The sequence below is a fragment of the Kutzneria sp. CA-103260 genome (genome assembly GCF_018263855.1).
Taxonomy (GTDB): domain Bacteria; phylum Actinomycetota; class Actinomycetes; order Mycobacteriales; family Pseudonocardiaceae; genus Kutzneria.
This window is the reverse complement of the sequence record NZ_CP073318.1, coordinates 1838655-1895774: the sequence shown is the minus strand read 5'-3', so window position 1 is coordinate 1895774 and position 57120 is coordinate 1838655. Positions and strand designations below refer to the sequence as shown.

General features: G+C 70.1%; 51 protein-coding genes and 2 pseudogenes (2 of these 53 running past the window's edge). 26 read left to right on the top strand and 27 right to left on the bottom strand.

What is annotated here, in order from left to right; all coding sequences use genetic code 11:
* Together JJ691_RS08350 and JJ691_RS08345 are read left to right on the top strand one after the other, a co-directional pair.
* Window positions 1-463 carry the final stretch of a hypothetical protein gene (locus JJ691_RS08350; RefSeq protein ID WP_211768208.1) on the top strand. Its footprint begins 1112 nt before the window's first position, so the window shows 463 of its 1575 coding nt (coding positions 1113-1575); the start codon falls outside the window, past its left edge; its stop codon occupies window positions 461-463.
* Between the two features lie 64 nt (window positions 464-527).
* The gene (locus JJ691_RS08345) at window positions 528-2327 is read left to right on the top strand and encodes an alpha/beta hydrolase-fold protein (protein WP_211768207.1); all 1800 of its coding nucleotides are present in this window, start codon (window positions 528-530) and stop codon (window positions 2325-2327) included.
* A gap of 48 nt (window positions 2328-2375) precedes the next feature.
* On the opposite strand, the gene JJ691_RS08340 is transcribed toward JJ691_RS08345, so the two are convergent.
* Window positions 2376-3005: a hypothetical protein gene (locus JJ691_RS08340; protein WP_211768206.1), complete on the bottom strand. Its 630-nt coding sequence runs from the start codon at window positions 3003-3005 to the stop codon at window positions 2376-2378.
* A gap of 251 nt (window positions 3006-3256) precedes the next feature.
* On the opposite strand from JJ691_RS08340, the gene JJ691_RS08335 reads away from it, so the two are divergent.
* From JJ691_RS08335 to JJ691_RS08300, 8 genes are all read left to right on the top strand, one after another.
* Window positions 3257-3631, top strand: coding sequence for an STAS domain-containing protein (locus tag JJ691_RS08335; protein WP_211768205.1), 375 nt, complete (start codon window positions 3257-3259; stop codon window positions 3629-3631).
* Between the two features lie 262 nt (window positions 3632-3893).
* A complete protein-coding gene (locus JJ691_RS08330; RefSeq protein WP_211768204.1) occupies window positions 3894-5168 on the top strand; it encodes a nitroreductase family protein in 1275 nt (424 codons plus the stop codon).
* A complete protein-coding gene (locus tag JJ691_RS08325) occupies window positions 5165-6505 on the top strand; it encodes a class I adenylate-forming enzyme family protein (RefSeq protein WP_211768203.1) in 1341 nt (446 codons plus the stop codon). Before JJ691_RS08330 ends, JJ691_RS08325 begins: the two co-directional genes overlap by 4 nt.
* On the top strand, window positions 6502-6732 hold the full coding sequence (locus tag JJ691_RS08320) for a hypothetical protein (RefSeq protein WP_211768202.1): 231 nt from the start codon (window positions 6502-6504) through the stop codon (window positions 6730-6732). The genes JJ691_RS08325 and JJ691_RS08320 overlap by 4 nt, the downstream gene beginning before the upstream one ends.
* Complete coding sequence (locus JJ691_RS08315) at window positions 6729-7406, top strand: dihydrodipicolinate reductase C-terminal domain-containing protein (protein ID WP_211768201.1); 678 nt, start codon at window positions 6729-6731, stop codon at window positions 7404-7406. Before JJ691_RS08320 ends, JJ691_RS08315 begins: the two co-directional genes overlap by 4 nt.
* The gene (locus tag JJ691_RS08310) at window positions 7403-8116 is read left to right on the top strand and encodes a class II aldolase/adducin family protein (RefSeq protein WP_211768200.1); all 714 of its coding nucleotides are present in this window, start codon (window positions 7403-7405) and stop codon (window positions 8114-8116) included. The genes JJ691_RS08315 and JJ691_RS08310 overlap by 4 nt, the downstream gene beginning before the upstream one ends.
* Window positions 8117-8118: 2 nt before the next feature.
* Entirely contained in the window at window positions 8119-9324 is a 1206-nt protein-coding gene (locus JJ691_RS08305) for an MFS transporter (RefSeq protein WP_211768199.1), read from the top strand.
* Window positions 9321-10592 carry a condensation domain-containing protein gene (locus tag JJ691_RS08300; RefSeq protein WP_211768198.1) on the top strand — a complete coding sequence of 424 codons (1272 nt, stop codon included), beginning with the start codon at window positions 9321-9323 and terminating at the stop codon, window positions 10590-10592. Before JJ691_RS08305 ends, JJ691_RS08300 begins: the two co-directional genes overlap by 4 nt.
* Here JJ691_RS08300 and JJ691_RS08295 read toward each other — a convergent pair.
* Complete coding sequence (locus JJ691_RS08295; RefSeq protein WP_249227774.1) at window positions 10589-11455, bottom strand: TauD/TfdA dioxygenase family protein; 867 nt, start codon at window positions 11453-11455, stop codon at window positions 10589-10591. The two genes, JJ691_RS08300 and JJ691_RS08295, sit on opposite strands and share 4 nt — an antisense overlap.
* A gap of 107 nt (window positions 11456-11562) precedes the next feature.
* Here JJ691_RS08295 and JJ691_RS08290 point away from each other — a divergent pair, with 107 nt between their 5' ends.
* Window positions 11563-12117, top strand: coding sequence for a TetR/AcrR family transcriptional regulator (locus JJ691_RS08290; protein WP_211768197.1), 555 nt, complete (start codon window positions 11563-11565; stop codon window positions 12115-12117).
* Here JJ691_RS08290 and JJ691_RS08285 read toward each other — a convergent pair.
* The gene (locus JJ691_RS08285) at window positions 12114-12665 is read right to left on the bottom strand and encodes a TetR/AcrR family transcriptional regulator (RefSeq protein ID WP_211768196.1); all 552 of its coding nucleotides are present in this window, start codon (window positions 12663-12665) and stop codon (window positions 12114-12116) included. The two genes, JJ691_RS08290 and JJ691_RS08285, sit on opposite strands and share 4 nt — an antisense overlap.
* A 95-nt stretch (window positions 12666-12760) precedes the next feature.
* Here JJ691_RS08285 and JJ691_RS08280 point away from each other — a divergent pair, with 95 nt between their 5' ends.
* Window positions 12761-13672, top strand: coding sequence for an NmrA/HSCARG family protein (locus JJ691_RS08280; protein ID WP_211768195.1), 912 nt, complete (start codon window positions 12761-12763; stop codon window positions 13670-13672).
* A 223-nt stretch (window positions 13673-13895) separates the two neighbouring features.
* Here the strand turns inward: JJ691_RS08280 and JJ691_RS08275 are convergent, their stop codons facing one another.
* The gene (locus tag JJ691_RS08275; RefSeq protein ID WP_211768194.1) at window positions 13896-15041 is read right to left on the bottom strand and encodes a DUF222 domain-containing protein; all 1146 of its coding nucleotides are present in this window, start codon (window positions 15039-15041) and stop codon (window positions 13896-13898) included.
* A gap of 287 nt (window positions 15042-15328) precedes the next feature.
* Window positions 15329-16630 carry an NtaA/DmoA family FMN-dependent monooxygenase gene (locus JJ691_RS08270; RefSeq protein ID WP_211768193.1) on the bottom strand — a complete coding sequence of 434 codons (1302 nt, stop codon included), beginning with the start codon at window positions 16628-16630 and terminating at the stop codon, window positions 15329-15331.
* A 44-nt stretch (window positions 16631-16674) separates the two neighbouring features.
* On the opposite strand from JJ691_RS08270, the pseudogene JJ691_RS08265 reads away from it, so the two are divergent.
* Window positions 16675-16884, top strand: a pseudogene (locus tag JJ691_RS08265) (transposase); the annotation flags it as partial.
* A 220-nt stretch (window positions 16885-17104) separates the two neighbouring features.
* On the opposite strand, the gene JJ691_RS08260 reads toward JJ691_RS08265, so the two are convergent.
* From JJ691_RS08260 to JJ691_RS52115, 3 genes are all read right to left on the bottom strand, one after another.
* Entirely contained in the window at window positions 17105-17506 is a 402-nt protein-coding gene (locus JJ691_RS08260; protein ID WP_211768192.1) for a DUF3592 domain-containing protein, read from the bottom strand.
* Between the two features lie 258 nt (window positions 17507-17764).
* On the bottom strand, window positions 17765-18751 hold the full coding sequence (locus JJ691_RS08255) for an alpha/beta fold hydrolase (protein WP_211768191.1): 987 nt from the start codon (window positions 18749-18751) through the stop codon (window positions 17765-17767).
* Window positions 18752-18804: 53 nt separating this feature from the next.
* Entirely contained in the window at window positions 18805-19116 is a 312-nt protein-coding gene (locus JJ691_RS52115; protein WP_249228379.1) for a hypothetical protein, read from the bottom strand.
* Window positions 19117-19313: 197 nt separating this feature from the next.
* Here JJ691_RS52115 and JJ691_RS08245 point away from each other — a divergent pair, with 197 nt between their 5' ends.
* Window positions 19314-20213 carry a LysR family transcriptional regulator gene (locus JJ691_RS08245; protein ID WP_249227773.1) on the top strand — a complete coding sequence of 300 codons (900 nt, stop codon included), beginning with the start codon at window positions 19314-19316 and terminating at the stop codon, window positions 20211-20213.
* Here JJ691_RS08245 and JJ691_RS08240 read toward each other — a convergent pair.
* Window positions 20210-21127, bottom strand: coding sequence for an alpha/beta hydrolase (locus JJ691_RS08240; RefSeq protein ID WP_211768189.1), 918 nt, complete (start codon window positions 21125-21127; stop codon window positions 20210-20212). The genes JJ691_RS08245 and JJ691_RS08240 overlap by 4 nt on opposite strands.
* Before the next feature lie 499 nt (window positions 21128-21626).
* Here JJ691_RS08240 and JJ691_RS08235 point away from each other — a divergent pair, with 499 nt between their 5' ends.
* Window positions 21627-22661 carry an MASE1 domain-containing protein gene (locus JJ691_RS08235; RefSeq protein WP_249228202.1) on the top strand — a complete coding sequence of 345 codons (1035 nt, stop codon included), beginning with the start codon at window positions 21627-21629 and terminating at the stop codon, window positions 22659-22661.
* A gap of 120 nt (window positions 22662-22781) precedes the next feature.
* On the opposite strand, the gene JJ691_RS08230 is transcribed toward JJ691_RS08235, so the two are convergent.
* Window positions 22782-23210 (bottom strand): hypothetical protein, encoded by a 429-nt coding sequence (locus JJ691_RS08230; RefSeq protein ID WP_211768187.1) that lies wholly within the window; start codon window positions 23208-23210, stop codon window positions 22782-22784.
* 1 nt (window position 23211) lies between these two features.
* Window positions 23212-23574, bottom strand: a complete 363-nt coding sequence (locus JJ691_RS08225) for an FAD-dependent oxidoreductase (protein WP_211768186.1) — start codon at window positions 23572-23574, stop codon at window positions 23212-23214.
* Window positions 23575-23890: 316 nt separating this feature from the next.
* Between JJ691_RS08225 and JJ691_RS08220 the strand changes: the two genes are divergently transcribed.
* Window positions 23891-24289, top strand: coding sequence for a PPOX class F420-dependent oxidoreductase (locus tag JJ691_RS08220; RefSeq protein ID WP_211768185.1), 399 nt, complete (start codon window positions 23891-23893; stop codon window positions 24287-24289).
* Between the two features lie 19 nt (window positions 24290-24308).
* Window positions 24309-25118 carry an IclR family transcriptional regulator gene (locus JJ691_RS08215; protein WP_211768184.1) on the top strand — a complete coding sequence of 270 codons (810 nt, stop codon included), beginning with the start codon at window positions 24309-24311 and terminating at the stop codon, window positions 25116-25118.
* A gap of 10 nt (window positions 25119-25128) precedes the next feature.
* Here the strand turns inward: JJ691_RS08215 and JJ691_RS08210 are convergent, their stop codons facing one another.
* The 5 genes from JJ691_RS08210 to JJ691_RS08190 form a co-directional block, all read right to left on the bottom strand.
* On the bottom strand, window positions 25129-25917 hold the full coding sequence (locus JJ691_RS08210) for an FAS1-like dehydratase domain-containing protein (protein ID WP_211768183.1): 789 nt from the start codon (window positions 25915-25917) through the stop codon (window positions 25129-25131).
* Window positions 25918-25931: 14 nt separating this feature from the next.
* Entirely contained in the window at window positions 25932-27089 is a 1158-nt protein-coding gene (locus tag JJ691_RS08205; protein WP_211768182.1) for an acyl-CoA dehydrogenase family protein, read from the bottom strand.
* The gene (locus JJ691_RS08200) at window positions 27089-27874 is read right to left on the bottom strand and encodes an alpha/beta hydrolase family esterase (protein ID WP_211768181.1); all 786 of its coding nucleotides are present in this window, start codon (window positions 27872-27874) and stop codon (window positions 27089-27091) included. The genes JJ691_RS08205 and JJ691_RS08200 overlap by 1 nt, the downstream gene beginning before the upstream one ends.
* A gap of 179 nt (window positions 27875-28053) precedes the next feature.
* Window positions 28054-30813, bottom strand: coding sequence for a BTAD domain-containing putative transcriptional regulator (locus tag JJ691_RS08195; protein WP_211768180.1), 2760 nt, complete (start codon window positions 30811-30813; stop codon window positions 28054-28056).
* A gap of 106 nt (window positions 30814-30919) precedes the next feature.
* Window positions 30920-31471 (bottom strand): hypothetical protein, encoded by a 552-nt coding sequence (locus JJ691_RS08190; RefSeq protein ID WP_211768179.1) that lies wholly within the window; start codon window positions 31469-31471, stop codon window positions 30920-30922.
* 131 nt (window positions 31472-31602) lie between these two features.
* On the opposite strand from JJ691_RS08190, the gene JJ691_RS08185 reads away from it, so the two are divergent.
* The gene (locus tag JJ691_RS08185; protein ID WP_211768178.1) at window positions 31603-32451 is read left to right on the top strand and encodes a helix-turn-helix domain-containing protein; all 849 of its coding nucleotides are present in this window, start codon (window positions 31603-31605) and stop codon (window positions 32449-32451) included.
* On the opposite strand, the gene JJ691_RS08180 is transcribed toward JJ691_RS08185, so the two are convergent.
* The 5 genes from JJ691_RS08180 to JJ691_RS08160 all read right to left on the bottom strand — a co-directional run bounded on the left by JJ691_RS08180 (window position 32427) and on the right by JJ691_RS08160 (window position 40325).
* Window positions 32427-33221 carry a BPL-N domain-containing protein gene (locus JJ691_RS08180; protein ID WP_249227772.1) on the bottom strand — a complete coding sequence of 265 codons (795 nt, stop codon included), beginning with the start codon at window positions 33219-33221 and terminating at the stop codon, window positions 32427-32429. The genes JJ691_RS08185 and JJ691_RS08180 overlap by 25 nt on opposite strands.
* Window positions 33218-34492: a heparan-alpha-glucosaminide N-acetyltransferase domain-containing protein gene (locus tag JJ691_RS08175; RefSeq protein ID WP_211768177.1), complete on the bottom strand. Its 1275-nt coding sequence runs from the start codon at window positions 34490-34492 to the stop codon at window positions 33218-33220. Before JJ691_RS08175 ends, JJ691_RS08180 begins: the two co-directional genes overlap by 4 nt.
* Window positions 34489-35151, bottom strand: a complete 663-nt coding sequence (locus JJ691_RS08170) for a BPL-N domain-containing protein (RefSeq protein WP_211768176.1) — start codon at window positions 35149-35151, stop codon at window positions 34489-34491. The genes JJ691_RS08175 and JJ691_RS08170 overlap by 4 nt, the downstream gene beginning before the upstream one ends.
* Window positions 35148-39119 (bottom strand): Pls/PosA family non-ribosomal peptide synthetase, encoded by a 3972-nt coding sequence (locus JJ691_RS08165; protein WP_211768175.1) that lies wholly within the window; start codon window positions 39117-39119, stop codon window positions 35148-35150. Before JJ691_RS08165 ends, JJ691_RS08170 begins: the two co-directional genes overlap by 4 nt.
* Before the next feature lie 369 nt (window positions 39120-39488).
* Entirely contained in the window at window positions 39489-40325 is an 837-nt protein-coding gene (locus JJ691_RS08160; RefSeq protein ID WP_249227771.1) for a TetR/AcrR family transcriptional regulator, read from the bottom strand.
* On the opposite strand from JJ691_RS08160, the gene JJ691_RS08155 reads away from it, so the two are divergent.
* The 7 genes and pseudogenes from JJ691_RS08155 to JJ691_RS08125 all read left to right on the top strand — a co-directional run bounded on the left by JJ691_RS08155 (window position 40308) and on the right by JJ691_RS08125 (window position 46616).
* On the top strand, window positions 40308-40814 hold the full coding sequence (locus JJ691_RS08155; protein ID WP_249227770.1) for an ester cyclase: 507 nt from the start codon (window positions 40308-40310) through the stop codon (window positions 40812-40814). The genes JJ691_RS08160 and JJ691_RS08155 overlap by 18 nt on opposite strands.
* A gap of 2 nt (window positions 40815-40816) precedes the next feature.
* Window positions 40817-41614 carry an MBL fold metallo-hydrolase gene (locus JJ691_RS08150; RefSeq protein WP_249227769.1) on the top strand — a complete coding sequence of 266 codons (798 nt, stop codon included), beginning with the start codon at window positions 40817-40819 and terminating at the stop codon, window positions 41612-41614.
* Window positions 41615-42230: 616 nt separating this feature from the next.
* Entirely contained in the window at window positions 42231-43367 is a 1137-nt protein-coding gene (locus JJ691_RS08145; protein WP_211768174.1) for an HNH endonuclease signature motif containing protein, read from the top strand.
* Between the two features lie 117 nt (window positions 43368-43484).
* Window positions 43485-44630 (top strand): annotated as a pseudogene (locus tag JJ691_RS53270) (IS701 family transposase); the annotation flags it as partial.
* A 53-nt stretch (window positions 44631-44683) separates the two neighbouring features.
* Complete coding sequence (locus JJ691_RS08135) at window positions 44684-45436, top strand: class I SAM-dependent methyltransferase (RefSeq protein ID WP_211768172.1); 753 nt, start codon at window positions 44684-44686, stop codon at window positions 45434-45436.
* A gap of 145 nt (window positions 45437-45581) precedes the next feature.
* On the top strand, window positions 45582-46145 hold the full coding sequence (locus tag JJ691_RS08130) for a TetR/AcrR family transcriptional regulator (RefSeq protein ID WP_211768171.1): 564 nt from the start codon (window positions 45582-45584) through the stop codon (window positions 46143-46145).
* 24 nt (window positions 46146-46169) lie between these two features.
* Complete coding sequence (locus tag JJ691_RS08125) at window positions 46170-46616, top strand: SRPBCC family protein (protein WP_211768170.1); 447 nt, start codon at window positions 46170-46172, stop codon at window positions 46614-46616.
* A gap of 9 nt (window positions 46617-46625) precedes the next feature.
* Here the strand turns inward: JJ691_RS08125 and JJ691_RS08120 are convergent, their stop codons facing one another.
* Window positions 46626-46988, bottom strand: a complete 363-nt coding sequence (locus JJ691_RS08120) for a winged helix-turn-helix transcriptional regulator (RefSeq protein ID WP_211768169.1) — start codon at window positions 46986-46988, stop codon at window positions 46626-46628.
* 99 nt (window positions 46989-47087) lie between these two features.
* Between JJ691_RS08120 and JJ691_RS08115 the strand changes: the two genes are divergently transcribed.
* Window positions 47088-47474, top strand: coding sequence for a RidA family protein (locus JJ691_RS08115; protein WP_211768168.1), 387 nt, complete (start codon window positions 47088-47090; stop codon window positions 47472-47474).
* Window positions 47475-47485: 11 nt separating this feature from the next.
* On the opposite strand, the gene JJ691_RS08110 is transcribed toward JJ691_RS08115, so the two are convergent.
* The 5 genes in view from JJ691_RS08110 to JJ691_RS08090 are tightly spaced (each overlapping or abutting the next) and all read right to left on the bottom strand, a layout consistent with a single transcriptional unit that may run on beyond the window.
* A complete protein-coding gene (locus JJ691_RS08110) occupies window positions 47486-48958 on the bottom strand; it encodes a glycosyltransferase family 39 protein (protein WP_211768167.1) in 1473 nt (490 codons plus the stop codon).
* The gene (locus tag JJ691_RS08105) at window positions 48907-51210 is read right to left on the bottom strand and encodes an SDR family NAD(P)-dependent oxidoreductase (protein ID WP_211768166.1); all 2304 of its coding nucleotides are present in this window, start codon (window positions 51208-51210) and stop codon (window positions 48907-48909) included. Before JJ691_RS08105 ends, JJ691_RS08110 begins: the two co-directional genes overlap by 52 nt.
* The gene (locus JJ691_RS08100; protein WP_211768165.1) at window positions 51207-52598 is read right to left on the bottom strand and encodes a cytochrome P450; all 1392 of its coding nucleotides are present in this window, start codon (window positions 52596-52598) and stop codon (window positions 51207-51209) included. The genes JJ691_RS08105 and JJ691_RS08100 overlap by 4 nt, the downstream gene beginning before the upstream one ends.
* Window positions 52595-55261, bottom strand: a complete 2667-nt coding sequence (locus JJ691_RS08095; protein WP_211768164.1) for an SDR family NAD(P)-dependent oxidoreductase — start codon at window positions 55259-55261, stop codon at window positions 52595-52597. The genes JJ691_RS08100 and JJ691_RS08095 overlap by 4 nt, the downstream gene beginning before the upstream one ends.
* Window positions 55258-57120: the 3' portion of an SDR family oxidoreductase gene (locus JJ691_RS08090; protein WP_211768163.1), read on the bottom strand. Its footprint extends 1068 nt past the window's final position; 1863 of the gene's 2931 nt are visible here — the last part of the coding sequence; its start codon lies beyond the right edge, outside the window — the gene reads right to left on this strand; its stop codon occupies window positions 55258-55260. Before JJ691_RS08090 ends, JJ691_RS08095 begins: the two co-directional genes overlap by 4 nt.

Sequence of the window (57120 nt, the reverse complement as noted above, 5' to 3'; positions counted from 1 at the left end):
GCACGAGTGGTGCCATCTCATCGGCGACAACGACGACGGCCCCACCGTCTTCCACAACCTGGTGGTCGGCACCAACGCGGTCAACACCGAACAGCTGGCCATGGAGTCCGCCCTGCGTGACTTCCGGCCGCGCATGGACGGGCTCGGGTACGCGATACGGCTGCGAGTGGAGGCGATCGTCGAGCAGGCCGAGGCCGCGAACCCGGCCATCCCCGGCGGGCCGTACCACAAGGCCGACTGGATCAGCTTCACCATCGACATCGTCGACAAGGCCGCGAGCGCCGGCCCCGTGGCCACCAGGCCCTCGGTGGCGTTCGTGCACCGGCAGATCATGGACGCCGATCGCGGCACCATCACCGAGTCGGAGTTCACCAGCCTGCACAACCAGGTGCGCAATCTGCTGCGCGCGGAGCATAGCCGGCTGAAGGCGGAGCGACAGGGATCTCCCATGGCTCTCGACTAGGTGCGCCGGCCTTCTCCATGATGGTGCGGCACGACGGCGTCGCTCAGGGATCGGGGAGGGCCGAATGGCGGACAGGGCACGGGAAACAGCGGCTGGTGGCGTGACCAGGCGGGCGATGGTGACCGGCTCGATCGCCGCCGTCGCCGGGCTGGCCGGGGCAACGACCGCGCAGGCAGAGCCGGATTCGCGCTCGGTGGCTTTCGCCCTCACCGTGGCCGGCGGGACCGGGTTGAAGCCCACTGCCGGCCGCGCGTTCGTCATCATCGCGCGCCAGTCCGACCTGAGCCCGAACGCTCCGGAGCCACGGGACAATCTCCAGGGCAGCGAGCCGATCAGCGTTCCGTTCTTCGGCATGGACGTCGCCATGATGCGGCCGGACACGCCGATGGTGTTGCGGTCCGGGGATTCCGTGGTCGGCGCCCCGTTGGCGGCCCTCACCGACATCCCGCCCGGTGACTACGTCGTCCAGGGCTTCTTCAACACCTACGAGACCAATCGCCGTTCCGATGGTTCCGTGGTGCAGGTGCACTGGCCCAGCGGCGACGGCGGCGACATCTGGCACTCGCCCGGCAACGTCTACTCCACTCCGCGGACCGTCCGCATCGACAGCCGGACCGGCACCGTGGGCCTGACGCTGGACAAGGTGATCGGCCCGGTCGACCCGATTCCGCCCGGCGGCACCGGGCAGCAGGGCAATCCGGCCGAGTCCAAGCACGTCAAGCGGATGAAGATCCGCTCCGAGCTGCTGAGCCGCTTCTGGGGCCGCGACGTCTACCTCGGTGCGGACATCCTGCTGCCCGAGGGCTACGACCTGCCGGCCAACCAGCACGTGCGGTATCCGATGGAGCTCGAGGTCGGCCACTACGCGGAGGGCGGCGGGCGGCCGCACGGGTTCGACGAGTCGCTGGGGGACGACTTCTCCCGCTGGTGGGTCTCCGCCGACGCTGCCCGGTTCATCTCCGTGCAGGTCCGCAGCGAGAATCCGTTCTACGACGACTCGTACAACGTGAACTCGGCCAATCTCGGCCCCTACGGCGACGCCATCAACACCGAGCTCGTGCCGGCCATCGACCGGCGGTTCCGGACCATCGGACAGCGCTGGGGCCGCACCGTGACCGGCGGTTCCACCGGCGGCTGGATCGCCGCCGCCACGCTCGTGCTCTATCCGGACCTCTACGCCGGAGCCTGGGCCGGCTACCCGGATCCGCTCGACTTCCGGGCCCACCAGCTGGTCAACGTCTACTCCGACGCGAACGCTTATGTCATCGACAATCCCTGGGAAGTCGTGCCCCGGCCATCGGCCCGGCACAACACCGGCGACACCTGGTGGACCATGGCTCAGGAGAACGCCTACGAACGGGCGTGCGCCTCTCGCGGCCGTAGCCAGGGGCAGTGGGACATCTGGCAGGCGGTGTTCGGCCCACAGGGCAAGGACGGCTATCCCAGCCCCATCTGGGACAAGCGGACCGGCGCCGTCGACCACGCCGTCGCCGCCTACTGGCAGGCCCATTCGGAGCTGTCGACCATCGTGACCGCCCGCTGGGCGACCCTCGGCCCGAAGATCGCCGGCCGCCTGCACGTCTACGTCGGCACCGAGGACACCTACTTCCTCAACAACGGCGTCCAGCTCTTCGAGCAGAAGACCGACCAGCTCACCTCCCCCAAGCCTGACTTCCAGTTCATCTACGGCGTCGGCCAGCCCCACGGCTGGCAGCCGGTCAGCGACCAGGAGATCTTCACCACCATGGCCGACTTCCTGGCCCGACTGGCCCCCGGTGGCACGGACACCAGCGGCTGGCGCGGGCACGAGCAGCCGCCGGCTCTCATGCTCAAGCCCGGGCGGCAGGTCGTCGACGGCTCCTAGACGTCCGGTCGGTCCACAAATGCGAGGTTGGAGTGATTCCTTGTCGGATCAGGAGGTCGGCAGATAGGCACTGGGTGGCCGCGGTGTGGCGAGGTTGGCGACCAGATCACGCACCACCCACGCCAGTTCGGCAGCGGTGGGAACACGCCGGTGCCAGGCCGAATAGTCGAGGGTCCAGTGGGTGCCGGGCAGAGGGGTGCTCAGGTGCGGGGTGGCAGTGTCGAGCCCCACGCCCGGACCGGTGTGCAGGGCGATGTACGCGCCGGTGTCGCCGCCGGAGGTGCCGGCGCTGAGGTCGTGTGCCGGGGTGGTCAGCAGGCAGCGAGCGGAGTTCGGGTCGGCGGCCGGCAGCGAGGCGGCGAGGGTGCCGACGATCCACCAGGGCTGTGCCGGGTGGGAGAGGTCGGCGTCGACCTGGGCGGCGGTGAGCAGGAAACACGCCTGGAGGGCGGCGTGCGGCACTTTCTGGGCCTGGGCCTGTTGACGATAGTTCTGGATCGCGGTCTGCCACGCGGCAATTTGGGCGTCGGACAAGGTGGTCTGCTGGGTCGGCGGCGCGGAGCCGTTGTGGGGCAGAGCGATGTCGGCGGGTTGGCCGCACGCGGCGCCGAGCAGGGACAGGACCGCCAACACGGTTGCCGAGGCGACCCATCTTCCGCGCAGTGCTCGGTCGCTCATGCGGCCATGGTCGCATGAGCAGCCGGCAAGGGAGCCTCGTCCTACGCACGTGGTGTTGCGGCTACGTGTCGGCAATACGGCATTCGGCCCAGCATTTCCGTTCACCCATTGGAGATCAGGGCAGATGTCGCAGCGTCCATCACCCGAATGGCCTGCCGCCATGTGCTGTTCATCGCGGGTTTCACCGCTGCCACTTGTGGATATCCCTACTGGACGTGCCGCCCGACCTCCACACCCAGGACGCAGTGACCATGACCTCCGCACACCACACTTCCGACGACGATCTCAACTTCCGCCAGGAGACGGCCGGTCCGGCCACAGTCCTGCGTGTCACCGGGCAGATCGACTCGGACACGGCGGCCCGGTTCCGCCAACGGCTCGCCGACGCCCGCCAGGACGTCGACGCGGAGACAACGCTGGTCGTCGACCTGAGCGGCGTGACCTACATGGCCTCGCCCGGTCTGTCGGTTCTCATCGAAGCGCACAATGAGCACCAGCGCCTGGGCACCCGGCTGCGGGTGGTCGCCGGATCCCGCGCGACCCGTGTCCCGATCATGACCACCGGCCTGCACGCGCAGTTGGACGTAGTCATCACCCTCGCGTTGGCGCTCCCGCCGACCTCGTGACCTGGTAGCCGCCGAACACAGGCGAGAGACCCGCGGCCGAACTCGCGTTGAACAAGCAGCCATGAGGGGTGAACGCCTCGCGGGCCGTCGACTGTCCATTATGGACCTCTCAATCTTGATGCACAGATACCCCTGACCCACAAGGTAACCTGTGCATCACAAGGGATTTCCTTTGATCGACCGACTGCCGGTTGACCGACGTCTCGTTTGGATGAAAACGTTTTCAGCGAGGCATCCTTGTTCCCGCCATCGAGGGGAAACCGTGCAGACAGAGGAAAAACGCGGGGTCGACGCCGGAATCGCGCGGTTCTGGCACCGGCTCACCGACATCGGCGACCCGGATCCCTTGCCCGCGCACGACCTCGCCGACACGGGTGTCGCCGACGCGCTGGCGGTGATCGACGTGGGCCACCGAACCCCATCGGCCGGGGCGATCCACCCGCACGAGTGCTACGTCGTCTCCCGGGCCGGCGACGGCCTCGCACTGTTCCAAGTGGACGCCAGGGCCCGGATCTGCCGCCGGCTACGGGCCGCGCGTTCGCCGGAACTCGCCCTGACCGCGGCGAATCTGCCGGTGCCGCGGCCGGGCGAGGCGCACATCCTGGTGGTGACCCGGCCCTGGCTGTCCATGCGCAAGTACGGCCACCGGGGCTTCCTCTACACCCAGATCGACGCGGCGCACCTGGCCACCAGCCTGCTCGGCGTCGCCCGCGACCGGGACCCGCGCGCCGTGCTGCGGCTGCGTGTCGACCACCGCGCGCTGTCCGAACTCCTTGGTCTGGGACTGGGTCTGCGCGAAGTTCATTCGGTCGTGTCGTTCGGCTCATCGGGGCAGCCGGTCGACACCGACGGCTGGACCGGGCTCGACGCACGCGACGCCGACCCGCTGGCCGAGTTCCAGAACCCCCTGGAACTGGCCTGCCGCACGGTGATCGACCCCCAGCTGTCCCTCAGCGACGAACCGCCGTCACTCACGCCCCGGCCGATCTCGCTGGCCACCGCGGCCGCCAGCGCGGAGCCGCCGAGCGGAACCTGGACCGAGCTGACCCGACTTCGCAAGTCCAGCAAGCAGTTCCGCCCCGGCGTGGCGATCCCCGAGTCGCGGCTGACCCAGGCCGTCGCGGCGGCGTCCTGGCGGCTGCCGATCGACCTGCCCGCTGACGGCATCGAGCTGACCGTTGTGCCCCAAGGGGATCGCCGGGCGACCATGCGGGCCTGCATGCTCCAGCGGCATCTCGGCGACGCCGGGGCGTACGTGCTGCTGCACACCGCGCACGACGAGCTGCTGGACCACCGGCACACGCTGCACGAGATGATCTTCCGCGCCGGCGCCGTCGGCCACCTGGTCTACCTCGGCGCGACCGCCGCCGGTCTCGGCGTCACCGGCGTCGGCGGCTTCGACGGTCCGCGCTGGCTGCGCATCGCCGGGCTGCCGGCCGACCACAAGGTGCTGTACGTGCTGGCCCTGGGCCAGGACGACCACACCGGCACCAAGCTGGACCGGCTCCAGCCCGCGTACGCACAGGCCGAGCGATGACCGGCAAGCTGACGCAGGCCTTCGAAGCCTGCCTGGCCGGGCACAGCGGCCGCGAAGCCGTCAACGGCCTGACCTACGCCGAACTGGACGCCCGCAGCGGTGAGCTGGCCGCCGAACTGCCCGGCGACCGGCTGCGGATCGGCATCCACGCGGTGAACTCCACCCAGTACGTCGTCCGTTACCTCGCCGCGCTGCGGGCCGGCCACGTGCCGTTCCTCATCGACGCCGCGCTTGGCACCGTCGAACTGCGGCGCATCATCGAGGACTGCTCCCTGGACCTGCTCTACCAGGACGATCTGGTGGCGCTGTCCCCGGACGGCCGGCGGCACGATCTGTTGCCGGACACCGAGGTCTGCCGGTTCAGCTCGGGTTCCACCGGTCACCCCAACTGCATCGAGTTCTCCGGCGACGCCGTGCACGCCGCCGCCCGCAACTGGGCCGCCGGCACCGGTCTCACCGGCGAGGACCGGATCGCCTGCTTCGCCGCGCTGTCCAACGGCCTGGCGTTCAACACCTCGCTGCTGGCCACCTTCCTCGTCGGCGGCGCGCTGCACCTGGGTCACGGCCTGCCCACCGCCGGCAAGGTCACCCGGTTCGTCGAGGAGACCGGGGCGACCCGCTTGGTCGGCTTCCCCGCGCTCTACGACTCCTTGGTGCGCCGGGAATGCCGGCTCGGCGACGTCCGGCTCGCGATCTCCTCCGGCGCCCCGCTGCGGACGGCCACCTGCCTCCGGTTCCGGGCGGTCACCGGCGTGGCGATCTGCGACTACTACGGCATCGCCGAGACCGGGCCGCTGACGTTCACCCCCGACCCCGGTCCGGACGGCGGCCTCGGCGGCCCGTTGCCGGGCGTCGAACTGCGGCCGACCGAGACCGAGGTGGAGGTGCGCAGCGAGTCGATGGCCTCGCGCTATCTCAACGCCCCCGGTGTGTTCGAGAGTCGCCTCACCGCCGACGGCTTCTACCGCACCGGCGACGAGGGCCGGCTCAGCGACGGCGAGCTGGTGCTCACCGGCCGGTCCGGCCGGGTGATCAACGTGGGCGGCCGCAAGGTCGATCCCATCGAGGTCAGCGAGGTGCTGCACGGCATCGAGGCCGTGCACGACGCCGCGGTGTTCGGCTGCGAGGACACCCACGGCGAGAACGTGGTCGCGGTCGTGGTCACCGGCGAACCCGGGCTCACCGTGGACGCGGTGCGCCGGCACTGCCAGGAAGTGTTGCCCGGCTACAAGATCCCGGCGCTGATCGAACTGGTCGCCGAGATCCCCACCAACTCGATCGGCAAGCCGTCGGTGACGGCGCTGCGCGAACTCATGCGAAGGAGGAGGTCCAAGTGACCGTGCGGGAGCAGATCGTCAAACTGGTGATCGCCGCCGGCGAAGAGGTCACCGAACACGACCTGGACGCGGCCGGCGGCTCGCTGTCGGCGGTGAACTTCACCTCGCTGTCCTACATCCGGCTGATCGACTCGATCGAGAACGAGCTGGGCGTGTACCTGGAGGCGGAGCCGGGCCAGCTGGCCACCGTCGACGACATCGCCGCGCTCGTGCAAGCTGCCCGGTGACCACGGCCACGGTGACCAGCGCGGGGGTCATCGGCGCGACCGGGCGGCTCGGTCAGGCGATCCGGCGAAGCCTGGAGCGCGACGGAATCCGGGTCGTGCTGACCGCGTCGCGCTCGGCAGGCTGGCACGGCGCGAAAACGCCGGACGTGCTGGTCGACGCCAGCGGGCCCGACGCGTGGGACGAGGTGGCCGCGTACTGCCGGCGGAACCGGACTCCGCTGGTGGCGTGTGTGTCCAATGTGGATCCACGGGACGTGGCGGGACTCGCCGAGCAGGTGCCGGTCCTGTTCGCCACCAATCTCTCGCTGGGCCACCACGTGCAGCGCCAGCTGGTCGCCCGGCTGGCCGAGCTGGTCGGCCACACCGGCCAGGCGACGGTGTGGGAACGGCATCCCAGCACCAAGGCGCACCGACCGAGCGCCACGGCGGTGCGGCTGGCCGAGGAGTGGGGCGGCCCGGTCGGCGAGATCGCGTCCCGGCGCAGCGGCCTGCCGGTGTCCGAGCACGAGCTGACGGTGACGCTGGCCGGCGAGACCGTCAGCGTCCGGCACGAGGTCGGCGATCTGGCCGCGGCGGCGGCCGGCGCGGTGCTGGCGGCGCGCTGGCTGCCCGGCCGGCCCGCCGGCCGCTATTCGATGTCCGCGGTGTACGAGTCGGAGGATCTGGGGAGATGAGCACGAAACGGCTGGTCGCGCAGGTGGCCTGCGGGGCGCGGATGCTGTCGCTGGACGGGCACGACGACTTCAACCAGGGGCAGATCTCGGCCCGGCTGCCGGGCGCGGACACGTTCCTGATCAAGAACGCGCTGTGCGGCTTCGACGAGGCGACGCCGGATCAGGTGGTCGAAGCGTCGGTGGACCACACCGTGCCGGCGCCGGCCATGGCCCCGCCGGAACTGCCGCTGCACCAAGCAATCTACCGGGCCCGGCCGGACGTGAACGGCATCGTGCACAGCCACGCCCCGCACACGCTGGTGTTCGGCGCGACGGACCTGGCGCTGCGGCCGCTGTCCCACGACGGCGCGTACTTCGTGGACCGCATGGGATTGTACACGGTCACCAGCAACACCGTGCTGGACATCGAGACCGGCGATCAGATCGCCAAGGAGCTCGGCGATGGTGAGACGGTGCTACTGCGCAACCACGGCGGCGTGATCGTCGGCAAGAGCGTGCGGCACGCGGCAGTGTTCGCGCAGGTGCTGGAGCGGGCCTGCCGTTTGCAGCTGCTGGCCGAGAGCGCCGGCATGCCGTACACGTGGTCCAGCGAGTGGGACGTGAACCTCAAGCGGGACTTCATCTACGCCGACCTGTCGGTGCGGTCGTACTGGGAGTACGCCGTCCGCCGGGTGGTCCGCACGTGGCCGGAGGCCGGCCAGTGGCTGTGACTGTGACGACTCCGGTGGTGTCGACGGCGTCCGTGCAGCGGCGGACCATGCGGACGCTGGTCGTCGGGCAGGTGCTGGGCAGCGTCGGCGTCACCAGCGGCACGGTCGTGGCCACCATCGCCGCCGCCTCGCTCGCGCCTTCCGTTGTGCTGGCCGGGTTTTCCCAGACGGCGTCGACCCTCGGCTCGGCCGTCGCCGCCGCCGTGCTGGCCGCGGTTGCCAACGCCCACGGTCGGCGGCGCGGACTGCTGGTGGGGTACCTGACCGGGGCCGCCGGCGCGGCGCTGTGCATCCTCGCCGCCGTGGTCGGCATGTTCTGGCTTTTCCTGCTGGGCATGGTGTTGTACGGCTCGGCGACCGCGGCGAACCTCCAGTCCCGTTACGCGGCAACGGATCTCGCGCCCAGTGGGGCCAAGGGCCGGTACCTGTCAGTCATCGTGGCGATGACCACGGTCGGCGGTCTGGTCGGACCGAACACCTCCGGCGCGGCCACCGGCTTCGGCCTGCCGCACTACGCCGGCAGCTTTGTCCTGGCCCTCAGCGGTTTTGTGCTCGCCGCCGGGGTGGCGTGGCTCTTCCTGCGCCCGGATCCGCTGCAACTGGCCCGGAGCGCGGCCACCGGTGTGAACGCCGCACCGCGTCGGCCGGGCCTGCGGGCCGGGATCGCCGGGCTCACCGACCTCCGGGCCCGGGCCGCCTTGACCTGCGTGGCCAGCTCGCACGCCGTGATGACCGCGATGATGTCCATGACCTCCCTCCACATGCGACAGGGCGGGGCCCCACTGGCCGCGGTCGGGATCGTCTACAGCGCCCATTTCGTTGGCATGTATGCCTTCTCGCCACTGTTCGGCTGGCTGTCCGACCGGCTCGGCCGGCCCCGGCTCGTCTTGTGCGGCCTCGGGCTGCTGCTGGCGTCGTGCGCGCTGGCGGTGTCGGCGGACTTCGTGCTGCTCACGGTGAGCCTGCTGGGCGTTGGCCTGGGCTGGTCGTGTGTGCTGGTCACGGCCTCGGCGATGGTGTCCGACTCGGTCGAGCTGGACCGCCGCCCGGCCGTGCAGGGGCTGTCCGACGTGCTGATGGGCGTCAGCGCGGCCGTCGCCGGCGCGGTCGGCGGGGCGATCGTCGCCTACCTCGGATTTCCGACCCTGGCCGTGCTCTGCGGTGCGCTGCTCGTGCCGGCGGCCGTTTTCGTCTGGAGGCAACGGTGACGCTCGCGTCGTTCAGTCAGGAGGAGCGGCTGCACCTCGGCCGGCACATCCACCTGAACAACCACAACGTGGTGCTGGCCTTCGAGATCACCGGCCCGCTGAAGCCGGACCTGGTGGAGCAGGCCGTCGAGGCCGTCACGATGCGACATCAGGCCCTGCGTCAGCACTTCCCCGAGGGCAACCGGCTGGCCGTCGCCCCGCGCGGGGCCGGCGTCGAGTTCGTCGAGGTGGACGACGTCGTGCCGGCACGGCGGCTGGAGCGGGCGATCCAGATCGTCGCCAAGCACTGGGACCGGCCCTACAACCTGACCACCGGGCCGCTGCTGCGGTCCACTGTGGTCAGTGTGGACCTCGATCACCACGTGCTGGCCCTGATGTTCGACCACATCGTCGTGGACGGCTGGTCGCTGTCGGTGCTCGGCCGCGAGCTGTGGCAGCTGTACGAGTCGCTGGACGCCGCACTCCCGCCGGCCCCACAGTTCCCCGACTTCGCCTGGTGGGAACGCGAGTACCTCCAGGGGGAACGTCTGGAGCGGCCGCTGCGGTACTGGCAGCGGCAACTCGACGGCATCGGCCCGATTCCCGCCTCCGGCCTGGTCGATCCGTCCTGCCACGCCCCTCGGCAGGTCGGCATCGCCAACCAGCGCCTCGACCACGAGCTGGCGGCCCGGGTGCGCCGGTTCGCCGACGCCGAAGGGATCAGCGCCGTCCCGGTCTACCAGGCTGCGCTCGCCGCCACCATCCGGCAGCACCAGCACGGCGGCGACCCCGCCGACGTCGGCATGCTGACCATGGTCGGCAACCGGTCCGATCCGGCCAACGACGGCCTCGTCGGCTACCTCACCACCCGCGCGGTGATCCGCGTCAGCTGCGCCGGCGACCCGCCGTTCCCCGAACTCGCGCAACGGGCGGCCAGCTCGCTGTGGGGCGCCGTCCGGCACCAGCGAATGCCGCACTCCCTGGTGGTCAAGCACCTCGCACCCGACCTCTACGGCGTGCTCGCCACCCGGGTCGAGGACATCCCGCCCCACGTGTACTTCAACGTCTACGAGGACCGAACCTCGACGCTCCCCCAGCCACGCGGCCTGTCGGTCCGCCAGCTCGCCATCCCCACCCCTCGGGTCCCCCGCGGCGGCCTCGACGTCGGCGTGCGGTCCGAGGCCGGCACGGTGACCTTGCAGCTCAAGTACCTCACCGACCGCTACTCCCCGCGCTGGGCGGCGGTGTTCCTGGCCGACATGCGCCGCAAGCTGGCCGAACTCCCCTAGCCGGCACGCGGGCCCGGACCGACCGGTTGGTCGCCCCGAATGGTGATGCGGTGCATCACGCGAGGAGTTGTGCCGTAGTCATCCACCGCGTAGTGCGCGGTGCTGCGGTTGTCCCACACCACAAGGTCTCCGGCCTGCCACCGGTGCCGGACGCTGTGCTCCGGGCGGCCGATCGCGGCGAAGAACACGTCCAGCAGCGCCCGGCTCTCGGTGTCGGTCACGTCCGCGATGCGCGTGGTGAAGCCGGGATTGACGAACAGGCTCCGCCGGCCGGTCTCCGGATGCACCCGCACCACCGGGTGCACCACCGGATCCAGCGTCCGCACGCGTTCGCCTTCCCACGTGTTGCCCTCGCCGCCCAACCGGACGTGCAGGTATTCCTCGAAGTCCTTCCGTCCATCGTGGACAGCGTCGAGCTCGTCGGCCAGCCGGCGCAGCTGCGGCGACAGCGCGCCATAGGCCGCTTCCAAGTCCGTCCAACACGTGTCGCCGCCGGTCGGGGGCAACGAGACCGCCCGCAGCACCGAGCCCAGTGGCGGCCGCCGCATGAACGTCACGTCGGTGTGCCACACCGGGGCCTTGCCGCCGTCCCCGCTGTCGAGCACGTAGATCTCGGGGTGCTCGGCGTCCAGGCCGGGCACGACCGGATGGGCCGGGGTCAGCTCACCGAGCGCGGCCGCGAACGCGCGGTGCGCGTCCGGGGTCAGGCGCTGGCCACGGAACACCAACACCTTCCGGTCGAGCAGCGCCGACCGGATCTCGGCGGCGGCGTCCGGCGACGGCGCGTCGGACAGGTCGATGCCGGACACCTCGGCGCCGATCGTGACGGTCAGCGGTTCGATGGAGATCGCAGTGGCGGTCACCCGCGTCAATGTACATCTGTACACAGTCGTGCCGAGGACCGTTCCGCAATGTGGGCAGCTACGATGAACCTCTTGCGCTGGAACAGTTCTTCGGGCATGGAGGGTGAATGGCGCCGAACGCGGCCGGCACGCGCCGGCGTGACCCGCACCGTCGCGAGCGGATCGTCGCGGCCGCGGTGGCGGTCATCGGCGAGGTCGGCCTCGCGGGGTTCACGCACCGCGCCGTGGCCGCCCGCGCCGACGTGCCCCTGGGCTCCACCACCTACTACTTCGCCGATCTCGACGAGTTGCTCGACGCCGCGGTGCGCACCGTCGCCGAGGAGAACGTGCAGCGCCTGCGGGACTGGGCGCTGGCGCTGCCCGACGATGCCGACCTGAGCAGTGAGCTCGCCCGATTCGCGGTCCGGCTCGTGACCAAGCACCGCGAGGCCACCGTGTTGGCATACGAACTCTACGGTGCGGCGCTGCGGCGTCCCGCACTTCGCGCGGCCAGCACGGCGTGGGACACGATGCTGACCGAGGTGTTCCAGTCACGATTCGACCCGGTCACCGCGAGGGCGCTGACCGCGCTGTTCGACGGCCTGCTCTACCAAGCGCTGGTGTCGCCCCGAACACCACGCCGAGCCGAGCTGGAGCCGGTCCTGCGCCGACTGCTGGTCTAGGGGTTCAGCCCGGCCACGGCCAGCCGGAACAGCCGGTCCGCGTGGGCGACGGGATCCGGGTAGTGCTCGGTGGCCAGGACAATGCCGACGATCAGCGTGATCAGGTCCGTGACGGTGACCCCCTGCCGCACCGCGCCGTCCTGGATGGCTTGGTGCAGCAAGGGGTTGCCGGCGTTCTCCAGCGCCGACGCGCAGGAGTTGTCGTGCACGGGGTCGCCGTCGAAGGCCAGGGCGGCGGCCAGCCCGCGGGCGGCGACGGAGTAGGCGACGACGTCGCTGAGCCAGGCCAGCAAGGCGTCGCGGCTGTCGCCGACGCCGGTGAGGTCGCGGGCACGGGCGCACAGGGCCTCGATACGTTCCCGCGAGACCGCCTCCAGCAGTGCGCGGCGGGTCGGGAAGTGCCGACGCACGGTCGCCGAGCCGACGCCGGCGGTGCGGGCGATCTGTTCGAGGGAGGCGGCGGAGCCGTGCGCGGCGACCTCCGCCTCGGCCACGGCGAGGATGCGCGCGTAGTTGCGCCGGGCGTCGGCGCGCTGGCTGTCGGCCATGGCGATCTCTCCGTGCTTGCTAAGTGGCGGGCCCCGCCATATCGTACCTCAGGTAAAACGGCGGGCCCCGCCGTTTCGTGATCTGAGGAGCCTTCATGCCCACCGAACCCGTGTTGGTCACCGGCGCCACCGGCCGTCAGGGCGGGGCCACCGCCCGTGCCCTGCTGGCCGCCGGCGTGCCCGTCCGCGCCCTGGTCCGCGACCCGTCGACCGCCCCGGCCAAGGCTGTCGAGGCGCTCGGCGCCGAACTGGTCACCGGTGACCTCGACGACCGCGAGTCGATCACCCGGGCGGCCAAGGGCGTCCGGGCCGTCTTCTCCGTGCAGATGCCCGCCTTCACCGGCGCCGGCTTCGACTTCGACGGCGAGGTGCGGCAGGGCGTCAACCTGATCGAAGTCGCCCGGGAAGCGGGCGTGCCGCAGTTCGTGCACACGTCGGTGACCGGTGCCGGTCAGCACACCGAGGCGCCGGGTTGGGCCGAGGGCCGTTGGGCGTCGATGGAACCCACGCTCGGTGCCAAGGCGGCGATCCAGGACCGGCTCCGCACCGCCGGCTTTCCCCGCTGGACACTGCTCAAGCCAGGCTTCTTCATGGAGAACTTCCTGCCCTCCATGGCTTTCCTGTTCCCGCGCGGCATCGAGGGCGGCCTGGTCAGCGTCCTGAAGCCGCAGACCAAGCTGTCCCTGGTCGCCGTGGCGGACATCGGCCGGGCCGCCGCCGCAGCCATCGCCGCGCCGGATCGGTTCCACCAGCTCGAACTGGAGCTGGCCAGCGACTACCTGTCCATGGCGGAGATCGCCGAGACCCTGTCCCGCGCCCTGGGCACGGAGCTGTCCGCGCCGGACATGACCGTCGAGCAGGCCGTTGCCGCCGGCATGCCGGCGATGGGAGCCAGCCACGAGTTCATGAACGTCGTCGGCCAGCCCGGACGCCCGGAGTACGCGCGGGATCTCGGTATCCCGCTCACCAGCTTCGACGAGTGGGCACGGGCTCAGATGCGGGGGTAGGTGGGTGGGGCGGGTCAGGTGGGTGGTTGGGGTGAGTGGGTTGGTTCCGGTTGGGTGGGGTGTTGCTTTTAGAGCGGCTTTGGACGGGCGGGAGGGTTGGGGGAGGCTTGAGGTCGAGGGATGGTGTGGTTGGAATTGGGGGGTAAGGTTCAGGTTCTTGGGGGTTTTCGGGCTTTGGTTTCCCTTGGTTCGTTTCGCTGTGGAGTTGTCAAAGAACGGGTGCTCAGTACTGGTGTGGCGTGGTCGTGTAGTGGCGGCCTAGTGGGGTGACCCAATGGAGGGTGTTGTCGGAATCCAGGGTCACTGTGTGGTTGCCGTGTTTGAGGTGGTGGTGATGGGCGCAGTAGCCCTTGAGTTGGGTGGCGGTGGTGTCACCGGCGGGCCAGGGGATGGTGTGGTCGAGTTCTTGGATGGGGGTGGTGCAGCCGGGGGCGGAGCAGACTCCACCTGCATTGAGTTCGGCGAATTCCTTGATGCGGGCGGTGGGACGGTAGGTGTCGGTACTCAGCTCGGAAGCCCGCCGGTATTTGTCCAGGAGCAGGCCGCGCCAGGGAGCGTGCATGGAGAGCTCGCGGGCGGAGTCGGCAGCGATGGGGCCGTAGCCGTCCAGGAGACCGGGGTCTTCGGTCAGGCCCATCAGGGTCTCCAGCGAGATGGTGACGTGGACCTTGACCTTGCGGTCCACCCCGTACCCGAGGAACCGGTCCAGGAAGGCGTCCGCCCGTTTCTGGTCGGTGGTCCGCTCGTCCTTGACCAGGGCGCGGGCATCCTGAGTCAGCACGTCGTACACCTCGCGAGCATCCAAGGCTGTGAGGGTGATCCGTAGCTGGGCCATGCCATCGGGCAGAGGCGTGAACTCGACCCGACGGTCCTGCTTGGCCTTCAGACGGCGCTGGTCGTAGCCGAGAGGGTCGGCCTCGGCCACGGCCTTGGTAGCCCGGCGGGCCAGTTGGGTTCGAGTCAGCTCCGGAGCCACCTCGACCAGTTCGTCTTCGACCTCGGCGACCATGGCCGGGGTGGGCAGGTTGACGATCCGCTCGTCCACGGTCTCCAGCCCGCGCAGATCCAACTCCCCGCGCCGCAGCAGCTCCGACAGCCGGGGCAACCGGTCCAACACCTCACTGCCGCGCTTCTGTCGGACCACCGACTGCTCCGGCTCATGCACCGCCATCGCCAGCTCAGCCGTGTCCTCGACATCGCGCAGAATCGACAGCTGCACATAATCGGCGAAGGCTTTGATCTTCCGCGCCACAATGAACGCCGTCACCTGTTGATCGGCGGTCAGAGCGTTGAGATCCACACCCATGAGCAGATCCAGCAGAGCCCCTGACGGTTCCCTACTCTCCAACTCTCGGGTGAGTTCTTCCATGCCTCCAGAATACGCCTGTCAAAGATCGAACTCGATTCACTAACGGGTGAATTCGAGTTTCATGCATAATCGCAAACCCGACCCCGCAAACCCAGCCACCGCCCCCTCTAACCTCGGAGGGTGGATTTTGCGTGGAGGGGGGCGATGGCGTACGCTCTCCGGCGAATCGAGGCAGGCGGAGCCTGCCCGGTTCTTGCCTCGATTGCCATCGCCCAGAGGCTCCACGCAAAATCCACCCGGAGCCAACCAAAAAAACCACCCCAAAAAACCAACCCACCCCACAAAAGCTACCGAACACCCGGCCGAGCAAGCCCAAGGTGATCCCTCAACATACTGCCCGTGTACTCAGTCCGGAACTGGCCCCGGCGCTGGAGGATGGGCACGACGTGGTCGACGAACGCGGCCAGCTCGTAGGGCAGCGTCGAGCCCATGATGGTGAATCCGTCCACCGCCCCCGCGTCCTGCCACGCGATGACGTGATCGGCGAGCTGCTCGGGTGTGCCGACGAAGTGCATCTGGCCGGCGCCGCCGGTGATCTGGCGGGCGATCTCGCGCAGCGGCGCGTCCGGGTGCGCGCGGGCGGCGGAGAACAGCTGCCCGGCCCGACTGGAGGGCGCCGGCCCAGCCAGCAGGTCGGCGGGTAGCGGGGCGTCCGGGTCGAATGCGTCGGGGTCGAAACCGGCCGTGTACAAGGCGTTCTGCCAGCGGAACTCCGGACTCGCCAGCTCTTCCAGCCGGTCGGCGCGGGCCTGGGCCTCGGCCTCCGTGCCGCCCAGGGTCACCATCAGGGCCGGCAGCACGGACACCTGCCCAGGGTCGCGGCCGGCGGCCACCACCTGGGCGTGCAAGTCGGTCCGGAACGCGACGGCCGCCTCCAGCGAGGGCGGTCCGGAGAACACGAGCTCGGCGTAGCGGGCGGCCAGCCCGATGCCCGCCGCCGACTGCCCCGCCTGCACCAGCACGGGATGGCCCTGCGGCGAGCGGGGAAACGGCTGCACGCCCTCGACGTCGTAGTACTGGCCATGGAAACGTGGAGCGTGCAGCCGGCTCCGATCGGCCCAGACGCCGTTCTCGCGGTCACCGATGACCGCGTCGTCGTCCCAGCTGTCCCACACCCGCGTGACCACGTCGACGAACTCGTGGGCCCGCGCGTACCGGTCGGCGTGCTCGGGATGGACCTGCTCACCGAAGTTGGCCGCGGCCAGCGGGGTGATCGTGGTGACGATGTTCCAGCCGGCGCGGCCGCCGCTGAGGTGGTCCAGCGTCGCGAACCGGCGGGCCAGCTCCCACGGCTTGCTGTACGTGGTCGAGCCGGTCCCGATCAGTCCGATGTGACTGGTGACCGCGGCCAGCGCGGACAGCACCGAGATCGGGTCGAACTGGGTCTGGGGCAGATGGGTCGCGCGGTACTCGGCGATCGCGATGTTGTCGGCCAGGAACACCGAGTCCAGCAGCCCACGCTCGGCGATCCGGGCGATCTCCGCGTAATAGGGCAAACCGAGCACACCGTTGACGTCGTCCGGCACGACCCGCCACGCCGACTCGTGATAGCCGTTCGGCCAGATGAAGGCGTTGAAGTGCAACGTCATGCCGTCGACCCTAGGGCCTGTCCGGCGGATCATGTGACTTCTCGTGGCGGGACCTGTCTGCGCGGTTCGGGAAGTGGAAGACCGTGTATGAGCGACATTGGCGATGGTCGGCGGACGGCACGTGGGACAGGATCTTTGCGGCGGTCCTGGCCGACGCGGATGCAGAGGGCCGCATCGACTCGTCGATGGTGTCGGTGGACTCCACCACCTGCCGGGCTCACCAGCACGCGGCGGGAGCACGCAGGAGGCCCCCGCCGGGTTCGACAAGCGCGCCTATGTCTTCCACGGCACGGTCACCGTGGCCTCGATCCGCCTCTGGCTCAAACCATGATCAGCAAGCCTCCAGGGCATCGGCTCGCTTCGCCAGGTCTGCCGCGAAGGGTGATCTTACGGACGCGGAGTGGGTTCGACTGGGGCCGCACCTTCCGAAGAACGTAGGTCGGGGCGGAAGCGAGAACGAGGAGGGGAACAAGTTCAGCGGGCGAGCCACGCCCAAACCGCGCCGCCGAAGAAGATCACGCTTGCGGCAAAATAACTGACGTGAGGTCGGCGTTGCTTCCTGGTGAACAGCCTTGCCTTCTCGGGCTGTTCGGACAGATAGACGACCGGCACATGGGTTCCGAGATCCATCCCCATCCTCGACCCCCTCGCCACGGGCGTGAACCTGACGGCCCGTCCCTGCCGGTCGGTGAACTCGATGACGGGCGTCAGAAAGTCGTCCCCCGTGACCATCTCCTGGTCCACCACCACTCCCTCGGTGCGCACGCCGTACCGACGCAGGCGCGCCTGCAACCGCGCCTCCCGCACACCGCCCCACAGGCACAGCAGGCTCGCCAACACGGCCAGCACGAAACCGATCACTTCACTTGTCGTCATTCGTCCCCTGCCCTCCCTCGCCCAGCCCCACCCGGCACGAGCCGCACACCAGGATGACGCGGAGCCCGGCCCGATGGTGCACGAAGGTGCCCGTGCACACCGGCTCTGCGGGCTCGGCACCTGGCAGCGCGGCACACGACCCCCACGATGCGGCGCCGGACTCGGTAGCGGTGCACGTCTGGGAGTATCACGAATGCTCATGACACACCCGCTCGTTTCTCAGCAGCTGCGCTACCGGCGGCGTGGCATGGAGGCTGATCAGTCCGGCGTCCCCGCCGTGATGTCGAGTGACGCGGCCCAGTCGCGCAAGGTGTCGGCGTACAGTTGCGGGTCGCTTGAGTGCATGTTGTGGCCCGCCTCCGGGAACGACGCGTAGTCGAATCGCTGACCGGTCTGGGTGATCAGCTCCCGTACGTGCCTGGCCTGGAGATCTGAGACGGCCCCCAGCAGTGTTCCCGTTTCCTCGTCGACGGTGCGGTAGTGGTGGGCGAACATCACGGGGGCTTTCACCGCGGCGAGCATGCGGGCGTGGTCGCAGGAGGCGGTGGCCGAGCCGGTGTAGAAGGCGCGAGCCCACTCGGGGTCGTATTCCTTCATGCTCTGGGGCGGTTCGTCGCCGCCGAAGTAGCCGCCGGAGCGGCCGGACATCGCCGCCAGTCCTCGAAGCAGCGCGGGGGGCAGTTCGCGGGGCAAGGCCTCGCGGAATCCCTGCCAGTCGCCGATCGACCACTGGTCGCCCAGGTACTTGTTCATGAGCTGGTGCATCGGGCCGACGGCCTGGCTCGTGCCCTGGCCGTAGGGCGGGCGGATCTCCGCCGAGAACAGCGGCGCGTCCTCCAAGTAGGCCCCGCGGATCATGCCGGGCGGCGCATACGCGGACAGCCACGCCGCGATGAGGCCACCGGACGAGTTGCCGCTGACGACGACCGGGCGCTGGACGCGTCCGGCGATGAACCGGACCAGGTCGTTGCCCATGTTGTCGACTGTGTAGCGTCGCGGGGTCCATGTGGAGCGTCCCTGGCCGCGCAGGTCGACGGCGAAGACTTCGAATTCGTCAGCCAGGAGTTTCATGGCAGCCTCATAGCTCCACCAGGAGTTCGCCTGCGCCGGTATGAGCACGACAGCCGGGTTGTCGGCAGAGCCGGTCGTGGCGTAGTTCAGCGTCACCTCACCGGTGTCGAAGGTGGACTCGGGGTATGCGTGCTGCACGTAGGTGGCGTCAGGGTTGTCCGGTCCGTATCGCATCACGGTCTCCTTCCTTCGTGTTGGTCTCTGCCTGGGTTGGTCGCCCTGGTCGCTCATGGCGCTGCCGGGACCGGTTCGCAGCGGGCATCGAACCGGGGTAAGCAGACCTGAGCTGGGTGCCGTACCCGTTGATGAAGAGCATTCGGCTGAGCGCCGGCGATCCGCGGGCTGCCCGCGGCGGGCGGCGTGTCCTGCTCGCTTCCCACGGGCCCTCCGGAGGCGATGACCAGCGGACGGCCCGAACCCTCGATGGCGCCGCCGAACGTCTCGACTGCATCCGAGCGGGCAAGGGCGAGAACCGGATGGCCGGCGTCGATGAGAGCGGAACCGATGAACCCGGACGCGCCGGTGACGAACGCGCGCATGACCATGCCTCCTTGGGCATAGGGAGTCGAGGACCGGAAGAGGGGGCGTTCGAAGCCGCGCCCGGCCGGTGGGTCCACTCTGGGTCGACCGCCCAGGCCGGGTCCAATGAATGTTCCGCAGGAGGCGATACGCTGCGCGTATCGTCCCAGCTCCGGCCTTCATGCCGACGTGGTCAGGTGCGCGCTACGCTGGAACGGTGCCCGATTCGCCACCGCCTCCGGCCGCGTTCGATCTGCGGTTGGTGTGGTGCTTCACTGTCGTGGCCGAGTACCGGCATTTCGGCCGGGCCGCCGAAGCCCTGCACACCACGCAGCCGTCCCTGAGCCGGCAGATCCATCGCCTCGAACAACAGCTCGGCGTTCGCCTGCTCGAACGCACGCCCCAGGGAAACCACCTCACCGAGGCTGGCGAGGTCTTCCTGCCGCTCGCCACCGCGCTTCTGCGCTCCGCCGACCAGGCCGCGGCACGCACCCGGGCCGCTGGCCTGCCCAGCCGCATCGCTGTCGGCCACACGCCGGGCATCATCATCACCCCGGCCGTACGCGAGCTGCGCCGCCGGCACCCCGAAGCCGAGGTCCGGACCCTCCAGCTGGACCCGGGCGAACCGCGCCCGGCGCTGCTGGACCACTGCGTGGACGCGGTGGTCGCCAGGCTGCCCTTCGCCACCGACGGCCTGGACGTGACGGCCCTGTACGACGAGCCGCGGGTGCTGGTGGTACCGCTGGACCACCGGCTGGCCGCAAGGAAGTCGGTCACCCTGGACGACATCGCCGACGAGCCCCTGCCCCAGGTGCGGGGGGCCGACCCGCTCCTGAGCGCCTTCTGGCGCATCGACCCACGGCCCGACGGACGGCCGGCTCCCGACGGCCCGCTGATCGAGGCCGTCGCGGACCAGTTCGAACTCACCGCCGAAGGGCGGGCGGTGACGATCTCCGTCGCCACCCACACCCTGCGCCCCGACCTCACCGCCATCCCGCTCGACGGAGTCGAGGCCAGCCACGTCGTGCTGGCGACCCGCGACCGCGACCGCAACCACCTCGTGGCGGCCTTCCGCGCCTACGCCACCAAGATCCTCGTTCGACCGGCCAAGCCCTAGTCCGCCACGTTCAGAGCGGCGTCCAAAACGGACAGTTGGGTCTGCGTGAACTGCCGGGAAACACCGGCGGAGCGCTCGATGGCGTCGAAGCCGTGGTAGGCGCCGGGGACGATCTCCAGCGCGCACGGCACACCGGCTTCGGTGAGCCGGGCCGCGTAGCGGACATCCTCGTCGTGGAACAGATCCGCGGTGCCGACACCGATCCAGGCCGGCGGCAGCCCGGTCAGGTCCTCGCACCGGCCGGCGGCCGCCAGGTACGGCACGTCCTTCACGGCGGACCCCAGGTAGGACCGCCAGCCGAACCGGTTGCTGCGCTGGCTCCACACCCGCAGCGTGCGCGGGTCGATGTCGGCCCGGTCCGCCGTCCGATCGTCCAGCATCGGGTACACCAGCAGCTGGAACACCGGGGCGATCTCCCCACGATCACGCGCCATCAGGGCCAGGCCGGCCGCGAGCCCGCCGCCCGCGCTGGCCCCACCGATGGCGATCCGGGCCCGGTCCACCCCGGGATCGTCGGCCAGCCAACGCAATCCGGCGTAGCAGTCGTCCAACGGGGCCGGGAACGGGTGCTCGGGGGCCAGCCGGTACTCAACGGAAGCGACCACGACGTCCAGCCGGCCGGCGACTTCCCGGCAGAACGTGTCCTCGAAGGCAGCGTTACCGGCCACGTAACCGCCGCCGTGGATCCACAACAGCGCCGGCGCGGACCGCCGGCCCGACGCAGGGCGGAACACCCGCACCGACGCTTGTTCGCCGACGGCCACCACCTCCACGTCAGGCGGCGTCGTGCGGGCGGCCATCCGCGTCATGAACCGCATCACCGGCAGCAGTGCCGGCGTGGTCACGGTGCGGGGCAGGAACCGCGCCAGCCGGAGATCGGGGTGGAAGACCATGCCGTTGTCCCGTCCAGTCACGTTCGGATGCCTTGCGCGGCAAGGCAAGCTATCATTCTCGACACTACTCGCCAACCGGTCGCGCCGGCCGGTCGTCCGGGCCGACGAAGGCGTGACGTCGGCCTCGGCGCACCTGGTCCGCACCCCAACGGCCCTGAGACGAGATCGGTCCGCACCGGCGCAAGTAAGGCCGCCCCGGGCCGGGTGCTGTCCACCCACGGGTTGAGTAGGTGTCCGATGTGCACGCTCGCGGTCGCGATGACGGGAGCTGCCGGGTGAGCAACCCTGGGGGCCGGGGCCGTGCCGGCACATAGGTGATGCGGTCCTGCACCGATTATCAGCGACGCCATCGCTGCCCGCGTTCTTGGCCGACGATCGTCGACGAGAAGCGCCGATGGGGTGAAGCAGTGCGGTTCAAACCTGCTCCGCTGTCCCGATTGCGTCTGTGACGCTGTTGCGCCACATTGGTGCCCGGTAACGTGTTGTCCGGCCTGCCGGTGGGCCGCACACTGACCACGTGATGGCGCTGGTGCGTGCATTGAAGGTTCGTGTCGGTGCTCTACCCGTGGTGCAGATTCTTGCCGTCGTCGTCTACTACTACGCCGCCGGCGAGGTCGGACTCCTGTCGGCAATCGTGCGCGGTCAGGTCAGTCCGCTGTGGCCGCCGACCGGAGTCGCTCTGGTCTGTCTGCTGTTGTGGGGTCCTCGGGTGTGGCCGGGGATCACGCTCGGGGCGTTCCTGGTCAATATCTCGATCGGTCCGTCGCTTCCGGTCGTCGCGGTGATTGCCGTGGGCAACACGCTCGCCCCGGTGTGTGCCTACCTGTTGCTCACACGGGTGCGGTTCAGTGTCGACCTGCGCCGGATGCGAGACGCGCTGTCCCTGGTGTTCCTGGGTGCCTTCACCGGGATGCTGTTCAGCGCGACCGTGGGCAGTGCCACGTTGGTCGGCTCGGGTTCGTTGTCAGTGAGCCAACTCTGGTCGACATGGTGGGTGTGGTGGACCGGGGACGCGATAGGGGTGCTCATCGTGGTGCCGTTCGTGCTCGCCGCCCGCGTTGTCCGGGTACCGCGCGGCGTTCGCTCCGGTCGGTGGTGGGCGGAAGCCGTGGCACTGCTGGTGACCGCCGTGGCGGTAGGGGCGTGCGCGACGAGAATCCCTGGATTCCATTGGTTCTTCCTCGTCTTCCCGGTCCTGATCTGGGCCGCGACCCGTTTCGAGCTGGCCGGAGCCACCGCGTGCGTGCTGATCGTGACGACGATGACAACTCTTGCCGCCATACAGCGGATCGGCCCGTTCAGCGGGCTTGACGTGGTGGACACAATGGTCCAACTGCAAGCCTTCAACGGGACGGCCGCGCTGACCGCCCTGCTACTCGCCGTGCTCACCACCGAACGAAATCATGCCAGGCTGACGATCGAAGGAGCCTGCGCCCTGCTCACGACGGCGTTGGCCGAATCTCATCAGGACATGACACTGCTCGAACATCTACTCGGGAAGCCCGCTACAGAAGGAAAAGCAGCATGCTCGCGCTCCAGTCGTGACGGCGAATAGCGTCCTCCCGTGCTGTCCACGTGTGATGCGACAAAGCAGCGGGACTGGGGCTCTCCGGCCGGTCAGGGCCGTCGCCACCCGGTGCGGAGCCGGCCCACACCAGCTGGCCAAGCAGCTGCGCTAGCGGCCGGCCCGGCGGTCCAGCCAGATGGCGCCCGCGGTGATCGCCGCGCCGGCGGCCTCCCAGATCGCCGCGCTCAGGTAGGACTTCGGGGCCCGACCGGTGGCGATCCTGGTGAGGAAGCCGATCGCCTGCGCGCCGCGGGTGACCACGGTGAAGTGCGGGAACCACGGCCAGGCCTTGGCCACACCCAGCAGGAACGCCGCGCCGTTGTTGACCGATGCCACCGAACTGCTGGTCAGGGTGATCCGCAGCGGGTCGTCGGTGGGAATCTTGCTCGGGTCCACACCGAGGGCCCGCAGCTGGCTGTCCTGGTTGACCAGGCCGGCCACGCCCAGGGTGAGGGCGATCAGTCCGGCCGCGCCGACGGTCCAGCCGGCCTTGGTGTGGGTCTGGAACAGGCCGAGTTCGGCGGTCGTGCTGGTCATGTCAAACCTCCACCGTGGACTGGATCTCACGCCACGGCCGGCGGTCCGCGACGGCGGTCCGCCACGAGCGCAACACCTTGGGCGCGGTGTTGACCGCGACGACACCGGTGAGCCGGTCGCCTCGGCGGTAGGCGGCCACAAACCGCCGGCTGCCGATGTCGCCGTCGACGACCACGATCAGCCGTCTCTCCGGCCGCAGGCTTTCCTTCAACGCCAGAACATCTTCCAGCGTCCGTACATAGTGGACACCGGAGACGCCGCCGGCCCCGGGCAGCTGCCGCGGCCGCACTCCCGTCGCCACAACGAGTTCGTCGTAGTCGACCTGCCCGTCGGACGAGGTCACGGTGCGGGACTCGACGTCCACGCCTGCGGGCCGCCCTCCCCCATCGAAATCCGCGCGAGCGAACAGCGCTTTCGCCCTCAATCACGAACCCTCCCAGAAATTGCCAGACATCGGCGACAACCTCACGTTAGCACTGCCCGAAAGCGTGCTCACAAACCACCGAAGCCGCCACCCCAACCGGTGACCCACCAGGCAAAACCCGGTCATCATGTAACCGCGAACAGACCGGCCGATCACCATGTGATCGAGAATCAGAATCCACGCCGTTCAAGGAGATAGTGGCCATTGTCACCATCACCGATCCCACGGTTCGAGCCTCGAAGCGTAAAGTCCAGATATGACAGTTCGAGACTCAAAGGGTCCGGCGATCGAGCGCATCGCCAGGAGCAGCAACGTCAGCCTGACCACATTCCGCAAGGACGGCCGCCCGGTCGCGACTCCGGTCGGTGGCGTCGTCAGCGACAACACCCTCTACATCCTGAGCTACGCCGACACCGGCAAACTCAAGCGCCTGCGGAACAATCCCCGAGTGACGGTGGCGCCGTGCGACTCCGCCGGTTTCGTGCCGGCCGACGCGGCCACGATCGAGGGCGTCGGCGGGATCCTGAACGCCGAGGAGACACGGCACGCGTACCGGCTGATGGCCCGCAAGACGCCGCTGGCCCGGCTGGTCCACGCCTGGTACGCGGTGCGCCGCAAGCCCGACCCGTGGGTGGGCGTCGAGGTCACCTTCTGAACTGGCGGGTCAACCCGCGATGGGGCCAGACTTGGGCCAGCACACGACGAGCGGATCGGAGCGGATCCTGACCGAGGTCGAGCCGGCGGTGACCGGGACGCAGAGCGTCTTCCGCGCGCTGTCCATCCTGCACGCCTTCACCGCGCAGCAGCCGACGCTCACCGGCCCCGAGGTGGCGCAGATGTTCGGCTACTCGCTGCCGACCGCCTACCGGCTGCTGCGCGCACTGGAGGCCGAGCACTTCCTCGTGTTCGACCGGGGCAGCCGGGCCTACAGTCCCGGGCCGGAGATCCTCCGCCTGGCCGGCGTCATGCTGCACCGCGACGCCCTGGTCCCCCAGACCCAGACCAGTCTGATCCGGCTGCGGGCGCTGACCGGCGAGACCGTCGCCGTGTACTGGCGGCTGGGCAACAAGTGCACCTGCACCCAGGAGATGCCCAGTCCTCATCCGACCCGGATCGAGGCCGGCATCGGCGCGGAGTTCCCGCTCACCCAGGGCGCGGCCGGCAAGGCTCTGCTGCTCGACCTGGACGAGGCCGGCCTGCGCACGCTGCTGGCCGAGCCCGACATGCCCGGGCCCGTCGGCGGTATCGACACTCTGCTGGCCGAGCTCGAAGTCAGCCGCGAGCGCGGCTACACCCTCAGCGTCGACGACGCCGTCACGATCGCCGCCCCCATCCCCTGGCTACGGCCGGGTCTGGCCGCCTACACCGTCTCCGCGCCCGCGTCCCGCTTCGGCCCCCAAGCCCTCTCCAACGCCGCCACCACCCTGGCCGAGGAGATGGACCGGCTGCGCTCGATCCTGCGCAAGCAGAACCCCTTCGGCTGACCCCGGTCATTCAGGGCCGGCGCAGCGTCCCGATCGCCGTCGGCCGGCCGTGAATGTCCCGAACCGCCGTGGTGACCGAATCTGCTTCCGGCACGGCTCGTACGACCATACCCTGGTGGTCGAACAGCGGCGCGAGCAGCCGGTACTCGAAGACGGTCGGGCCGGACCAGCCGAGGGCACGGGCGGCCTCGGCCATGGCGAGGGCCTGAAGCGGACCGTGGGTGAGCAGGCCCGGATAGCCCTCGATGTCACGGGCGTAGTCGCGGTCGTAGTGGATGCGGTGGGCGTTGTAGGTCAGGGCGGAGAAGCGGAACAGCAGGGTTGGCGTGACGTCGATCTGCCACTCGTCGTCCGCCGCCGGCACTATGGGCCCCTCATCGGCGACGGTGATCGAACCGGTGGCGTCGCGGTAGACGAGGTCCTGTTGCTCGTCGACGACCACCTGCCCGGACTGCACGATCTGCTGCTCCACCACGACAAAGGTCAGCGGCCCCGACCGCCCCTGCTTGTCCTGCACGGAAAGCACCTTCGAGCGGCGGGTCGCGGGTTCACCGCAATGCAGTGTGCCGAGGGTGCGCACTCGACCGCCGGCCCACATGCGCCGCCCGCGGAGTGTGGTCGCGCGCCTCGGGTGGCCGTCCGGGCCGAGGTCGGCCTGCGCCGGCCGGTCGAGCAGGTAGATCCAGTGCCACAGCAGCGGAAGCCCTTGGCCACCAACAAGGTCTGGCACCGGAACGGCCAGCAGCGCGCCCAACCCTTGAGCGGGCCCGGGCAGCAGCAGTTCGGTTGTCTCGGCCATGCCTGACGGGCCCCTCAGGACTGGAGTCGGTGGCGGTTGACCAGCTGCCGCGCGATCACGGTGCGCTGGATCTCGTTCGTGCCCTCGCCCACGATCATCAGTGGGGCGTCACGGAAGTAGCGCTCGACGTCGAACTCGGTCGAGTAGCCGTAGCCGCCGTGGATGCGCACCGCGTTGAGCGCGATCTCCATCGCCGTCTCCGACGCGAACAGCTTGGCCATCCCGGCTTCCATGTCGGCGCGCTCGCCCGAGTCGTAGCGGCGGGCCGCATACAGCACGAGTTGCCGGGCGGCCTCCAGTTTGGTGGCCATGTCGGCCAGGTAGTTGCCGATGGACTGGTGCTGCCAGATCGGCTTGCCGAAACTCTCGCGTTCCTGGGCGTAGCGCAGCGAATCCTCCAACGCGGCCCGGCCGACGCCGAGCGCACGGCTGGCGACCTGGATGCGGCCGATCTCCAGGCCGCGCATCATCTGCGCGAAGCCACGGCCCTCGGCGTCGCCCAGCAGCGCGGACTTCGGCGCACGGAAGTCGTCGAAGGACAGCTCGCAGCTCTCCACGCCCTTGTAGCCCAGTTTCGGCAGGTCCCGCGAGACCTGGAAGCCCGGTCCCGGCTCGACCAGCAGGATGCTCATCCCCCGGTGCGGGGGCCGCGCGGCTGGATCGGTCTTGCACAGCAAGGCGATCAGCCCGGACCGGCGGGCGTTGGTGATCCACGTCTTCGATCCGTTGACGACGTACTCGTCGCCGTCCCGCCGCGCGGTGGTGCGCAGGGCCTGGAGGTCCGAGCCGCCGCCGGGCTCGGTCAACGCCATGGTGGCGCGGATCTCGCCGGTGGCCAGCTTGGGCAGGTAGGCGTCCTGCTGTGCCCGGGTTCCGTAGGACACAAGGAGCTTCGAGACGACGGTGTGGCCGCCCATGGCACCGGCCAGACTCATCCAGCCCCGCGCGAGTTCCTCGGTGACCGCCGCGTAGCACTGCGCCGACACCTGCGCGTCGCCCCACGGCTCCGGGATCGCCAACCCGAAGACGCCCATCGCCTTCATCTGCTCGATGAGCCGCTCGGGATAGGTGTTTCCGTGCTCCAGTTCCTGCGCGACCGGCCGCACCTCACGGTCGACGAATTCGCCGACCAGCGCGACGATCGCCGACTCCTCCTCGGTCAGCCCGTCCATCACCGCGCGCCGTGCAGGGGGTGGTCCTGAAGGAAGCAGGCGATGGTCTGCGCGGCGTCGACCGAATGCGTGGTGCCGCCCGGACCGCTGGGAGTCGTGGCGCCGGCCCAGGTGTGGCCGCCCCCGATGATGCGGTAGTTGACGACCTCGACGCCGCTGGCGCAGGTGCTCCAGGTGGTCCGGACCACGTCGGAGGCGATGGTGTCGTCCGTGCCCGAGCCGGTGCACTGATCCCGCTGCTGCCAGAGCTGGAGCCACGCGTCGATGGAGTAGACGCCACGGGACGGGATTCCCTCGTACGGCATGACGGGATCGCTGGTGCCGTGCATGTCCAGCATGGGCACGGCGTTGCCGCTGGCGCCGCAGTGGTTGTACTGCTGGTAGAACGCGCCGGAAATCGTTGCCACCGCGGCGACTCCGGAGATGGTGCAGGCCGCGGACGCGGCGAAGCCGGCGCCGTCCGACTTGCCGGCCAGGGCGATCCGCCCGGCGTCCACGCACGGCGAGCCGGCCAGCAACTCCACCATGTCGGTCGTGAACTCGTAGTCGTGCGCCTCCGCGCCGATGTAGGGAGTCGCCTCCCACGTGGGCTTGCCGCCCTGGCCGTCGAGGCCCTGGGCGTACAGCACGACGGCGTTGACGGTGTCGAGTTGGGAGTAGCCCTGGAGCTGCGAGTCCGACTCGCCTCGGCCCGGGAACGCGATGACGGCCGGGTACTTCGTGCCGGCGGTGAAGCCGGCCGGCAGGTGTTCGATGAACGCCCGGTTCTGCCCGGCGACGGTCATTGTCCTTGCGCTGGACGAATTCGGGCCACCCTCACAAAACGCCCCGGCCGTCGTGCTCGTCACGGCCGCCGCGTGCGCGGGCCGGCTCGCGGTCGAACACGCCACCAATGAGCTCAACGCCACCAAGGCGACCGCGGCAAGGCGGAATGCAGACGTCACGCCGGCAACCGTAGCCCAGATCACGACCGGTCGCCGGCAAGGCGCTCCTGCAACCGGGCATGCCGGAACTGGTACACGGCCCCGACCTGCCGCAGCACGCCGCGCCGGTGCGCGTCGTCGAGGAAAGCCATGAACGCCAACGGAACGTGGCCCCGCGAGGCCAGCCACAGCCGAGTGCAGCCGAACGCTCCCCAGGCGCGGGCCAGGCAGACGCTGAGCCCGACGGCCAGCCCGAACAGGCCGCCGGCCACGACCGCCTGCACGGCGCTGTCCGCGGCCGGGATCAGCTGGCCGCTGATGACCGCCCCGGCGAGGCCGTAGGCGACACCGCCCGGTTTCGGCACGAAGAACCGGCCGAGCAGAGCGGCGGCCACGCCACCGGCCGCGCTCAGCACCACGTCGAAGCGGTCGTCCAGCACCTCGATGCTGGGCTCGTCCTGGGTGAGGGTGAGCGCCAGACCGTAGAACAGGCCCAGCGACACCATGAACGACAAGGTGAACGACAGGGCCGCGGCGCGGTCGTGGCGCAGCACGGTCTCGGGGCTGGACACCCGGTTCGCGTCCAGCGGCGTGCCGAGCCAGACGTGCACGCCGACCGCGAGGCCGAACACCACGGCGAGCACGCCGATCACCTCGGTCGGCAACGACCAGCCGAGGCCCAGGCAGATCCCGGTCATCGCGCCGACCGCGAACCGGCGCGCGAACCGGCCCGCGATGCCGGTGAAGGCGGCCTCCACCCGCAGCGGCCCCGGCCGGCGGCCGACGCTGTGTGTGACGCAGCCGGCGGCCGCGAAGGAGACGCCGTAGATCCCCGCGACCAGCGGGCCCGCGGCCAGCCAGCCGGTGAGCGCGAACAGCACCGCGGGCGGCAGGCCGAGGTAGAGGCCGACGACCAGGCGTGGCACCGCGCGGTCCAGCCGCCACCAGGCGAGGTCGCGGGTGCGTTCGCGTTCGAGCCGTCGGGCCAGGAAGGTCAGCCAGCGCTCGACCTGCTCCGGGTCGTAGTCGCGCGGTTGGTTCGGACGGTCGAGCCGGGCCGGTGGGGCCGGCCGGCGGGCGTACACCGACGGCAGGTACGCGTCGAGCAGGTGCCGCTCGACCGCCGCCCGGTCGGGAAACCTCGCGGTGTCACAGAGTTCACCCGGGTCGGCGGTCGGATTCGCGTAGGCGGTCCGGGCCAGGTCGACCATCAGCGGCGTGCGCAGGGCCTGGGCGAGCGCCCCGGTCGGCTCCCGCCGCAGCCGCTCGACCACCGGCTCCCAGCGGGTCTCGCCGGAACGTCGGCGCGCGGTGAGGAAGTCGACCGCGTCCTCGATCTCGACCGGTTCGATCTCCACCACCGCGGCCCTGGTCAGGAACGACCCCGCCGCCCGCACCGCCAGCTCGTACTCGGCCCCGCGACAGGTCACCACCAGCGGCCGACCGGCGCCGACGGCCTGGTCCAGCGCGTCGATCGCCGCGGTGTGCAGCCCGGGCGGCGTCTCGTCGAGCCCGTCCAGCACCGGGATGACCCGGCCTTCGAGCACCAGGCGCAGCCCGGCGTCCGGGCCGTAGGTGGCGGTGTTGGCCAGCCCTGGGTACTCCTCGACCAACCGGCGGGCCAGCCAGGTGTCCAGGTGTTCCCGGCGTGGGTTCCACGAGGCCAGCGGCAGCAGCACCGGCACCGGCTCGCCCGGCGGCCGGTCCGCGAGCAGGCCGAGGGTGAGCAGGATCGCCAGCACCGACTTGCCCGCGCCGGGCTCCCCCAGCACCACCAGCTGCCGCGACGGAACCTGCCGGAACTTCGCGACCACGTCGGTCAGGTCGCCGCTCAGCACCAGTCGTTCCGGGCCGTCGCCGGGACGCCCGCCCAGCACCGCCGACGCCGTCGCCGCCACCTCGCGCTCGGTGCTCGACCACTTCAGCGGCACCGGCTCCGGTCGGTTCAGCGACCGTGTCTCGGCTTCGGCCGTCCACTGCCGGGCGATCGCCGACGCGAGTTCCTTGGCCGCGCGGTCCAGCTCGTCCTCGGGCGCGGCGGGAGCCGGGTTCGCGCGCTGCGACCGGTTCTCGCCGCGGAGGATGCGTTCGTGCAGCTCACGAACGTCAGGACCAGGATCGATCCCCAGCTCCTCGGCGAAGGCGGTCCGTAGCTGCTGGAACACCTTCAACGCGTCCGCCTGCCGGCCGGCCCGGTCGAGGGCGAACATGAGCTGGGCGTATGGCCGTTCCCGCAGCGGGTTCTCGGCCACGACCTCGGCCAGCTCGTCGATCACCTCACGGTGCTGCCCGAGCGCGATCTGCCAGTCGACACACGACTCGAACGCGTCCAGCCGCTGCTCATCCAGCCGCGCGGCCCGCCCGGCCAGCACCGAGGTGCCAAGCCCGTCGAGCGCCGGTCCACGCCACAGCTTCAGCGCGGTCCGGATCTCGCGTACCCCTTCGCGCAGCGCGCCCTTCTCGGCGTGCCGTCTCGCCTCGGCGACGCCCCTGGTGAACCGCAGCAGGTCCACCTGTTCATCGGTGACGGCCATTCGATAGCCGGGGCCGTCGGTGACGATGAGCCGCTGCTCCGCGTCACCCAGCCGGTCCCGCAGCGCCGACACGCAGTTCTGCACCTGCTTGGTCGCGGTGGCCGGCGGCTCGTCGTCCCAGGTCGCCTCGACCAGCCGGGCCATCGGCACCACAGCGTTCGGCGTCAGCAGCAACGTCGCCAGCACCCGCTGGTGCCGCGTTCCCGGCAGCGCCAGCCGACCCCCGGCCGTCCAGATCTCCAGTGGCCCCAGCACACAGAAGTCCATCGGTCCCCTCCCCCGGAGTCACGATGGTACGGCTCCAGAGGCGTGGGCCTTCTCGTAATCGTTCGGGTGCTGCCGCTCGGGCCGGAGCTCCCTGACTCCTGTTCGGTCAGGCGGTCTTGGCCGCGCGGCCGAGGCGTAGGGCGGAGACGAGGAAGAAGACGCCGCCGAGGGTGGCGTAGCCGGCCAGGGTGGACAGCGTGGGGCTGGGTTGGCCGGCCTGGAGGATGAACGAGGTGCCGGCGACGGCCGAGATGGCGCCGCTGATGATCATGGGCCACTGGCCGCCGAGCCGGTAGCGGGTGAGGCCGACGACGAGTTGGACGAGGCCGGACAGGATGGCCCACGCGCCCCAGACCCGGAGCACGGCCGGAATGCCGGACGAGAGGGCGATGGCCAGGCCGACTCCGGCCAACAGGCTGATGGCCATGTTCACGTAGAGGCCGGGCACCGGTTTGCCGTTCCCGGACGAACGCGCGTCGACGACGGCGGCAGCCAGGTCGAACAACGGGTAGAGCACGAACAGCGTGGCGCTGAGAGGGTTGATGGTCGAGGCGGTCGCGACCACCAGACCGGCCCAGACGACCGCGAAGGCGAAGCGGACGAAGTACAGGCGTCGCAGGGCCGGCGCGATGCCCCGGTCGACAGCAGCCGGGCTCATGGAATCTCCTTGTGGTGACACAGTGCCGACTCTGGCAGCGGCGGCGCGGCGCCGAAAAGGGCCGGTCTTGTCCGCGGACAGCATTGTCCAGGGACAAGCCAGGCCTACCCTGGCCCTGTTAGATTCAGGGCATGACCGGCGACGCGCACCGCACTGAGCTGGGCGATTTCCTCCAGGCCCGGCGCAGCGAGCTGAGCCCGGACGAGGTGGGCCTGCCCGGCACCGGCACCCGGCGGCGTGTCCGAGGACTACGCCGGGAGGAGGTGGCCGCCCTTGCGTCGATCAGCACGGACTTCTACGCCCGACTCGAACAGGGACGGCGGCGGGCGTCCGGGGAGGTGCTGGCGGCCATCGCGAAGGTGCTCCGGCTCAGCGAGGACGAGCGCGACTACGTGTTCGAGCTGTCGGGCCGGGAGCAGCGGCCGGAAAGGCTTTCACCGCAACAGGCTCAGCCGCAGCTGCGGCGGCTGCTCGACGATCTGGCGACCACGCCGGCGGTGGTTCTGGGCCGCCGCACGGACATCCTGGCCTGGAACCCGATGGCGGCCGCGCTGTTCACCGACTTCGGACGGCTGCCGGACAGGGACCGGAACTTCGTGCGACTGGTCTTCTGCGACCCGAACGTGCGGGGCCTGTATCCGCACTGGGAACGAGCCGCCCGCAACGGGGTGGCGCAGCTGCGCCGGGAGGCCGCGCGGGATCCCGACGACCCCGAACTGGTGGCCCTGGTCGAGGAGCTTTCCCAACGGGACGAGCACTTCCGGCGATGGTGGACCGCGCACCAGGTCGCACCCCGCAGCGCCGGCAGCAACGAAGTGCGGCATCCGGTCGTCGGCGATCTCACCCTCGACTGGGCGGCGCTGGTCTGCACCGCCGATCCGGACCAGCAACTGTTCACCTGGACCGCCGAACCTGGCACGCCGTCCCACGCCGCCCTGCGTGAACTGGCCTCGCGCTACTTGGTGGTCGAAGCCGGCTGAATGGTGCTCTGCACGAAGTCGTAGCCCAGATCAGGCTGGATGCCGTCGGGGTTGGGCCGTCGCACGTCGCTGTACCACGACGACGTGGCCTCCGGGTGCGGCCCGACCACACCAACCTGCCCCTTGCCGTACGGGGTCACCAGCGCGGCGACGGAACCGTTGGTGTACCGGGCCAACACGGTCGCGGCGGCCCCGGGGTCGAGCACGAAGGCCGGGCCGTCCTGGAAGAACATGTGCCGCTGCTGGCCCCGCCAGCTGACCTCGACGACGGTGTCCCGGGTGGTGCGGGTGTCGGCGTCCTCGGTGCTGACGTACTGGGCCGTGTCCCCGGGCAGCAGCTTGAAGCCGGGGGTGGCCCCGGCCAGGTAGCCGCCGAGGCAGAAGCCGAGGTAGTGGCCGCCGCCCCGGACGTAGCCGGTGATCACGTCCGCGTACGCCCGCATCTGCCGCCAGCCGTCGTCGAGGGTTCCGCCGCCGGGCTGGGCGTAGACCATCGCCTTGGCCAGTTCGGCCGCTGTGAGCGGGACTTTCTCGTTCGGGCCGCAGTACGCGGTTCGAAACGGCGTGACCGGGTTGTTCTGCAACAGCGTGGCGACGGTCTCCGCGCAACCGGCGCACGATGCTTTGCCGCGGTAGACCAAGGCCAGCGGCCGGTTGTCGGGCACCTCCGAGCCGCACGCGGCCAGGCCGGCGGCGATGCCCACCGCACCGGCGCCGGCGAGGAACCGCCGCCGGCTCACCGCCCGCCGTCCGCACTCCGTGCACGTCATGACTGTTCTCCAGAGCCGATCGCCGGTCGGTCCGCCGAGCCTACCGAAGCGCCGATCCTGGTCGCAGTGGCCGCGATCGGGGCTCTCGGGGCGGCGACCCCGCCGCCGGCTCTTCGTTTCGCCCGGTTGGCCACCGCGGTCACCAGCGCCTCCAACGGCCCCTTGCCGGCGGTCGCCCGCCAGGCCACCGCCACCACCAGCACAGCGATCACCTGGAGCAGGTAGCCGGTGCCGGGATCGTAGGTGTCGTAGTCGGAATTGAGGAACATGATGTGCGCCGTGTACATCGTCAGCGTCATACTGCCGGCCGCCGCCAGCGGTGTGAACACGACGGCCACGGTCCGCCGCAGCCACGGCGTGCTCACGTGGCCGAGCAACAACAACAGGCCCAGCAACGCGATCGCCGACCCGCTGGTGCCGACGAGGTCGGGGGCGGTGCCGGTGTGCGGGGCGTCCACGGCCAGCCACCAGTCGGTGGACGTCGGTGTGGTGCCGTCCCCGCCGAGGTTGAGCATCTCGGTGGTCTCCGGCACGGTCAGCACGCTTCCCGGCTGCGCGGCCCAGATCGCCGCCAGCCCGCCGTACTTGTTGAGCAGGATCCAGGACGCCGTCGCTGCGCCGACCGCCAGCACCGTCCCAGTCGCCAACAGCGCCACCGCGACTCGGATCCGGGCCAGCGACAACCGGCCGACGATCAGGCCGACGCAGACGTAGGCCATCCACGGGATCGCCGGGTACTCGCCCGTGATCGACAGCTCGGTGAGCAGGTCAAGCGGATGGGTGATGGCGTCGGTGAACGTCGGATTGGTCAGCGGCGGCGTGGGCAGCTGGTTCTGCAGCACGTGGGTCAGCGGCGGCACCACCGTCACCACGACCGCGCCCACCACGCCGATCAGCCAGCTCGGCTGGATCACCAGCGGGATGGCCAGCAGGAACAGAATGGCGTAGTAAGGCAGGATCACGGCCGCGTAGCTGGCGTCGGTGTAGCCGAGGCAGAGCCCGATCAGGCCGATCATCAGCGCCCGCGTGGCCAGCATCGCCGCCGTGGGCCCGAACTCGGCCAGCCGCACCCGCCGCCGCCCGGTCATGAACGCCATGCCGACCCCGGCCAGCACCGCGAACGTCGCCGCGGCCCGGCCGCCGAAGATGGCGAAGGACAGCGAGGCGTGGCCCGGGGAGCTCTCGTCCAGCAGCGAGTGCACGGCCATCATGCCCAGCAGCGCGATGCCGCGGGTGGCGTCCACCCCGAGCAGACGCTTCGTGGCGCTCATGACTTCATCACCGCGTTCACGAGATCCAGCCCCAGATCGGTGCCGAGTGGTCGCGGCACAGCCAGTCCGGCGTCGGTGAACCAGTCGGACGAGGCCTCCGGGTGTGGCCCGACCACGCCGACCCGGCCCTGGCCGAACCGGGCGACCAGCGCCGCGACCGTCCCGTTTGGATAGTGGGCCAGCACGGCCGTCTTCTCCCGGCGCTCCACCAGGAACTGCGGACCGTCCTGAAAGAACAGTTCCCGCGTCCGCCCCCGCCAGTTCACCGACACCAGCGCGTTCCGGTCATGACGTACGGTCGCGCCCTTGGAAATGATGTACTGGTCGGTGTCGCCGGGCAGCAGCCCGAAGCCGGGGGTCGCGCCGGCCAGGTAGCCGCCGAGGCAGAAGCCGAGATATCCGCCGCCCCTGGCGACAAATGCCCGTATCTCGTCACGGTGCCGGCGCAGCTTGCGGAAGGCGCGCCCCAGGGTCCCGCCGCCCGGCTGGGCATAGAGAGTCGCCGAGGCCAACACGTCCGTGCCGAGGTCGATGTCCTCCTTCGGCCCGACGAACCGCACATCGAATCCGTGATCGGCGGCCCGCAACAGATCCGCGACCGCTTCGGGGCAGCCCGGCGTCGTGGCCGGGCCCCGGTACACGAGAGCCAACGGCGTCATGGGCGCACCTGCGCGGGAATGCCGTGCCACGACGTGCCGGCCGTGAGGTGCTCGCCCTTCATCAGCAGCGACAACGACCCCAGGGACACCTCGTCGCCGACGATGGCGTCGTAGAGCACGATCGCCCGGGTGCCGATGGTCGCCCCGGCTCCGACCGTGACCACCGACATCTTCATCACCCGGTCCTCGAACAGGTGGGTCTGCAAGGAGACCTCGGTGCCGATGGTGGCGTCGTCCCCCACCTCGACGAGGTCGAACTCGGTCAGGTAGGTGGTGCCGATCCAGGTGCGCCGCCCGATCCGGGCCCCGAACCAGCGCAGCAGCGGCGGCAGGAACGGCGTGCCGACCAGCAGGCCGAGGCCGGCCGGTACAGCGGCGGCCTCATAGAGCCCGGTGACGAACTCGCTGCGCCGCACGAACGGGCTCCACAGCGGCTCCACCCGGGGCCTGTACACGCCAACGACATTGCGCTTGACCGCCGCGCAGTACGCGATCACGGCGATCCCGGACGCCATCGCCACCAGCGGCGAGGCCAGCGCCGGCACCGGCAGGTCCCGGTCGTAGGCCAGGCCGGACAGGGTGAGCAGGAACAGGTAGAAGCTCAGGCCCAGCACCGACGCCGGCAGCGTGGCCCGCGCGAACTCGATGCCCAGCCGCTGCCACACGATCTGTCGCGGCGGCCGGAAAGTCGTCTCCTCCGGGAAGTCGCCGCTGTCCTGCCGGCGGGGCAGGTGCATCGCCGGCGAGCCCAGCCAGGACGAGCCGACCGGCACCTCTTCCCCCGGCGGCACCGTGCTCACCCCAACCAGCGACTGCGCCCCCAGGCTGGTCCCGGCCGGCACCACCGAGGCGTTGCCGACGAACGCCCGGCGTCCGACCACGGTGGGCAGGAACGCCACGCGTCCGTTGGCGAAGGTGGCCGCGCCGACCGTCGCCATGTCGGCGACGAAGCTCTCCTGTTCCAACGTGAGCAGGTCGGGATCGAGATGGCCGGCGGTGGACACCTCGGCCCCGCGGCCGACGTTCGCGCCGAGACAACGCAGCCAGGGCCCGGTGTACAGGGTCGCGTACAGCGAATTGGTGAACGTAAGGCTGAATTCGAGCAGCTTGTCGGCGACCCATTTGCGCACCCCGAGCACGGAGCGAACCGGGTACACCCCGACCGGCGTGTGCGGCAGCACTGCGTTACGCCCCAAGGCAACCACGATGCAGACGGTGATCACGAAGACCGGGCCGGCCAGCACCGTCGCGGCGACGCCGGCGAGCACGCCCCACTCCAGCAGTGCCCACCACACCAGGCCCACGCTGGGCAGGATCAGGCAGATCGCCCCGACTTCGAGCACGCCGATGCCCAGCAGGGTCATCAGGATCTGCTGCGGACGCCAGCCGGGCAGCGGCGTCTTGCTGCGCACCATGGTCTCCACGGCCGGGGTTAGCGCCTCGACCGGCTGGGACGGCGAGCCGGCCCAGCGTTCCCCGGCCGGCACCGACTCGCCCCGGCCCAGCAGCGACTGATCGGCCAGCGCGGCCTCAGCGCCGACCGTCGAGCCCGGTTCCAGCACGGCGTTGGCGCCGACGAACGCCCCGGCGCCGATGGTGATCCGACCGACCGTGACCCAGCCGTCCTCGACCCGCCAGGGCCGCACCACCGCGCCGTAGCCGATCGCGGCGTCCCGGCCGATCTCGACCAGGGCCGGCAGCGAGATCGAGCTGCTGGCGATGATGGCCCGCGAGCCGACCTTGGCCCCGAGCGCACGCAGGTAGATCGGCATCAGGCCGGAGCCGGACACCACCGGCATCGGTCCGATGCCCAGCAGCATGTCCAGCGTCCACAGCCGCAGATAGGTCAGGCCCCACAGCCGGTAGCGGCCCGGCTTGATGCCCAGCGACAGCGGGCCGACGACGACCAGCGGCACCAGCCAGCGCACGCCGAGGTAGCTGACCAGGATCGCGACGAGGAGCTGGACCAGCACCTCCATCGAGACCTCACCGTTGTTCTGGGTGTAGACGTAGGCCACCGGCAGGGTGATCACCAGCATCAGCGCGTAGATGATCACCAGCTGGACCGCCCCGGCGGCGCTGCGGCGCCAGCCGTGGCGCAGTGGCTCGTACCGGGGCTGCACCGGGCGCGGCGCGGGGGCGGTGGCGGTGCTCAAGTGAGCGGCCAGGCTGCGCGCGGTCGGATTGTCGTACAGGTCGCGCAGGGCCACGCCGGCCCCGAATTCCTGTTGGCGTAAACGGGAAACGACCGTGGCGGCGAGCAGCGAGTGGCCGCCGAGCTCGGTGAAGAAGTCCGCGGTCACGGACAACTCAGCCGGGTCGAGGCCGAACGCCTCCGCCCACACCTCGGCCACCAGTCGCTCGGCGTCCGTCTCGGGCCCGACGACCGGCCCGTCCCCAGCCAGGCGGCCGCTGTGGGGCGCTGGCAACTGTTTCCGGTCGACTTTGCCGCTGGGCATCATCGGCAGGCCGCTCAGCGAGACGAAGTAGGCCGGCACCATGTAGGCCGGCAACCGGTCCCGAAGCTTGTCGCGCAGCCGCCGGTGCAGCGCGTCCTCCGGCTCCGCGCAGTCCGGGCCGGGCACGACGTAGGCCACGAGCTCGGTGGCGCTGGGCGAGACCGCGACCATCGCCGTGGCGGCCTCGGGAATGGCCGGGTCCTCCAGCAGCACGCTCTCGATCTCGCCGAGGTCGACCCGATGCCCCCGGATCTTGACCTCGGAGTCGGCCCGGCCCAGGTACTCGATCTCGCCGTCGTCGGTCATCCGGCCCAGGTCGCCGGTGCGGTAGAGCCGGCTGCCGGCCGGGGCCAGGGGATGCCGGATGAACTTGTCGGCCGTCAGTTCCGGCCGTCCGACATAGCCCTTGGCCACGCCGGGACCGCCAATGCAGATCTCGCCGACCTCGCCGTCGGGCACGGGCTGGAGGTCGTCGTCCAGCAGCACCGTGGAGTACGTCGGCAGCGGCACACCGATGGTGACCGGGCGGCCGGGCATCAAATCGCACCAGGTCGCGGTGACGGTGGCCTCGGTCGGGCCGTAGGTGTTGAGGATGCGCCGGCCTGGCCGGCTCCAGCGCTCGACCAACTGCCGAGGGCAGGCCTCGCCGCCGACCAACAGGTTGCGTACCAGCGGTAACTCGCGCGGAATGGTGGCCAGCAGCGTGGGCACGCAGTAGAGGACGGTGATGCCCGACTCCTCCAGGAAGTCGGCCAGTTCGGCGCCGAGCCGCCGCGAGTCGCTGGGGCCCGCGACCAGCGTCGCGCCGACCGCCCAGGTGGGCCAGATCTCCTCGATGGAGAAGTCGAAGGAGATCGTCATGCCCTGGTAGACGCGGTCGGTCGGCCGCACGTCGTAGACGGAGGGCACCACGTCCAGGAAGTTGCAGATGCTGGACTGGGCCACTTCGACGCCCTTGGGCCGGCCGCTGGAGCCGGAGGTGTAGATCACGTACGCGCTCGGGTCGGGATCGAGCACGTCGTCCTCGGCGAGGTCCGGCCGGGCGGTGGGCTCGTCGTCCACCGCGTCGGCCTGGGCGGTGAGATCGAGCACCGGGCAGGCCAGCTCGGTCGTGCGGGCCGTCAGGTCGCCGGCGGTCAGCAGCAGGTCGACGGCGGAGTCCTCGGCGATGTAGGCGATCCGGTCCGGCGGCGAGGCCGGGTCGATCGGCACGAAGGCCGCGCCGGCCTTGCCGATGGCGAGCAGGCTGACGTAGGTCTCGACGCTGCGGTGCAGCAGGATCGCGGTACGCGAGCCGCTGCGCACGCCTCTGTCACGTAAGTGGTGCGCCAGCTGGTTGGCTCTTCGGTCCAGTTCCGAGTAGGTCAGGGCGACGCCGCCGGCCTCGAGCGCGATGGCGTCGGGCGTCCGGCCCAAAGTCCGCTCGACGATCTGGTGGAGTCTTCGAACCTGAGGAACACCGGTCCGCGGCGGCGCGACTTCCGTTGTCGACGACAGGTTCACGAGCACGGAAAGCCCTCCAGAACGCCCCTTATATGTGCCGCGTCGACCATGAACCGAAATGTCGGATTCCGACGACCCCTCAGACGTGCGCGCTCGACCCACGTCTTAGGTTTCTAGCACGTGATAAGTCGGCAATGTTTCGACACATGCCATTAACACTCAGCAGATTTTGACAGTTGACGACCCCTATTCACATATTTACGAGACCCCGATTGTTGACACGTCAAGGGGTCCCGACAAACACGAACAAGGTTCACGTCAGTGAAATTGCCAGCGAACTCCCAGGTTCACAGGCTTCCGGTCACCCGGTCCAACCGGTATCGCGGGCCGACTTAGTCCACTTCGGAAAAATCCCAAGGATTGCTCATATCCGCTTTACGCGATGCCGAGCCGGGCGAGGAGCGCGTCCAATGCGAGCTCTACCGCGAACTCATACTCGACAGCGCCGTCAAATCGGGCGAGATGATCGGCGGCGGCGGCCACCGCCGGAAGACCACTGCCCGCCAAAACCGCTCGGCGCTGCGCGATTCCATCGGCATCCGCGGTGCCGAAGGTCGGCCCGGCGCTGACTTCACGGAGCAGCGCGCCGACAATGGTTGCGACGAGCACTCGGAGCAGGCGCACCGACTCCTCGGCCGGGCAGCCCGCGTCACACAGCACGGCCAGCACCGCCTCGACCGGCGCGAGCGCCTCCAGCGAGCCGAGCTGTCGGGTGAGAACCAGGGACGCAGCCTCCGGGTGCGCCAGCGCCGGCTCACGGAAGGCGTAGGCGATCGCCTTCAGGTCCGTCCTCAGGTCCCCAGTGCGCTCCGGCAGCGCGATGGCCCCGAGCAGGTGTTCGGCGACGGCGTCGAGCAGGCCGTCCTTGCCGTCAACGTGGTTGTAGAGGCTCTTGGCGTCCACCCCGAGCACCCGTCCGACGGCGCGCATGCTCACCGCGGTGACGCCGTCCTCGTCGATCACCCGCAGGGTCGCCCGGACGATGGCGTCGCGGGAGAGCTGGCTCTCCCCCTTCGGCGGCCGCCCCCGGCGTCCGGTGCTGGTGGTCATGGCCCGCATCATGCCGGACCGGCTTGATGAAATCCACAGCGTGGGTATACCGTCGGCCATAACCCACACCGTGGATAAAAAGGAGCCTGGCCGTGTCGCTTCGCCCTGCCGCCCGAGGATGTCCTGCGCGCCCGCGAGAAGCTCGTGCTCGACCACTTCCACGACGAGGTCCGGCAGGACTGGGACGCCACCCTCGCGACGTTCCCGCATCCCCACTACGAGCTGATCGCCCAGATGACCGTGCACGACGGCGACAGCGAGGTGCGGGGCTACTACCACGACACCCGGGTCGCCTTCCCCGACCAGGACCACGAGATCATCGCGCTGCGCCACGCGCACGACGCCGTGATCGTCGAGTTCTGGCTGACCGGCACCCACCGCGGGCCGCTCGGCAAGATCCCGCCCACCGGCTCCAGGCACCGCACCCGGATGACCGCGTACTTCGTCTTCGACGCCGACGAGAACCTGGTCACCGAGCGCATCTACTTCGACCAGCTCACCATCCTCAAACAGCTCGTCGCCGGCCTGGACAAGCGCAACCCCGCCGACCTGCTCACCCTCGGCCGAGCCGTCGCCGGCGCCCTCGCCATGTCCGGCGGCGCACCGGACCCCCGCCTGACCAACACCGTCGCCCCCGATCTCGAGGCCTGACCGTGCACAAGGTCCACCACCTCAACTGCGGCACCATGCGGCCCCTGGCCACGCCCGGCGGCATCGTCTGCCACGTCCTGCTGGTCGAGACCCCATCCGGCCTCGTGCTCGTCGACTCCGGCGTCGGTCTGCGCGACGTCGCCGACCCCGCCGGCCGCGTCGGTCCCGCCCGCTTCTACATCCGCCCCGCCTTCTCCCCCGCCGAAGCCGCCGTCAACCAGGTCCGGCAGTTGGGCTTCGACCCCAACGATGTTCGGCACATCGTGCTCACCCACTTCGACGGCGACCACACCGGCGGGCTGGCCGACTTCCCCTGGGCCCAGGTCCACCTCACCTCCGCCGAAAACCGCGCCGCCCTACACCCCTCCACCGCCGTCGAACGCGGCCGATACCTTGCGTCCCACCGTGATCACTCCCCGATCCTGGTGGAGCACTCCCCCACTGACCATGCGTGGCGCGGTTTCGCCGGCGCTACTGAGCTCTCCGCCATCGCCCCTGGCATCGTGCTCATTCCCCTTTCTGGGCATTCCCGTGGTCACGCGGCTGTAGCCGTCGACGCCGGCACCCACTGGGTCCTCCACGTCGGCGACGCCTTCTTCCACCGCCACCAGATCACCCGCGCCGGCCGCACTCCCCTCGGCCTCGCCGCCCTGGAACGCATGGTCGCCCACGACTGGCGCAAGGTGCAGGGCAACCACCGGCAGTTGGCCGCCCTGTGGCAGGCGTCCGACCCCGACCTGATCCTCGTCAACGGCCACGACCCGGAGTTGCTGCGCCGGGCCCAGGAACTGGGTTCGTGACGGTCGCGTAATCCGTGTTTCAGCGGCTCGGGCGTCCGCACCGCGCAGTTGCCGGTCGATGGGTGGTGGGTGGGGCGTTGCGGGCCTGCGTGGACAGTTGGCAAGTTCGCTTGGGTCGGGTGGGTGGTGGGGTTGGGTGGTTTGCCGGCGGTTTGGGTGTGGGGTTGGGTTTAGGGAGGGCTGTGGACTGGGGTGGGGGCAGGCTCGGGTGGTTGTCTTGCCGTGGGGCGGGGTGGCGGGGGTGGGGTGTGGTTCGGGCGTCCGCACCGCGCAGTTGCCGTTGGCCAGGTGAGGTTGTGGCTCGGGCGTCCACACCGCGCAGTTGCCGTTGGCCGGTATGCCATTCCGTCAGTCGTCGGCTCCTAGTCACTGGCCCTAGGCCTGGCTCCCGGCCCCGCCCGCCAGTTTCCGACCCCCTACCCTGGCTGCCCGCCGGCCAATCCCCTTACCCCGCAACGCCCCACGCCCTGCTCGCCCCACCAAGCATCGTCGTCGCCGCACCGCCACCGCCCCGCTACTGCCAGCTTGGAAAGCGCTTGCCTGGTTTTGTCACCCACACAGGTAATCCTTGCCCCACAACAGGAATCGATCACATTAGGACGGTAGAATCGGGGGCATGGAAGCGACCCTGACCGCCGACGCCCAGTGGTGGCGCATGGACGAGGGATCGCTGTGGGCCGCCGGCCAGCAGAGCCAGGACCGACTGCGCGCCGAGTACGTGCGGCAGGTCGAGCTGGTCGGCGAGCTGTGGGACCGCACGGCGCGGGGCAAGGACGACCAGCGGGCGCTGGTGGCGGATCTGGCGGCGCGGTGGAAGATCACCCGGGCGGAGGCGCGGGATCTGCTGCGGCACGCGTTGCTGTTCCGCCGCCAAGGCATCCACGACGCGGCGCGGGCGGGGGTGCTCAGCAAGCAGCACCTGACCGTGCTGGACAAGACACTGGCCGAGGCACCGGAACCTGACCGGGACAAGGTCGAGGCAGAACTGCTGGACAAGGCGCGCGTCTTCGACGGGGCGGCGCTTCGAATGCTTGGACAGCGGATTCTGCAACTGCTCGACCAGGACGGCAAAGAACCCGACGACCCCGACCTGGCCGAACCCGACCGCGAGTTCCACTACACCAACCGGCGCGACGGCTCCATGGTCTTCCGGGGCAAGCTCGACCCGGAAAGCGGAGCACAGCTGGAAGCGATGCTCAGCCCACTGGCCAAGCCCACCTCCGCCGACGACACCCGCACCACCGCGCAACGCCACGGGGATGCCCTCGCCGAGATCATCGACCTCGCCGCCGGCAGCGACAGCCTGCCCGACGAAGGCGGCGAGAAGCCCCACCTCGCGCTGACCATGCCCCTGGCCGATTTCCTGGCCCAGCGCGGCACGGCCGACATGGACGGATCCGGGCCGATCAACGCCGCCTCCGCCCGCCGCATCGGCTGCGACAGCACCGTTCTGCGCGTGGTCCTGGGTGCCCAGTCCCAGCCCCTGGACATCGGGCGCGCCACCCGGACGATCCCGACGCAGATCCGCCGGGCGTTGATCATCCGCGACCGGGGATGCGCCTTTCCGGGATGCCATCGAAGACCACGACAATGCCACGCACACCACGTTGTCCATTGGGCCGACGGCGGACCCACCAGCATCGACAACCTTGTCCTGCTCTGCGGGCAGCATCATCGACTGATTCACCACAGCGATTGGTCGGTGACGATCAACGACGGGGCACCGGAGTTCGGCTGGGCGACAGCCAGCTAGTACTCCAGCCGTAGTTCGTGATCAGTAACTGACGGCGCGATCTTGGTGTGTCGGTCCAGGACGTAGGGCGGCCACCGCTCGAGGATCTTGGTTGTGTGGACCGAAGAAGACCGAGCGATGGCCGTTGATCACAGCGTAGATGTTGATCGGCTGCTGGCCGGGCTGGGCCGCACGACGTGCTGGTCGATTGCCGAGCACGCCGGTGAGGCCGGCCCGGACGGGATGCAGCACCTGTTGGGCCGGGCCTGCTGGGACGCCGAGGCTGTCCGGGATGACCTGCGGGACTACGTCGTGGAACACCTCGGTGATCCCGACGGGGTGCCGGTCTTTGACGAGACGGGCGACCTGAAGAAGGGCAGCCACACGGTCGGGGTGCAGCGGCAGTACACCGGCACCGCGGGGCGGATCGAGAACAGCCAGGTCGCGGTCTACCTGACCTACGCCACGGCTCGCGGCTACGCATTCATCGACCGGGCCCTCTACCTGCCCAAGTGCTGGACGGCTGACTCGGCCCGGATGCGGGCGGCCGGGGTCCCGGCTGAGGTGGAGTTCGCGACCAAGCCAGTACTGGCCCGGCGGATGGTCGCAGCGGCGTTGGCGGCCGGTGTGCCGGCCCGGTGGGCCACCGGTGATGAGGTCTACGGCAACGACCCGCGGCTGCGGACGGACCTGGTCAACGCCGGGGTCGGCTACGTCCTGGCGGTCGCGAAGGACCACCGGATCACCACCGGGATCGGGATCCGCAAGGCCGTCGAACTGGCCGTCCGGCTACCCAGCGCGGCCTGGCAGCGCCGCTCGGCCGGCGCCGGAGCCAAGGGCCAACGGCTCTACGACTGGGCCTTGATCCAAACCATCGACCCTGCCGCTGCCCCTGGCGTTCTACCGCGCGTACGCCGCGACCGACGTGGCCCTGGCCGCACTCGTGGCCGTCGCCGGGACCCGCTGGCGGGTCGAGGAGTCCTTCCAGTCGAGCAAGGATCTGGCCGGCCTCGACGAGCACCAGGTCCGCTGCTGGCGGTCCTGGCACCGCTGGACCGTTCTGGCCATGCTCGCCCGCGCCTTCCTGTCGGTCATGACCGCCAGCCAGACCAGGGCAGCTGTCGACACCATCGAGGAACTGATCCCATTGCCCGCAACGAGATTCGGCGACTATTCACCGCTGCCATCGCCCCCGTCCGGACCGCTGCCCACGCCCTGAAATGGTCCCGGTGGCGTCGTCGGCACCAAGCCCGTGCCCAGGCCAGCCACTACCGACGGCAAGCAGCCGCCATCAGTCACGGATCACGAACAACGGCTGGAGTACTAGCGTTACCTCGGTGGACCGATCGGAGATCTTCGACATCGCGCACCTGCGCCATCCCATCGCGGCGCCGGTCGCGCCCGACCAGCTGCGCGAGTTGGTTGGGTGGTTGAGCCCCGCCGTCGGCGCCCGCGCGGTCGACCTCGGCTGCGGTGAGGGCGAGTGGCTGCAGCAGGTGCTGCTGGACCATCCCGCGACGACAGGCGTCGGGATCGACCACATGCTGCCGGCCTCGGCCGCCCGGCGCACCGGCGAGCGCGGGCTGACGGACCGGGTGCGATGGATCGAGGCCGACGCCGCCACCTGGAACGACGGGCTCTTCGACGTGGTGCTCTGCGTCGGCGCCCGGCACGCCTTCGGCGGGTTGGAGGACATGCTGGTCGCCGTCCGGCAGCACCTGCGCCCCGGCGGTCAGGCGCTGATCGGCGAGATGATCTGGGAAGGGACCCCGTCCGCGGCAGCGCTAGCCGCGCTCGGACTCCCGGCCGACTCCGTCCCCGACCTCGCCGGCCTGGTGCAGGCCTTCCACCGGCACGGCCTCGAGCCGTCCTTCGGGCATGTCAGCACACTGACCGAATGGGACGACTACGAGTTCAGCTGGACCGGCTCGCTCGTCGACTGGGCCGTGCGGTCGGCCCCGACCGTCGAGGACCGCAACCAGGCGCTCACCGCCGCCCGCGAGCACCGTGACACCTGGCTCGGCGGCTTGCGGCGTGAGCTCGGGTTCGCCACCTTCGTCTTGCACGATGTCGCGCCCGGGCCGGTCTGAGGGGCCATCAGCTACTGATCACGAACTACAGCTGGAGTACTAGGCGACGGCGCGTCCACGCCTACTAGTTCTCCCATCCCGCCGCTCGCCCACTCCGCCGTTCCCTTTCCCAACCGTGCTACATTACGTTCGTAATGGAGGTTGGATGAGCGAGCGATGGGAACCCGACCGACGCCGGGCGGCGGTTGCGGATGCGGTGGGCAGGCTGCTGGCTGGGGGCCACGGAGTCTTCCCTGGCCTGCGGGAGATAGCGGCCGAGGCGGGGGTGACAACCGGGGCGCTGCAACACCACTTCCGAACCAAGGAGGACGTCCTCCTGTTCACGCTGGAGCATCACTGCCGGCGCTGCGCCGACCGGCTACGGGCCCAGTTCGCCACAGGCATGCCTGCGCCGAGGGAAGCGCTGGAGGTGATCGTGACGGAGCTGCTTCCGCTGGACGAGGAACGGGCGGCGGAGGCGAACGTGGCCAGGGCGTTCGTGGCCCGGGCGACGTCCGACCCGGAGTTCGCGGCGCTCTACCGGGACCAGCGGCAGATCCTGGTCGACCTGTTCAGCGAGCACTTCGAGCGCGCGGGAACGCCGGATCCCCTGGCCGCGGCCATGATCCTGACGCAGGCGGTCGAGGGCATGCGCACGGACTGCCTGCTCCTCGGACCGGATGCCGTCCACATCGACGCCGTCCTCGACCGGCTCCTCCCCCACCGGTGACCGCCGAGGAGACCAGGAGTTCAGATGAAGACCGTTGAGTTCAGCACGACCACCACGCTGCCCGCGCCGCCGGAGGACGTCCTGGCGCACCTGACCGACCCGAACAACCACGTCGGTCTCTCGCCCCTGGTCGTCGAGGTCCGCGACATCCGCCACACGCCGGACGAGGTGCGGTTCACCGCAGTCGAGCGGTTCACCCTCGGACCGTTCCACCACGACAACGTCATCGAGGTCTCGCTACGCCTGGGTGATCGCACAATCTCCGGCAATGTGGACAGTCGCAGCGTGAAACTGGACTACGACTACCGGGTCACCCCCGCGCCCGGCGGTGCCCAGGTCGTCGACCACTACCGCCTGTCGGCGCCGTTCGGGCTGGTCCGGTTCGCCGTGCGCCAGGCGAAGAAGGTGCAGGCGGCGCGGGGCCGTGAGCTCGTCCGACGGTTCGAGGCCAAGCGCACCGCGCAACAGTGACTGAACTGTTCAGCCGTCGAAGCGTTGCCTGGCGGCTTCGATCTCGGTGAGGTACCGGGAAGTCCAGTTGCACATCGCGTCCACGGTGGCCCGCAGGGCCTGCCCCGGCTCGGTGAGGGTGTAGTCGACCCGCGGCGGCACGGTGGGGTGCACGAACCGCTCGACCAGCCCGTTGCGCTCCAGCAATCGCAGGTTCTGGGTGAGCATCTTGTGGCTGATGCCCTCGACCGCCGCCCGCAACTCGGTGAACCGCCGCGTCTCGTCGCCGATCGCCTCCACGATGAGCAGGGCCCACTTGTTGGCGATGTCGGAGAAGATCTCGCGCGCCAGCGAGTCGGCGCGGGCGAGATCGCCGCTGAGCTGCTTGGTCACCTCAAGGTTCCCCTGTCACGAACAAGTGCGTACTTCCGGTCCGACGTTCACTCTCCTACGGTTTCCCGGTAACCACAAGAGAGCACGGAGGACAGTGTCATGATCACCCTCGTCAATCCGGACGGCCTGCCGACCATCGACGTCTACCACCAGGTGGCGGTCGCGAGCGGGACCAGGCTGGTGTTCGTCGCCGGCCAGGTGGCGTGGCACGCGGAGCCGGACCTGGCCAAGCAGGTCGAGGAGGCGTACGTGAACGTGCACACGGCACTCAAAGGGGCCGGGGCGACGTTCAAGGACCTGGCGCGGCTGACGATGTACGTCGTGGACTGGACGCCGGACAAGATGCCGCAGTTGTTGGCCGGCATCGCGAACGCCGCGGCCAGGCTCGGTGAGACGGCACGGCCGCCGGCCACGCTGATCGGTGTGGCCGCGCTGGACGTGCCGGAACACCTGGTGGAGATCGAGGCGACGGCGGTGATCGACTGATCGCCCCGAGCTCAGCCGTATGGTGCGATGTTCTCGAACAGCGGCCACATCGTGGACCAGCTGGCGCGGGGACCGGTGCACAGCTCGATCGGCTTGCCCTGTTCGGGGTTGGCCACACCATGGCGGTTGTCGGCATGGGCGACGATGATGCAGTTGGTGAAAGCCTTGGACAGCACCGAGTTGGCGACACCGATCACGACGGCGGTGGTGGTGCCCTCGGGCGGAGTGGCCCAGGCGTGCATGGGACCGTATCCACTGTAGACGTTCGGGACGTCGTAACGGTCCAGGGCGCCGGTCTCGCCGTAGTTGCCGGCGATCACGATGGATCCGGGATGGTCGCGTTGCACGGCCTGGACTTGGGCGGCGAGCTCGGGCCAGCCGATGGAGTCCATGACGATGAGGTCCATGCCGGGCAATGGTGTCGACCCTACGACGCTGAGTGGCACGATGGCCAGACAGCTCACGATGGCCACGGCGGCGTTGCCGCCGACGGCGACGCCGACCAGCAAGCGGCGGGCGGCGGAGCGGGACAGCCAGTGTTGGATGGCGACGCAGCCGGCGACGAAGAGCAGCAGCATCAAGGGAAACGCGTAGTCGGGGCGACCGCCGGTGATCAGTACGACCGCACCGCAGACGACGGCGGCGGCCGGCAGGGAACGTAGCGCGGGTTGACGGAAGAGCCAGCTGAAGCCGGCGATCCAGATCGGCGCGAGCGTCGGCCCGACCAGGAGCAGCTGTTGGAAGGCGAACTCGCCGCGGTACCGGTCGCCGAGGTCACCACTGAGCGCGCCGGCCATGGTCAGCTGGGGAAAACCGGTCACCGCCTGGTAGATCAGGTTCGGCGAGGCGACCACCACGGCCAACGCCATGGCCAGCCACAGCCACCGGTCCCGGAACACCCGACGCGGGCCGACGACGACCAGCCCGACCAACACGCCGAACACCAGCAGCACGATCAGGTACTTGTTATAGGTAGCCAGGCCCGCGGTCGCGCCGGCGGCCAGCCACCACCGACCGTCGGACCGACGCAGCGCCCTGATCACGAACAGCGAGGCAGCCATCCACAGTGGAATGTCGAAGGCGTTGGTGAACAACACTGTCGCCGAACTCAGCGTGAACGGGCCGAGCCCGGCACCGATCACGGCGAGCAGCCGGGTGTCGGGGCGGCCGCCGAGTTCCCGCGCTATCAACCAGACCAGCGCCAGCAGCACGGCATAGGCCAGCGCCGCCGGCATCCGCAGCGCCCACAACGTGTCCCCGAACAGGCTGGTCGACGCGCCGGCGATCAGCGGGGTCAGCGGCGGCTGGTCGACGTAGCCCCAGGCCGGATGCCCACCGAGCAAACGAAAGTACAGCTCGTCGACGAAGTAGCCGTAGCGGCAGTCGCGCACCAGCACGACGGCGACCACGGCCACCCCGACGCCCGCGGCGATCAGGTCAGCTCGGCCCAGAGGCTGACCCGACCGTCGGTCGATCCCACCCACGTCCGCCCGCCGTCCGGACTCCGCAGCAGGTCGACCCGCTGCGCCCCCGGACTGACCAGGATCCGTCGGACGCGCAGTTCCTCCTCGGACCCCGTCGACCGCACGATCGCTTCCACGGCGGCCGGCGAGATCCCCGGCGCCGGCGGGAACGGGGACGTCCACAGGTCGGACGCCGTCACTGCCGGCACCTGGATCCGCGTCTCCGCCCAATGCGGATACCCGAGCGCGAGTCCCCGCCAGGACAGGCGTTTCGCCGCCGGCCGCGGCAGTGGCGTCGTCTTCCCGTCGAACGCCGGCAGCGAGGGCGGGTCCTCCCGGTACACCAGCCGCACCGAGCCCACGGCTTCGCCGTCCGCCCTGGTCACGGTGATCGTCACGGTCCACCCGTCCTCCTCCTGTCGGCCAACGGCTTCGGTGGTGAGTTCGTCGCCGAGCTTGAGCGCCGGCAGTCGCACGGTCAGGTCCCGCAGCTCGGCCAGGTGCTGCAACGGCCAGCCCTCCGGCACGACCCAGTCCCCGATCGCGCAGACCTGTTCCACCAGCATGGAAACCGGCAGCGCGGGCGCGCCGTCCACGCGGAAGTCGGCCAGGCACGGATGCGTGTCCGCCCGGTGGTTCACGCTGCTCAGCAGCCGACGGAACGGCTCGAACTCCCTTACGGTGCCGAGGAAGTGGGCCAGGGCGTGCAGCCGCGGCAGGTCCGGATGCCCGGTGAACAGCCAGAACCCGCGGAGCTGGGTCGGCACCAGCGCGCTGCCGATCTGGCCGATGAACATCACCTCGTCGGAGCCGGCCGCGTGGATCTCGTCGATCCAGCGGCGCACGCCGTCCTCCGGGGCGATGGTGGAGACATAGCGCACGGCCGCGTCGTAGTTGGCGATCACGCCCAGCCGCTCCCAGGTCGGCCAACACAGCGTCTGCACGGGCAGGCCGTGCGCGTCGCGGGCCCAGAAACCCAGTCGTGCCAGCGCCTCGTTGCCGGCGGCGTAGTCGATCTGCCCGATCATGCCGCCCATCCGGCCGGCCAGCGAGCCGACGTTGCAGAACGACTTGAGCGCGGCCCGGCGCGACGGCTCTGCCAGCACCTCACGAAGCAGGTTGGCGAACCCGGTGACCTTCACGTCGACCGTGCGCACGACTTCCTCAGCCGGCTTGAGGTCCAACCGTTTCGGCTCGTCGATGCCGGCGTTGTGCACCACCACGGTCGGCGCCGGGATGCGCGCGAACAGCTCACGCACCTGACCCGCGTCGGTGCAGTCGCAGGCCTCGTAGGAGATCCGCAGCCCTTCAGCCTCGGCCGCACTCAGATTGGCATACACGTTCCGGAGTTCGACCTCGCGCCGGATCCGGTGGCGCACGGCCCGAAGATCGGCGGTGGTGCGAGCGGCCGAGATCCGGTCCCTCTGGTCCTGCTCGTACGCCGCGTCATCGCAGGTCAACCAGTGCTCGCCACCAGGAAGCGCAGTTCGCCCGGTGACCACGACCCGACATCCGAACCGTTCAGCGAGCCCACGGGCCAAGGCGAAGCCAACACCCCGAGCGCCGCCGGAGATCAGCACCACGTCGTCGGCAGCCAGCGTGAACCGGGCCGGGCCGGTGGACTCCCGGCGCGCGGTCAGCGCATACCGGGTGCCTTCCCGATGCCCGATCTCGAAAAGATCCCAAGTGGACAGTTCGGAGACAACGATCTGACCAAGGGAAGCCAGGTCGTCGACGTCCACGACTTTCACGGCGAGCGTGGGCAGCTCGCGTGGCAGGCACTTGGCCAGGCCGGCCCAGATCCCGCCTAACGGCTGTCCCTGGCCGGCGTCACGGTAGCCCATCAGGCCACCCATGGCCGTCACCACGAGGTAGCAGCAGCGATCGGCCCGGACCTCGGCGTGCCACTCGCCATACCGGTGATGGATCGCCTCGGTGGTGCGGGCAATCGCCGCCCGCCACTCACCGCCGTCCATTGTGTACTCACGGCCGGTGACGTTGAGGTCGATGATGCCGTCCCACGGTGCCGGCTCAGGCGTCACGTCGGGACCGGCCTCGTCGACCGCCGCCCCGGCCGTCCGCAGCGCATCGGCCACCTGCGCCACCAGCGACGGCTCGTCGCCGAGCACGAGCAGCCGACGGCCGGCCACCGGCGTCGCCGGCCCGTCGAGCGCGGCCGGCACCGGATGCCAGGTGAGGCGGTGCACCGGCCGTACGAAGGAGTCCGTGTCGAACGAGACGAGATGCGGGCGGATCGGCTGGAGCGTGGTCACCGGCGCTCCCGGATCACCGCGTGCACGCCGTCAGCCGGGTACATCGTGATGAACGCGGCCGGCCGCACCGCCGGCACGCTGGCCAGCTGCAACCGGAACCGCTGGCTGATCATGGCGACGGCGGTGATCATCGTGGCCATCGCGTGGTTCTTGCCGATGCACATGCGGCGACCGCCGCCGAACGGGAAATAGGCGAAGCGGTGCCGGGTCTTGGCCGAGTCGTCCCGGAACCGCGACGGGTCATAGGATTCCGGGTCAGTCCAGTGCTCGGGCGAGCGGTGCGTGCCGTAGGTCGACAGCAGCACCGTCGAGTTGGCCGGCACGGACCGGCCGGCCAGCTCCTCGCCCTCGATGAGGTCGCGCGGGAACTGCCACACCGGCGGGTGCAGCCGGATCGCCTCCTCGATCGCCGAGCGGACCACCGGCAGCCGCTCGCGCAGCTGCGGCGTCGGCAATGCCCCGCCCAGCACGCGGTCCACCTCGTCCTCGACTTCGGCCCGCACGTGCGGATGCCGGGAGATCTCGTACAGCGTCCAGGCCAGCGCCTGGCCGGTGGTGTCGGTGCCGGCGAGCAGCAGCGTGCGCAGGTTGTCCTTGATGGCCTGGTCGCCGAGGCCGGAGGCCAGCAACAGACCGGTCGCGTCGGCGCCGAACTCCCCGGTGCGCCGTCGCTCAGCCAAGACACCGTCGATGATTCCGTTGAGCACCTTGTGCGCCCAGCGCTTCTCTCGCTGGTACGCCGTCGGCAGGAAGCTCGGCAGCAGCTCGTTCAGGCCGTAGATCGTGCTGGTGTACATGACCCGCGACGCGATCGCCGCCGCCCGGGCATAGCCCAGCCCTGGCACGGAAAGGTCGCGGCCGAGCAGCGCCTGACCCATCGTTCGGGTCGAGATGTCCATGACGTCCGGCGCGATGTCCACCACGGCACCCTCGTGCGCGGCGGACTCCCACCGGCGCAGAATCGCCTGTGTGGCCGGCACCGCCTCGGCGGAGTCGGCGTCGACCTGAGTCGGGGCGAACGCCGGCTGCACGGCCCGGCGGTGCACGCGCCACTCCTCGTGGTTCAGCGTGAGCAGACCCCGGCCCATGAAGCCGAAAAAGCCGTTGTAGAGCTGGCCGCGGCGGGTGTTGTCCGGGTTGGTGCGCAGCACCCGCTCGATCGCGTCCGGCTCCGTGACCTGCACGAACGGCTTGGGCAGCGACACCGCCACCATCGACCCGTGCTCCTGCTGCATGCGCAGCGTGTACTCCGGCGGGTTGCGGAAGTAGGTCGCCGCCACACCGATGACCGGGGCACCCTTCGGTCCGCGGGCCACCGGGCACGCCGCGCCGCGATTGCCGGTCACCGGGCAGCCCGACGGCACCGCCTTCTCCTGCTCGACCGTCACTGGATTGCCTCCGTCTGCTCGGTGCGTTCGCCACGGTCGAACCGGGCGCGGTCGACGAACTGTCCGGTCTCCTGGTCCACGTAGCCGACGATCGCCCCGACCACGTCCTTCACCTGCAGCAGCACATCGCCGGACGCCGACACGGCGATCGAGCGGTTGTCCGGCCGCTCGTCCTCCAGATCGATGTCGATCGGCGTGACATACAGCTCGACGGCTTCCGGCGAAGCGGCCAGGCTCGCGTCCGTGTGCCGGCCGTAGAGGTCGATCCGGCGGATGGTGCGCGGGATCGCCACCGGCGTCCAGCGGCCCTCGACCAGATCGAGCACAGCCACCCGCACCAAGCCGTCCAGCAACACCGACGGCACGATCAGGTCCGGGAACCAGCGCTGCACAGCGGCTTGGTCGAGGTTCAGCCGGCCACGCCGGCCGAGCGGGTGCATCCGGGTGTCCGAAGTGGACTGGAACACGTCTCGCAGCAGCACCGCCGAGCCGGGCACGTGGTACGGGTCGATCATCGGCCGGCTGCCGTGGTCGTCCCAGTGCTCCCAACGCGGCGACGGAGTCGGCTGGTCCCGCATCCTCACCGTGACGGAGAAATGCAGCCGGTCGTGTGCGAGCACCGTGCCGTTCGGGGCGACGAGTTCGCCGAGAATGCGCACCTCGACGACCGACTCCACCTCATCGGCGTGCACCAGCCGGGCGTGGATCTTCTTGGTTTCGCCGCGCCCCTTGCGATACACCCGCAGGAACGACTCCAGACGCAGGTTCTCGAACACCACCGGCACCCGGTCGGGCACCAGCGCGCACGCCGCCTCGGCCGCGAGCTCCGGCACGAAGGTGCCCGGCAGCGTCGGATAGCCGTGCACCTGGTGCAGATCAAGGTAGCCGTCGCGGTCCAGGCTGAACGTGCGCGTCGCGGTCAGCTCGTCGCCGTCGCGGGTGATCTCGTCCAGGAACGGGAACTTCTTGTCCTGGCGGCAGAACTCCAGATAGTCCGGCAGTGCGGCGGAGATCGCCGCCCGCTCCTTGTCGCCGTAGTACACCGACATCGTGTCGGGTGTGGCGTTGCCCAGCTCGGCCAGGAAGTGCGCCACGCCCTCGTCGGTCGGGGTCGCGGTGAACTGGTCGCTCTTGGCCAGGAAGGTGCGCATGATCGGAGTCGCGCCGAGGCCGATGTCCCGCCACAGCGTCCAGCCGATGGTCCACTCGCTGCCACCGGCGGCCGAGTACAGGAAGTCGTTGGCCGCCGCGTAGTCGGTCTCGCCGATCTGGCCGGTGAAGCCGACGAACGACCCGAAGTTGCACCACCGCTTGGGCAGTCGGCCGGCCAGCGCGGCCTTGAGGTTGAGATAGGTGCGCAGCTTAAGGTCCCGGACTGCGCGGAAGTCGTTGAGCGACTTGGTCTTCACGTCCGAGGCACGGTTGGTGCCGGCGATGTTGAGCAGCAGGTCGATGTCACCGGGAACACCAGCCATCGCAGCACGGACGGCTTGCTCGTCCCGCAGATCGCACCGCAGGTAGGCGACGCGGTCCGGGCCACAGTGGCGGGCCAGCTCGGTCAGCGTGGCCCGGACCGTCCGCGCCTCCTGGAGTTTGTCGAAGCGTGCGTTGGCTTCCGGCACCGGGACACGATTCGGGCCGGTGATCAACTCGCGGATGAAGTCGGCCCGCTGCGCCGCCGCCTCGGCCACGCTCACGTCCAGCAGCTCCGACGGGTAGCCGTCGAGTCTCGTGCTGCCGAGGATCACGATCCGGGGCCGGTACTTCTCCGCCATCGCAAGGAGAATCGGCGCACCAATCCCCCGCGCACCACCGGCCGCGACAACCAACGCATCCTCAGGCAGGGCCGGAACCCGTTGATGCGTAACGGCTTGTTCCTTGGCCCGAACGGTGAGCCGCCGCCCACCGGCGTGCACGACCACCGGCAGCAGGTGCTTGGCCCCGAGCTCCGCCGCTGACACCTCGAACGCCTCGGCGCCGCGTTCGTGCAGCGTAGCGGCGATGGGCACCTCAGGCAGTTCCAAGGCGAGACTCTTCACGAACCCGGTGAACAGGCCGGTGAACGGCCTTGGCTTACCAGTGTCGTCGACGCCGTCGAGGATCGTGACCAGGTAGGACTCCAGCCGTTCGGCGCAGGCCCGGGCCACCAGGAAGGCCGTCTCGTGCAGCTTGAGCAGTTCACGCGCCGCCGCAGACCAGGACGCTGTCCCCAGCTCCGGTGCACTGTGGTCCACCACGACCCGAATGTGCCTGGGCCGCAACCGATCGAGCAACGCCGCCAAGGCGCCCTCGGAGCAGTCGTCCGCCGTGGTCCGTACCGTGCCGGGCAGCGCGATCCGCGAATTGGTCAGCACCAGGACACCGGCCGGGAACATGCCGGGGGAAAGCCGGACCGTGGTCAGCGCGGCCGGGGCCAGCGAGAGAACATGCCGGTCCAGCAAACGGTCCGGGATGGGTGCGGCTGTCGTGGTGGTAGAAGTGCGGTCGGTGGCAGGGGTGGCGGCGGGGGCGGTGGTCGCGGTTGCGGTGGGCCTGGTGAACGCCAGGGATCGTGGGCGGCCGTCGGCGTCCGGGCGGAGGCCGAGCCGCAGGGACGGGTTCGTTCCGCCGAGCCAGGCGACGAGCTCGCGTGCGCCCTCCGCGCCGAGGAAGGTGCTGCTCATCGGTCTTCCTCCTCGGTGAGCTCGGCGAGGATCGGCAGGCCCTCGGCCTCGGCCAGGTGCCGGCTGGTGACGGCGAACAGGAAGGCGCCCTCGCCGATCGGGGTGTCGGGGGCGGTCAGGGCCCGCAGGCCGGCGAGACTGTTGCCGTTGACACCGGCGACGAGGGCGATGTCGATGTCGCCGAACTCCAGGTAGCGGGCGGCGGTGGTGAAGGCGTCGAGCAGGGAGGCGCAGCCGCCGTCGACGGAGACGTTGAGGCCGCGGTAGTCGAAGTAGTTGCACAGCCGGGCGGCGATGACGTTGGGCATCTCGCCGGGGAACGAGTCCTCGGTGGGCGCGGCGATCAGCTCGGCCGCGGACTCACGGAGCTCCTTGAGCAGCAGCTTGAGCTGCTCCGAGCCGTCCAGAGCGCCCCGGTCGAGGTCGTCCAGATAGGCCCGAAGTCCGTACAGGGTGGCGTTGCGGGTCGGACCGGTGTGGCCGACGACCACCCCGACGGCCGCCTTGTGCCGGTCGCAGGCCGAGCGGACCTCGTCGGTCAGCCGCTGCATGCACTCGACGATCATCAGCTGGGTGCGGTCGGTGGCCCGGACCGTCGAGGCCGGCAGCCGCAGCTTGCTGAACGGCGGCTGCGGGTACTTCGGGCCGAACGAGTCGGCCACGTCGCGTCCACCGGAGGCCCAGTCGGCGATCTGAGCGAGGTCGTCCGCGCCCGGCAGGTGCGCCGACCAGCCGACGAGCACGGGCCGGCCGGCCTGGCGTTCGCCGTAGCCGAAGCGGCTCGGCCGGCCCGGCCGGTACTCCTGGACGAGCATGTGGGCATTGGTGCCGCCGAACCCGAAGCCCGAGACCGCTGCCGTACGGGGCCGGTCCGGTCGGGCCGGCCAGGGCACCGGCAGCGCGGGGATGGTCAAGTTGGTGGTGGCCAGCTCGAAGCGTTCGGGGGCCTCGGTGAACCGGTGCTGGGCCGGGATCACGCCGTGCTCCAGAGCCAGCAGCGCGTGGATCACCGACACCACACCGGCGGCCCAACCGGTGTGCCCGATCAGCGACTTGTTCGACGTCACCTGCACCGGATTCGTGCCGGCGTAGGCCGAACGCAGGGCCAGGAACTCCGCCTCGTCGCCGGCGGGTGTGCCGGTGGCGTGGGCGATCACCCAGTCGATGTCGGCGCCGGCCGTGCCCGACTTCTCGAAAGCCCGGGAGATGGCCAGTTCCTGGCCGCCGGTGGACGGCGCGTAGATCGCCTTGCCCCGGCCGTCCGCCGACAAGCCGGTGCCGGCCAACACACCCAGCACGCGGTCGCCGTCGGCCAGCGCCCGGGACAGCCGCTTGAGCACGACCAGACCCGCGCCGTCGGAGAACAGCACCCCGTCGGCGGACCGGTCCAGCGCCCGCACGGCACCACCGCGGCTGAGGCCCTGCACCTTGGCGAACAGCACCGATCCGCTTGGCGCCAAGGCGAAAGCCCCGCCGCACAGCGCGACGTCGGCCCGCCCCGACACGAGTTCCCGCACGCCGATGTCGATGGCGTACAGCGACGAGGAGCAGGCGGTGTCGACCATCAACAGCTGGGAGCCCGCCGGCACCAGGTCGTGGAACGCCGCCTCGCCGATCTTGTGCGGGATCGGCGTCACCCCGCCGTCCCCGCCGTAGGGCAGCCGGTTCTCGGCCAGCCCTAACGTTTCCTCGCTGTCCGAAGTGGACAGCAGGGTGCGGCGCACCAGCGATTCCTGGAGGTGCTGACTGCCGTCCGGGGTGTAGCCGACGCAGACGCTGAACCGGTCGTCCTCGCCCGTGCGCACGCTGTCGAGCGCCTGCCACGCGCAGTGCCGCAGCCATCGGGCGGTGAACTCCAG

Excerpts from the sequence above, each read along its gene's own strand:
- JJ691_RS08175 (WP_211768177.1), bottom strand. The coding sequence starts at position 34,492 with ATGAGCGCCACGAAGCGTCTGCTCGGGGTGGACGCCACCCGCGGCATC.
- JJ691_RS08115 (WP_211768168.1), top strand. The coding sequence starts at position 47,088 with ATGATCACCCTCGTCAATCCGGACGGCCTGCCGACCATCGACGTCTAC.
- JJ691_RS08345 (WP_211768207.1), top strand. The coding sequence starts at position 528 with ATGGCGGACAGGGCACGGGAAACAGCGGCTGGTGGCGTGACCAGGCGG.
- JJ691_RS08230 (WP_211768187.1), bottom strand. The coding sequence starts at position 23,210 with ATGACCAGCACGACCGCCGAACTCGGCCTGTTCCAGACCCACACCAAG.
- JJ691_RS08290 (WP_211768197.1), top strand. The coding sequence starts at position 11,563 with ATGGCGCCGAACGCGGCCGGCACGCGCCGGCGTGACCCGCACCGTCGC.
- JJ691_RS08220 (WP_211768185.1), top strand. The coding sequence starts at position 23,891 with ATGACAGTTCGAGACTCAAAGGGTCCGGCGATCGAGCGCATCGCCAGG.
- JJ691_RS08170 (WP_211768176.1), bottom strand. The coding sequence starts at position 35,151 with ATGACGCCGTTGGCTCTCGTGTACCGGGGCCCGGCCACGACGCCGGGC.
- JJ691_RS08095 (WP_211768164.1), bottom strand. The coding sequence starts at position 55,261 with ATGAGCAGCACCTTCCTCGGCGCGGAGGGCGCACGCGAGCTCGTCGCC.
- JJ691_RS08215 (WP_211768184.1), top strand. The coding sequence starts at position 24,309 with ATGGGGCCAGACTTGGGCCAGCACACGACGAGCGGATCGGAGCGGATC.
- JJ691_RS08260 (WP_211768192.1), bottom strand. The coding sequence starts at position 17,506 with ATGACGACAAGTGAAGTGATCGGTTTCGTGCTGGCCGTGTTGGCGAGC.
- JJ691_RS52115 (WP_249228379.1), bottom strand. The coding sequence starts at position 19,116 with ATGCGCGCGTTCGTCACCGGCGCGTCCGGGTTCATCGGTTCCGCTCTC.
- JJ691_RS08335 (WP_211768205.1), top strand. The coding sequence starts at position 3,257 with ATGACCTCCGCACACCACACTTCCGACGACGATCTCAACTTCCGCCAG.
- JJ691_RS08205 (WP_211768182.1), bottom strand. The coding sequence starts at position 27,089 with ATGGACGGGCTGACCGAGGAGGAGTCGGCGATCGTCGCGCTGGTCGGC.
- JJ691_RS08210 (WP_211768183.1), bottom strand. The coding sequence starts at position 25,917 with ATGGCCGAGACAACCGAACTGCTGCTGCCCGGGCCCGCTCAAGGGTTG.
- JJ691_RS08190 (WP_211768179.1), bottom strand. The coding sequence starts at position 31,471 with ATGAGCCCGGCTGCTGTCGACCGGGGCATCGCGCCGGCCCTGCGACGC.
- JJ691_RS08195 (WP_211768180.1), bottom strand. The coding sequence starts at position 30,813 with ATGGACTTCTGTGTGCTGGGGCCACTGGAGATCTGGACGGCCGGGGGT.
- JJ691_RS08145 (WP_211768174.1), top strand. The coding sequence starts at position 42,231 with ATGGAAGCGACCCTGACCGCCGACGCCCAGTGGTGGCGCATGGACGAG.
- JJ691_RS08270 (WP_211768193.1), bottom strand. The coding sequence starts at position 16,630 with ATGACGTTGCACTTCAACGCCTTCATCTGGCCGAACGGCTATCACGAG.
- JJ691_RS08340 (WP_211768206.1), bottom strand. The coding sequence starts at position 3,005 with ATGAGCGACCGAGCACTGCGCGGAAGATGGGTCGCCTCGGCAACCGTG.
- JJ691_RS08200 (WP_211768181.1), bottom strand. The coding sequence starts at position 27,874 with ATGACCGTCGCCGGGCAGAACCGGGCGTTCATCGAACACCTGCCGGCC.
- JJ691_RS08285 (WP_211768196.1), bottom strand. The coding sequence starts at position 12,665 with ATGGCCGACAGCCAGCGCGCCGACGCCCGGCGCAACTACGCGCGCATC.
- JJ691_RS08125 (WP_211768170.1), top strand. The coding sequence starts at position 46,170 with ATGAAGACCGTTGAGTTCAGCACGACCACCACGCTGCCCGCGCCGCCG.
- JJ691_RS08180 (WP_249227772.1), bottom strand. The coding sequence starts at position 33,221 with ATGACGTGCACGGAGTGCGGACGGCGGGCGGTGAGCCGGCGGCGGTTC.
- JJ691_RS08310 (WP_211768200.1), top strand. The coding sequence starts at position 7,403 with ATGAGCACGAAACGGCTGGTCGCGCAGGTGGCCTGCGGGGCGCGGATG.
- JJ691_RS08280 (WP_211768195.1), top strand. The coding sequence starts at position 12,761 with ATGCCCACCGAACCCGTGTTGGTCACCGGCGCCACCGGCCGTCAGGGC.
- JJ691_RS08185 (WP_211768178.1), top strand. The coding sequence starts at position 31,603 with ATGACCGGCGACGCGCACCGCACTGAGCTGGGCGATTTCCTCCAGGCC.
- JJ691_RS08255 (WP_211768191.1), bottom strand. The coding sequence starts at position 18,751 with ATGCGATACGGACCGGACAACCCTGACGCCACCTACGTGCAGCACGCA.
- JJ691_RS08325 (WP_211768203.1), top strand. The coding sequence starts at position 5,165 with ATGACCGGCAAGCTGACGCAGGCCTTCGAAGCCTGCCTGGCCGGGCAC.
- JJ691_RS08235 (WP_249228202.1), top strand. The coding sequence starts at position 21,627 with ATGGCGCTGGTGCGTGCATTGAAGGTTCGTGTCGGTGCTCTACCCGTG.
- JJ691_RS08130 (WP_211768171.1), top strand. The coding sequence starts at position 45,582 with ATGAGCGAGCGATGGGAACCCGACCGACGCCGGGCGGCGGTTGCGGAT.
- JJ691_RS08275 (WP_211768194.1), bottom strand. The coding sequence starts at position 15,041 with ATGGAAGAACTCACCCGAGAGTTGGAGAGTAGGGAACCGTCAGGGGCT.